Origin of the sequence: Phyllobacterium sp. 21LDTY02-6, assembly GCF_023554255.2 — a bacterium.
GTDB lineage: Bacteria > Pseudomonadota > Alphaproteobacteria > Rhizobiales > Rhizobiaceae > Phyllobacterium.
Map to the genome: position 1 here is coordinate 1,134,054 of NZ_JAMJWD020000001.1, position 56,578 is coordinate 1,190,631.

55 protein-coding genes (1 of these 55 running past the window's edge) are annotated in these 56,578 nt (G+C 60.1%); 27 read left to right on the forward strand and 28 right to left on the reverse strand.

The features are described 5' to 3' along the window. A protein-coding gene (locus M8997_RS05490; protein ID WP_250018775.1) for a DNA polymerase Y family protein crosses the window boundary here: on the forward strand, positions 1-1,356 show its 3' portion. It extends 102 nt beyond the left edge of the window; the window shows 1,356 of its 1,458 coding nt (coding positions 103-1,458); its start codon lies off the left edge, out of view; it ends in the stop codon at positions 1,354-1,356. After that, positions 1,353-4,601, forward strand: coding sequence for an error-prone DNA polymerase (locus M8997_RS05495; protein ID WP_250018774.1), 3,249 nt, complete (start codon positions 1,353-1,355; stop codon positions 4,599-4,601). Before M8997_RS05490 ends, M8997_RS05495 begins: the two co-directional genes overlap by 4 nt. Here the strand turns inward: M8997_RS05495 and M8997_RS05500 are convergent, their stop codons facing one another. From M8997_RS05500 to M8997_RS05515, 4 genes are all read right to left on the reverse strand, one after another. After that, positions 4,602-5,696 carry an alcohol dehydrogenase family protein gene (locus M8997_RS05500; protein ID WP_250018722.1) on the reverse strand — a complete coding sequence of 365 codons (1,095 nt, stop codon included), beginning with the start codon at positions 5,694-5,696 and terminating at the stop codon, positions 4,602-4,604. It abuts the gene before it with no gap. A gap of 9 nt (positions 5,697-5,705) precedes the next feature. Continuing rightward, positions 5,706-7,085 carry an aspartate aminotransferase family protein gene (locus M8997_RS05505; protein ID WP_250018721.1) on the reverse strand — a complete coding sequence of 460 codons (1,380 nt, stop codon included), beginning with the start codon at positions 7,083-7,085 and terminating at the stop codon, positions 5,706-5,708. A 21-nt stretch (positions 7,086-7,106) separates the two neighbouring features. Beyond that, complete coding sequence (locus M8997_RS05510; protein WP_250018720.1) at positions 7,107-8,600, reverse strand: NAD-dependent succinate-semialdehyde dehydrogenase; 1,494 nt, start codon at positions 8,598-8,600, stop codon at positions 7,107-7,109. A 118-nt stretch (positions 8,601-8,718) separates the two neighbouring features. Beyond that, the gene (locus M8997_RS05515) at positions 8,719-9,207 is read right to left on the reverse strand and encodes an Lrp/AsnC family transcriptional regulator (protein WP_250018719.1); all 489 of its coding nucleotides are present in this window, start codon (positions 9,205-9,207) and stop codon (positions 8,719-8,721) included. Positions 9,208-9,290: 83 nt separating this feature from the next. Here M8997_RS05515 and M8997_RS05520 point away from each other — a divergent pair, with 83 nt between their 5' ends. From M8997_RS05520 to M8997_RS05570, 11 genes are all read left to right on the forward strand, one after another. Beyond that, a complete protein-coding gene (locus tag M8997_RS05520) occupies positions 9,291-10,676 on the forward strand; it encodes a PLP-dependent aminotransferase family protein (RefSeq protein ID WP_250018718.1) in 1,386 nt (461 codons plus the stop codon). A gap of 124 nt (positions 10,677-10,800) precedes the next feature. Further along, complete coding sequence (gene ehuA, locus M8997_RS05525; protein ID WP_250018717.1) at positions 10,801-11,598, forward strand: ectoine/hydroxyectoine ABC transporter ATP-binding protein EhuA; 798 nt, start codon at positions 10,801-10,803, stop codon at positions 11,596-11,598. A 47-nt stretch (positions 11,599-11,645) separates the two neighbouring features. Then, complete coding sequence (ehuB, locus tag M8997_RS05530; protein ID WP_250018716.1) at positions 11,646-12,494, forward strand: ectoine/hydroxyectoine ABC transporter substrate-binding protein EhuB; 849 nt, start codon at positions 11,646-11,648, stop codon at positions 12,492-12,494. A gap of 75 nt (positions 12,495-12,569) precedes the next feature. Further along, positions 12,570-13,229: an ectoine/hydroxyectoine ABC transporter permease subunit EhuC gene (gene ehuC / locus M8997_RS05535; protein ID WP_250018715.1), complete on the forward strand. Its 660-nt coding sequence runs from the start codon at positions 12,570-12,572 to the stop codon at positions 13,227-13,229. A gap of 9 nt (positions 13,230-13,238) precedes the next feature. After that, complete coding sequence (gene ehuD / locus M8997_RS05540; RefSeq protein WP_250018714.1) at positions 13,239-13,895, forward strand: ectoine/hydroxyectoine ABC transporter permease subunit EhuD; 657 nt, start codon at positions 13,239-13,241, stop codon at positions 13,893-13,895. A 9-nt stretch (positions 13,896-13,904) separates the two neighbouring features. Beyond that, complete coding sequence (gene eutA / locus M8997_RS05545) at positions 13,905-14,684, forward strand: ectoine utilization protein EutA (RefSeq protein WP_250018713.1); 780 nt, start codon at positions 13,905-13,907, stop codon at positions 14,682-14,684. Positions 14,685-14,686: 2 nt separating this feature from the next. Then, positions 14,687-15,679 carry a hydroxyectoine utilization dehydratase EutB gene (eutB, locus tag M8997_RS05550; protein WP_250018712.1) on the forward strand — a complete coding sequence of 331 codons (993 nt, stop codon included), beginning with the start codon at positions 14,687-14,689 and terminating at the stop codon, positions 15,677-15,679. Continuing rightward, complete coding sequence (gene eutC, locus M8997_RS05555) at positions 15,667-16,659, forward strand: ectoine utilization protein EutC (RefSeq protein ID WP_250018711.1); 993 nt, start codon at positions 15,667-15,669, stop codon at positions 16,657-16,659. Before eutB ends, eutC begins: the two co-directional genes overlap by 13 nt. Positions 16,660-16,692: 33 nt before the next feature. Next, positions 16,693-17,874 carry an ectoine hydrolase DoeA gene (gene doeA / locus M8997_RS05560; protein ID WP_256473152.1) on the forward strand — a complete coding sequence of 394 codons (1,182 nt, stop codon included), beginning with the start codon at positions 16,693-16,695 and terminating at the stop codon, positions 17,872-17,874. Between the two features lie 7 nt (positions 17,875-17,881). Then, entirely contained in the window at positions 17,882-18,886 is a 1,005-nt protein-coding gene (gene doeB / locus M8997_RS05565) for a N(2)-acetyl-L-2,4-diaminobutanoate deacetylase DoeB (RefSeq protein ID WP_250018710.1), read from the forward strand. Between the two features lie 148 nt (positions 18,887-19,034). Further along, entirely contained in the window at positions 19,035-19,289 is a 255-nt protein-coding gene (locus M8997_RS05570) for a GlsB/YeaQ/YmgE family stress response membrane protein (RefSeq protein ID WP_250018709.1), read from the forward strand. A gap of 76 nt (positions 19,290-19,365) precedes the next feature. On the opposite strand, the gene M8997_RS05575 is transcribed toward M8997_RS05570, so the two are convergent. Beyond that, a complete protein-coding gene (locus M8997_RS05575; protein ID WP_250018708.1) occupies positions 19,366-22,458 on the reverse strand; it encodes an efflux RND transporter permease subunit in 3,093 nt (1,030 codons plus the stop codon). Further along, complete coding sequence (locus M8997_RS05580) at positions 22,455-23,696, reverse strand: efflux RND transporter periplasmic adaptor subunit (RefSeq protein ID WP_250018707.1); 1,242 nt, start codon at positions 23,694-23,696, stop codon at positions 22,455-22,457. Before M8997_RS05580 ends, M8997_RS05575 begins: the two co-directional genes overlap by 4 nt. Before the next feature lie 84 nt (positions 23,697-23,780). Here M8997_RS05580 and M8997_RS05585 point away from each other — a divergent pair, with 84 nt between their 5' ends. Then, complete coding sequence (locus M8997_RS05585; protein ID WP_250018772.1) at positions 23,781-24,434, forward strand: TetR family transcriptional regulator; 654 nt, start codon at positions 23,781-23,783, stop codon at positions 24,432-24,434. 18 nt (positions 24,435-24,452) lie between these two features. Here the strand turns inward: M8997_RS05585 and tgt are convergent, their stop codons facing one another. Genes tgt through coaD form a run of 5 tightly spaced genes read right to left on the reverse strand, consistent with a single transcriptional unit; the run spans position 24,453 to position 28,311 of the window. Beyond that, on the reverse strand, positions 24,453-25,586 hold the full coding sequence (tgt, locus tag M8997_RS05590; RefSeq protein WP_250018706.1) for a tRNA guanosine(34) transglycosylase Tgt: 1,134 nt from the start codon (positions 25,584-25,586) through the stop codon (positions 24,453-24,455). Continuing rightward, positions 25,583-26,662, reverse strand: coding sequence for a tRNA preQ1(34) S-adenosylmethionine ribosyltransferase-isomerase QueA (gene queA, locus M8997_RS05595; RefSeq protein ID WP_250018705.1), 1,080 nt, complete (start codon positions 26,660-26,662; stop codon positions 25,583-25,585). Before queA ends, tgt begins: the two co-directional genes overlap by 4 nt. A 17-nt stretch (positions 26,663-26,679) precedes the next feature. Continuing rightward, entirely contained in the window at positions 26,680-27,192 is a 513-nt protein-coding gene (locus M8997_RS05600) for a peptidylprolyl isomerase (RefSeq protein ID WP_250018704.1), read from the reverse strand. A gap of 24 nt (positions 27,193-27,216) precedes the next feature. After that, positions 27,217-27,801 carry a peptidylprolyl isomerase gene (locus tag M8997_RS05605; RefSeq protein WP_250018703.1) on the reverse strand — a complete coding sequence of 195 codons (585 nt, stop codon included), beginning with the start codon at positions 27,799-27,801 and terminating at the stop codon, positions 27,217-27,219. Between the two features lie 15 nt (positions 27,802-27,816). Beyond that, positions 27,817-28,311 carry a pantetheine-phosphate adenylyltransferase gene (gene coaD / locus M8997_RS05610; RefSeq protein ID WP_250018702.1) on the reverse strand — a complete coding sequence of 165 codons (495 nt, stop codon included), beginning with the start codon at positions 28,309-28,311 and terminating at the stop codon, positions 27,817-27,819. A 199-nt stretch (positions 28,312-28,510) separates the two neighbouring features. Between coaD and M8997_RS05615 the strand changes: the two genes are divergently transcribed. Next, entirely contained in the window at positions 28,511-28,648 is a 138-nt protein-coding gene (locus M8997_RS05615) for a hypothetical protein (RefSeq protein WP_250018701.1), read from the forward strand. 14 nt (positions 28,649-28,662) lie between these two features. Here the strand turns inward: M8997_RS05615 and gyrA are convergent, their stop codons facing one another. Next, the gene (gene gyrA / locus M8997_RS05620) at positions 28,663-31,446 is read right to left on the reverse strand and encodes a DNA gyrase subunit A (RefSeq protein ID WP_267228569.1); all 2,784 of its coding nucleotides are present in this window, start codon (positions 31,444-31,446) and stop codon (positions 28,663-28,665) included. A 252-nt stretch (positions 31,447-31,698) separates the two neighbouring features. On the opposite strand from gyrA, the gene M8997_RS05625 reads away from it, so the two are divergent. Beyond that, positions 31,699-32,328: a MarC family protein gene (locus M8997_RS05625; protein ID WP_250018700.1), complete on the forward strand. Its 630-nt coding sequence runs from the start codon at positions 31,699-31,701 to the stop codon at positions 32,326-32,328. 17 nt (positions 32,329-32,345) lie between these two features. On the opposite strand, the gene M8997_RS05630 is transcribed toward M8997_RS05625, so the two are convergent. The 3 genes from M8997_RS05630 to M8997_RS05640 form a co-directional block, all read right to left on the reverse strand. After that, the gene (locus M8997_RS05630) at positions 32,346-33,629 is read right to left on the reverse strand and encodes an NAD(P)/FAD-dependent oxidoreductase (RefSeq protein WP_250018699.1); all 1,284 of its coding nucleotides are present in this window, start codon (positions 33,627-33,629) and stop codon (positions 32,346-32,348) included. Positions 33,630-33,847: 218 nt separating this feature from the next. After that, a complete protein-coding gene (locus M8997_RS05635) occupies positions 33,848-34,351 on the reverse strand; it encodes a single-stranded DNA-binding protein (protein WP_250018698.1) in 504 nt (167 codons plus the stop codon). 77 nt (positions 34,352-34,428) lie between these two features. Continuing rightward, positions 34,429-34,782: a hypothetical protein gene (locus M8997_RS05640; RefSeq protein WP_250018697.1), complete on the reverse strand. Its 354-nt coding sequence runs from the start codon at positions 34,780-34,782 to the stop codon at positions 34,429-34,431. Between M8997_RS05640 and uvrA the strand changes: the two genes are divergently transcribed. From uvrA to glnA, 4 genes are all read left to right on the forward strand, one after another. Beyond that, positions 34,757-37,678, forward strand: a complete 2,922-nt coding sequence (uvrA, locus tag M8997_RS05645) for an excinuclease ABC subunit UvrA (protein WP_250018696.1) — start codon at positions 34,757-34,759, stop codon at positions 37,676-37,678. The genes M8997_RS05640 and uvrA overlap by 26 nt on opposite strands. A 22-nt stretch (positions 37,679-37,700) precedes the next feature. Further along, positions 37,701-38,504, forward strand: coding sequence for a DUF72 domain-containing protein (locus tag M8997_RS05650; RefSeq protein ID WP_256473154.1), 804 nt, complete (start codon positions 37,701-37,703; stop codon positions 38,502-38,504). Between the two features lie 218 nt (positions 38,505-38,722). After that, positions 38,723-39,061, forward strand: a complete 339-nt coding sequence (locus M8997_RS05655; RefSeq protein ID WP_008123000.1) for a P-II family nitrogen regulator — start codon at positions 38,723-38,725, stop codon at positions 39,059-39,061. A gap of 62 nt (positions 39,062-39,123) precedes the next feature. Next, positions 39,124-40,533: a type I glutamate--ammonia ligase gene (gene glnA / locus M8997_RS05660; protein WP_250018695.1), complete on the forward strand. Its 1,410-nt coding sequence runs from the start codon at positions 39,124-39,126 to the stop codon at positions 40,531-40,533. An 86-nt stretch (positions 40,534-40,619) separates the two neighbouring features. On the opposite strand, the gene M8997_RS05665 is transcribed toward glnA, so the two are convergent. The 3 genes from M8997_RS05665 to crcB form a co-directional block, all read right to left on the reverse strand. Further along, positions 40,620-41,414, reverse strand: coding sequence for an ATP12 family chaperone protein (locus M8997_RS05665; RefSeq protein WP_250018694.1), 795 nt, complete (start codon positions 41,412-41,414; stop codon positions 40,620-40,622). A gap of 28 nt (positions 41,415-41,442) precedes the next feature. After that, positions 41,443-42,426, reverse strand: a complete 984-nt coding sequence (locus M8997_RS05670; protein ID WP_250018693.1) for an RluA family pseudouridine synthase — start codon at positions 42,424-42,426, stop codon at positions 41,443-41,445. A 96-nt stretch (positions 42,427-42,522) separates the two neighbouring features. Next, positions 42,523-42,900, reverse strand: coding sequence for a fluoride efflux transporter CrcB (gene crcB / locus M8997_RS05675; RefSeq protein WP_250018692.1), 378 nt, complete (start codon positions 42,898-42,900; stop codon positions 42,523-42,525). Between the two features lie 196 nt (positions 42,901-43,096). On the opposite strand from crcB, the gene M8997_RS05680 reads away from it, so the two are divergent. Beyond that, positions 43,097-44,872 carry a glucan ABC transporter ATP-binding protein/ permease gene (locus M8997_RS05680; protein WP_250018691.1) on the forward strand — a complete coding sequence of 592 codons (1,776 nt, stop codon included), beginning with the start codon at positions 43,097-43,099 and terminating at the stop codon, positions 44,870-44,872. Between the two features lie 66 nt (positions 44,873-44,938). Here M8997_RS05680 and yidD read toward each other — a convergent pair whose 3' ends face one another. Next, positions 44,939-45,283 (reverse strand): membrane protein insertion efficiency factor YidD, encoded by a 345-nt coding sequence (gene yidD, locus M8997_RS05685; RefSeq protein ID WP_250018690.1) that lies wholly within the window; start codon positions 45,281-45,283, stop codon positions 44,939-44,941. Between the two features lie 4 nt (positions 45,284-45,287). Next, positions 45,288-45,731 (reverse strand): iron-sulfur cluster assembly scaffold protein, encoded by a 444-nt coding sequence (locus M8997_RS05690; protein ID WP_250018689.1) that lies wholly within the window; start codon positions 45,729-45,731, stop codon positions 45,288-45,290. Positions 45,732-45,993: 262 nt separating this feature from the next. Between M8997_RS05690 and folE the strand changes: the two genes are divergently transcribed. The 3 genes from folE to M8997_RS05705 all read left to right on the forward strand — a co-directional run bounded on the left by folE (position 45,994) and on the right by M8997_RS05705 (position 48,131). Beyond that, complete coding sequence (gene folE, locus M8997_RS05695) at positions 45,994-46,620, forward strand: GTP cyclohydrolase I FolE (RefSeq protein ID WP_250018688.1); 627 nt, start codon at positions 45,994-45,996, stop codon at positions 46,618-46,620. Positions 46,621-46,629: 9 nt separating this feature from the next. Then, positions 46,630-47,049 (forward strand): phosphoribosyl-AMP cyclohydrolase, encoded by a 420-nt coding sequence (gene hisI / locus M8997_RS05700; RefSeq protein WP_250018687.1) that lies wholly within the window; start codon positions 46,630-46,632, stop codon positions 47,047-47,049. A 110-nt stretch (positions 47,050-47,159) separates the two neighbouring features. Further along, positions 47,160-48,131: a patatin family protein gene (locus M8997_RS05705; protein WP_250018686.1), complete on the forward strand. Its 972-nt coding sequence runs from the start codon at positions 47,160-47,162 to the stop codon at positions 48,129-48,131. Between the two features lie 38 nt (positions 48,132-48,169). Here M8997_RS05705 and M8997_RS05710 read toward each other — a convergent pair whose 3' ends face one another. Beyond that, on the reverse strand, positions 48,170-48,601 hold the full coding sequence (locus M8997_RS05710) for a CBS domain-containing protein (RefSeq protein ID WP_250018685.1): 432 nt from the start codon (positions 48,599-48,601) through the stop codon (positions 48,170-48,172). A 112-nt stretch (positions 48,602-48,713) separates the two neighbouring features. After that, complete coding sequence (locus tag M8997_RS05715) at positions 48,714-49,424, reverse strand: rhomboid family intramembrane serine protease (protein ID WP_250018684.1); 711 nt, start codon at positions 49,422-49,424, stop codon at positions 48,714-48,716. Positions 49,425-49,736: 312 nt separating this feature from the next. Here M8997_RS05715 and M8997_RS05720 point away from each other — a divergent pair, with 312 nt between their 5' ends. After that, entirely contained in the window at positions 49,737-50,348 is a 612-nt protein-coding gene (locus M8997_RS05720; protein WP_371929494.1) for a transglutaminase-like cysteine peptidase, read from the forward strand. A 1-nt stretch (position 50,349) separates the two neighbouring features. On the opposite strand, the gene M8997_RS05725 is transcribed toward M8997_RS05720, so the two are convergent. The 6 genes from M8997_RS05725 to M8997_RS05750 form a co-directional block, all read right to left on the reverse strand. Then, positions 50,350-50,880: a gamma carbonic anhydrase family protein gene (locus M8997_RS05725; RefSeq protein ID WP_250018683.1), complete on the reverse strand. Its 531-nt coding sequence runs from the start codon at positions 50,878-50,880 to the stop codon at positions 50,350-50,352. 33 nt (positions 50,881-50,913) lie between these two features. After that, positions 50,914-51,120 carry a DUF3126 family protein gene (locus M8997_RS05730; protein WP_105733161.1) on the reverse strand — a complete coding sequence of 69 codons (207 nt, stop codon included), beginning with the start codon at positions 51,118-51,120 and terminating at the stop codon, positions 50,914-50,916. Between the two features lie 90 nt (positions 51,121-51,210). After that, complete coding sequence (cysE, locus tag M8997_RS05735; RefSeq protein ID WP_250018682.1) at positions 51,211-52,035, reverse strand: serine O-acetyltransferase; 825 nt, start codon at positions 52,033-52,035, stop codon at positions 51,211-51,213. 158 nt (positions 52,036-52,193) lie between these two features. Then, complete coding sequence (locus M8997_RS05740) at positions 52,194-52,949, reverse strand: alpha/beta fold hydrolase (protein ID WP_371929495.1); 756 nt, start codon at positions 52,947-52,949, stop codon at positions 52,194-52,196. 11 nt (positions 52,950-52,960) lie between these two features. Beyond that, entirely contained in the window at positions 52,961-53,443 is a 483-nt protein-coding gene (locus M8997_RS05745; protein WP_250018681.1) for a DUF192 domain-containing protein, read from the reverse strand. An 8-nt stretch (positions 53,444-53,451) separates the two neighbouring features. Beyond that, complete coding sequence (locus M8997_RS05750) at positions 53,452-54,033, reverse strand: cold-shock protein (protein WP_250018680.1); 582 nt, start codon at positions 54,031-54,033, stop codon at positions 53,452-53,454. 259 nt (positions 54,034-54,292) lie between these two features. On the opposite strand from M8997_RS05750, the gene M8997_RS05755 reads away from it, so the two are divergent. Together M8997_RS05755 and M8997_RS05760 are read left to right on the forward strand one after the other, a co-directional pair. Beyond that, positions 54,293-54,733 carry a VOC family protein gene (locus M8997_RS05755; RefSeq protein WP_250018679.1) on the forward strand — a complete coding sequence of 147 codons (441 nt, stop codon included), beginning with the start codon at positions 54,293-54,295 and terminating at the stop codon, positions 54,731-54,733. A gap of 104 nt (positions 54,734-54,837) precedes the next feature. Then, positions 54,838-56,370, forward strand: a complete 1,533-nt coding sequence (locus M8997_RS05760; RefSeq protein ID WP_250018678.1) for an acyl-CoA carboxylase subunit beta — start codon at positions 54,838-54,840, stop codon at positions 56,368-56,370. Positions 56,371-56,578 lie beyond the last annotated feature (208 nt).

Genomic DNA, 56,578 nt, shown 5'->3' on the forward strand with positions numbered 1-56,578 from the left:
CAATTCGAAAAGCTCGATACGGCCTTTGCGGCCCCGCGCCAGGACAATGCCCTCCTGGAGAAGCTGGCGGATTGGTGTGATCGCTATACGCCTTTGGTGGCGGTGGACGAGCCGCATGGGCTGATACTCGATGTGACAGGCTGCCTGCATCTGCATGGCGGCGAGGAGAAGCTGCTGCGCGATATTCATGCCAGCCTGAAGCGCCATGGCATTTGCGTCCGTTCGGCAATCGCCGTCAATCCTGCAGCCGCCCGCGCCCTCGCCCGCTACGGCAATGGCGGGATTGCGGGAGGCGGGATTGCGGGAGCGGATCTGAAACAGCTTCTCTATAGATTGCCTCTCACCAGTCTCGAAGTCGAGCATGCGCATCTTTCGGGGCTGAAGCGGGCAGGATTGTTGACGGTCGGCGATGTGGATGTCCTGCCGCGTGCAGCCTTGACCGCAAGGTTCGGCGCCCGGACGGTCAATCGCCTGGATGCGCTCTTCAGCCGGCACAGCGAGCCGATTTCCCCGCGCCGCATCGTGCCCATCTGCATGGCAGAGAGACGCATGGCGGAACCGCTGACCTTCATGGAGGCAATAGAAGGGGTTCTTCGCGAGCTTGCCGGGGAACTTGCACAGGAACTGAAGGCACGCGTGGAGGGCGCGCGCGAGGTGGAGGCTGTCTTTTTCCGGGCCGATGGAAATATCCGCCGCCTGCGCATCGAGACCGGGCGCCCCGTCACCGACGCGGAAATCCTGATGCGGCTGCTGAAGGAACGTCTCGCCTCGCTCTCGGACCCGCTCGATGCGGGATATGGCTTCGATATTATCCGCCTCGCCGCGCTTCGTGTCGAGAAGACCATGGCCAGGCAAACCAGCCTGGACAATCATGCCGAGGAAACCGACAAGATCGGAACCCTTGTCGACCGCTTATCCATCCGGCTCGGCAGCAAGCGCGTATTGCGGCCGGTATTCGTCGATACGCATATTCCGGAACGCGCTGCCATCCTGGAGCCTGCCACTCTCACCAAGGTAGCGGCCGCTGCCAGATGGAATGCAGGCGATGTTGCAGGCGACCCGCCGCAACGTCCGATCCGCATGTTCCACCCGCCGGAACCGATAGAGGCGACTTTCGAGATTCCCGATGCCGCGCCGGCGCAATTCGTCTGGCGCAAGGCGCGTCACATCATCGTGCTGGCAGAAGGGCCGGAGCGGATCGCCCCGGAATGGTGGCGGGAGAATTCGCGCGCTTTGACACGGGATTATTATCGGCTGGAGGACGATGCGGGGCGGCGTTTCTGGGTGTTTCGCGAAGGGCTTTATGAGCGCAATGACCCTGACCCCAAATGGTTCGTGCATGGAATCTTTGCCTGATGGCCTATCACGAGCTTTCCACCACCACGAATTTTTCCTTTCTTGAGGGCGCATCCCACCCGCAGGAATTGATCCAACAGGCGCATCATCTCGGCCTCGGCGGTATCGGGATTGCAGACCGCAACAGCCTGGCGGGCGTGGTGCGGGCCTATTCCGCGCATAGTGAACTGGTCGAAAGAACCGGCTCGCCCTTGAAGCTGTTCATAGGCTGCAGGCTCGTCTTTACGGATGAAACGCCGGACCTGATCGTCTATCCCCGCCACCGTTCCGCCTATGGCCAGCTTTGCCGCCTGCTCAGCGAAGGCCGGGAGCGGGCCAAAATCAAGGGCGAATGTCATCTTCTTTTCGAGGATTTCAAATTCCGGGCGCGCAATTTCCAGATCATCGTGCTTCCTTCCGCCCATACGGAAGGAAGACTGCTGCATTTTCTGAGGCAATTGCGCAGGATCGCCCCTTCCTGCATCTGGCTTGGCCTTGCCATGCCGCATCACGGCGCGGATAAACGCCGGGCGGAAGCGCTGGCCCGGATTGCAGCGGCGAGCAACGTCCCTCTCCTCGCGCATAATGACGTGCTCTACCATTCCCCTGCTCGCCGCCCTTTGCAGGACGTTCTCACCTGTATCCGCGAACAAGTCACGATTGAAACTATCGGGCGCAGACTGGAGAAGAATGCCGAAAGACATCTGAGGGCGCCGGACGAAATGCAGCGTCTGTTCAGGCATTTTCCTGCGGCGCTGGACGAGACCCAGCGCTTTATCGAGCCGATCAGCTTTTCGATGGCGGAGCTCAAATATAATTATCCGGACGAGCCGGTGCCGAAGGGCAAGACAGCGCAGCAGCACCTGCGCGACGAGACGTGGAGGGGCGCGGCCCGGCGCTATCCGCAAGGCATCCCGGACAAGGTCCGGAAGCTTCTGGAAAAGGAGCTGCGATTGATCGAGCAACTCAAATACGAGCCCTACTTCCTCACGGTCTACGACATTGTCCAATATGCCCGTTCGCAAGGCATATTGTGCCAGGGGCGCGGTTCTTCGGCCAATTCGGCCGTCTGCTATTGCCTTGGCATCACCGCTGTCGATCCCTCGAAGTCAGAGGTGCTGTTCGAGCGCTTTCTTTCGATCGAGCGCAAGGAACCGCCGGATATCGACGTCGATTTCGAGCATGAGCGGCGCGAAGAGGTCATGCAATGGATCTTTGGGCGGTATACGAGAAAGCGGGCCGCGATCATTGCAACGGTGATCTGCTATCGCCCGCGCAGCGCCATTCGCGATGTCGGCAAGGCGCTTGGACTGACCGAGGATGTCACCGGCGCCCTCGCCAACATGGTTTGGGGCAGCTGGGGCAAGACCATCGAGCACGAAGAGATCCGGCAGGCGGGCCTTGATCCCGACAATGGCATGATCCGCCGCGCGATCAAACTGACCAGGGCGCTGATCGGCTTTCCGCGTCATCTTTCCCAGCATGTGGGCGGTTATGTCCTGACCCGGGACAGGCTTGATGAAATGGTGCCGATAGGTCCCGCCGCCATGAAGGACCGCACCTTTATCGAATGGGACAAGGACGATATCGACGAACTCAACATAATGAAGGTCGATGTCCTGGCGCTCGGCATGTTGACCTGTATCCGAAAGGCGTTCGAATTCATTCGCCAGACCAAAGGCGAACATTGGGAATTGGCCACGATCCCTCCGGATGATCAAAAAGTTTACGCCATGCTTTGCAGGGCCGATTCCATCGGCGTCTTCCAAGTGGAAAGCCGGGCGCAGATGAACATGCTGCCGAGGCTTCGGCCGCAAGAATTTTACGATCTGGTCATCGAGGTGGCGATCGTCAGGCCGGGTCCTATCCAGGGCGACATGGTGCACCCCTATTTACGGCGCAGGAAAGGCATTGAAAAAGTCCATTATCCATCGCCCTCGCCGAGATATGGCCCTGCTGACGAACTGGAAAATGTTCTTGGCAGGACATTGGGCGTTCCGCTCTTCCAGGAACAGGCCATGCGGATTGCCATTGTCGCAGCCGGCTTTTCAGCCGATGATGCCAATAAACTGCGCCGTTCGATGGCGACTTTCCGCCATATGGGCACGATCCATGAAATGGAAGAGCGCATGGTGGAGGGCATGGTCGGCCGTGGCTATGACCGAACCTTCGCGCAGAATTGCTTCAACCAGATCAAGGGCTTTGGCGAGTATGGCTTTCCTGAAAGCCATGCGGCAAGTTTTGCAATTCTGGTCTATGTTTCCGCCTGGATCAAATGCCATCATCCGGAGATCTTCGCGGCGGCGCTGCTCAATTCACAGCCGATGGGCTTCTATGCTCCCGCTCAGATTATCCGTGATGCACGCGAGCACGGTGTCGAGGTAAGGCCTGTCGATATCAATTTCAGCGAATGGGACAATACGATCGAGCGGATCGACGCGGATAAGCTCGCTCTGCGCCTCGGTTTCCGCCAGGTGGAAGGCTTTTCCAAGAATTGGGCGAAGACGATCAGCGAGATCAGGCAGAAGCCGTTTTCCGATATGGAGCAGGTGCGGCGTCTGACCCGGCTGGAGCGAAGGGCGTTTGTGCTGCTGGCGGATGCGGACGCGTTTCGCTCCATAGCCATGGACAGGCGCGCGGCTCTTTGGGCGGTTCGGCGGTTTCCCGACAATGAGACGCTCCCGCTCTTTCTCGCGGCGGACACGAATGAATTGGCGGCCGAGGCCGAGACCAGACTGCCCGACATGCGGTTTTCGGAGCATGTCGTTGCCGATTATGAATCGACCCGGTTTTCACTGAAGGGTCACCCCATGCAGTTCCTGCGTGAAATATTCGCGAAAGCAGGCGTTTTGAGCTGCAGGGATGCGACGGCTCTGCCGAACAACAGGCGTGTGAAGCTGGCGGGCATCATCACCGTGCGGCAAAGGCCGGGCAGCGCCAAGGGGGTGGTTTTCATGACCATCGAGGATGAAACCGGCATCGCCAATATCGTGATATGGGAAAAACTTCTCCAAAGGCAGCGCAGGGAAGTCATGGGCTCGCGGCTGATCATGATCGAAGGCGTGGTGCAGAGCGCCGATAATGTCGTGCACATCGTCGCCAACAGGCTGCATGACAAGACGGCGGAACTGCACAGATTGTCGGAGCAGCGTGCCCATCTGCCGGTTTCGCGCAGCGATGAACCGACACATTCATCGCAGATGGAATCGCGGGGGCGTCACCCCCGCAATGAAAGGATGCTGCCGAAATCCCGCGATTTTCACTGATCAGCGATCGGCGCGCAATTTGGCGTCTGGAACGACCACAAGCTTGCCGACAAAGCTCTTGGCCATGAAATCGCTTTGAGCCCGGTGGAATTCCGACAAGGGGTAGACGCCGCCGACCAGCGGCTTGATCCGGCCTTCCTCGATGTAGCGCACGATCCGGCGGAAATCGCCGCGTGTCCCTTGCGACGAGCCGTGCAAGGCGAGCTGTTTCAGATACATGGTGCGCAGGTCGAGTTGAACGACAGGACCAGCTATGGCGCCGGCGGTCGTATAACGACCCTCAGCTCTCAGGATGCGAAGGAGATCATTGAAGATCGCGCCGCCGACAAGATCCGCAACGACATCGATCGGCTTGCCGCCAGCTGCCTTGGCGACCGCATCGACGAGATTGCCTTCGCCGCGGGTGATCACGGCCTCGGCGCCGATGTCGAGCAGCGCCTTCTCCTTGCCCGGTCCGACCAGAGCGTAGGGAATGGCACCTCGAGCCCTCGCCAGTTGGACGATGCCCGAACCGACGCCTCCGGAAGCCCCGGTGACGAGGACCCGCTCCCCGGCCTTCAGCGCAGCACGTTCCAGCATCTGTTCGCCGGTGAGGTAGGCGCAGCAGAACGTCGCAAGCTCGATATCGGTGAGGTCCGTATTGACGAAATGGGCGTTTTCGGCCGGAACCGCCACATATTCCGCATAGCCGCCGTCGCGGCCATGTCCGATATAGTCGATGTCCGCAAGGCTGTCGTCGTCGCGATTATAGATGGAAAAGTCGACCATGACCCGCTCGCCGAGACGTTCGCGCGATACGCCTTGGCCGACCTCGACGATATTGCCGACGATATCCGTTCCCTGGATACGCGGAAATGTCAGCGTCGGCTCCTGCCGGCGCCAGGTGGATACGGCGCCCGCGTCCTCCTCCGTGCCATAGGCGCCCTCGCGAACCCAGACATCGGTGTTGTTCATGCCGCAAGCGGTGATCTCGATCAGGACTTCACCCGGCGCCACGGCTGGCAACGGGGTATTGGTGTTGTAGACCAGCTTGTCCAATCCGCCATGGCCGACCAGTTGGACGGCGGCCATGGTCTGCGTGCTTCTATCCTGCATGGGTCCCTCTCAAAGTGCCCGGGCGACCGATTCCACCGCGTCCGCGGTGGCCTTGACGACGATGTCGACCTCCTCGCGCGTCAGGCACAGCGGCGGCGCAAAGCCGAGAATGTCGCCCTGCGGCATCGCGCGGCCGATGACGCCGCGTTCGGCCAGAGCCGTGGCGATCCGCGGCCCGACCTTGTCGGCAGCGTCGAAGAAGACCCGGTCGTCCTTGTCCGCCACGAATTCCACGGCGGCCATGAGCCCATCGCCGCGCACTTCGCCGACGATCGGATGATCGGCCAGCGCCTGCGCCAGCTGCTCGCGGAAATAGCGACCGGTCTCGCCGGCATTGCGCACGAGGTCCAGCTTGTCGATGAGTTCGAGATTGGCGACGCCGGCAGCGGTGCAGATCGGGTGCGCGGAATAGGTCCAGCCATGGCCGATCGCGCCGAGCGCATCGGAACCGCTGACCAGAACGTCCCAGACCTTGTCGGCAACGATGACGCCGGACAATGGCGCATAGGCCGAGGTCAGTCCCTTGGCGATCGTGATGAGGTCGGGCTTGATGCCGTAATGATCCGATCCGAACATGGTGCCGAGGCGGCCAAAGCCGGTGACGACCTCGTCCGCCACGAGCAGGACGTCATATTTCTTCAGCACTTCCTGGATCTTCTGCCAGTATTGTGCCGGCGGCGGTACGATGCCGCCAGTGCCGAGAATGGGCTCGCCGATAAAGGCCGCCACGGTTTCCGGTCCCTCGGCCAGGATCATTTCTTCCAGCTTGTCGGCGCAATGTTGCGAGAATTGCTCCTCGCTCATCGAGCGGTCGGCGCGGCGGAAATAATATGGCGCTTCCGTATGGAGTATCGGCGCGCGCGGCAGGTCGAAGGCATTGTGGAAGAGTTCGAGCCCGGTAAGGCTGCCGGTCATGACGCCGGAACCATGATATCCACGCCAGCGCGAAATGATCTTCTTCTTTTCCGGCCGGCCGAGGACATTGTTGTAGTACCAGATCAGCTTGATGTTGGTTTCATTGGCATCGGAGCCGGAGAGGCCGAAATAGACGCGGCTCATGCCTTCCGGCGCGCGGTCGATGATCATCTTCGACAGCGTGATCGATGCCTCGGTGCCATGGCCGACATAGGCGTGATAATAGGCCAGTTGCTTCGCCTGCTCGGCGATCGCTTCGGCGATTTCCTGCCTGCCATAGCCGACATTGACGCAGTAAAGCCCGGCGAAGGCATCGATGCTGGTCTTGCCCGTGCTGTCGGTGATACGCACGCCCTCGCCGCCGCTGATGACGCGCGTCGGCGTTTCGCCGCGCGCATGGGCGCCCATATGTGTCGACGGGTGGAAGAAATGATCGCGGTCCCACGCATTGAGTTCGTTCGATCTGTTGAGCATGTCCATGTCCTTTCGTGATTCTCAGTGCGTATCGATGCAGAGATATTTGAGTTCGGTGAAAGCCTCGATGCCATGGCGGGAACCCTCCCGGCCAAGGCCCGACTGCTTGACGCCGCCGAACGGGATCGGCGCGCCGGTGATCTTGACCCGGTTGACGGCGACCATGCCGTAGTCGAGGCTTCGCCCGAGGCGCAGCATGCGCGCGCCGTCCTTGGTAACGACATAGGCAACGAGCCCGTATTCCGTCGCATTCGCCCGCGCCACCACCTCGTCTTCACTGTCGAACGCCGTGATGGCAGCGACCGGGCCGAATGTTTCTTCGTGCATGATCAACGCATCGTCCGGCACGTCGGCGAGCACGGTCGGCTTGTAGAAGAGTTCTCCGGCCTGATGGCGTTTGCCGCCGACAAGGCATTTCGCGCCCTTTGCAAGCGCATCCTCGACGTGCTCCTCCACCTTCGTCACCGCGCGCTCATGCATCAGCGGGCCGATCTCGGCGCCTTCCGTCAGGCCGGCAGCGACCTTGAGCGCAGCCGTCTTCCTGGCGAAGGCCTGGCCGAACGCCTGGACTATCGGCCGCTGCACATAGATCCGGTTGGCGGCGAGGCAATCCTGGCCGGAGGTGGCGAATTTCGCGTTGACCGCTATTTCCGCGGCACGTTCGATATCGGCGTCCTCGAATATGATCAGGGGCGCGTGGCCGCCGAGCTCCATGACGAGGTTCTTCATCGTGGCAGCGCATTGGCGCGCGATGAGGCGGCCAACCTCCGTCGAACCGGTAAAGCTCAAGGCCCTGACCCGCGCATCGTCGCAGAACTTGCCGACGACCTTCGATGCTTCGCCAGTAACGATGTTGAACACGCCGGCCGGAATGCCTGCCCGGTCGGCGAGTTCGGCGAGCGCGAGCGCCGAGAACGGCGTTTCCGATGATGGATGCGCAACGATCGTGCAGCCCGCTGCCAGCGCTGCGGCCGCCTTGCGGGTAAGCATGGCCGAGGGGAAATTCCACGGCGTGACGACGCCGACGACGCCCAGTGCCTCGCGGCGCACCATCATTTCGGCGCCGGCGAGATGGCTGGTGACACTCTCGGCGTTCAGGCGCTTGGCTTCCTCGGCATACCATTCCACGAAGGATGCGGCATATTCGATCTCGCCAAGTGATTCCGCCAGCGGCTTTCCCTGTTCGAGGGTCATGATCAGCGCCAGATCGTCCTTGGCTTCGAGCATCAACTCGTACCAGCGGCGCAGCTTTGCCGAGCGCTGTTGCGGAAGCAGGTCGCGCCAGAGCGGAAACGCGCGGGCAGCGGCATCGATGGCCAGCGACGCCTGTTCGGCATTCAGCTTCGACACCCAGCCGATCGCCGTGCCCGAGGCCGGATCGTTGACTTCGAATGTCTGACCCGCATCGCCGGCGGTCCAATGGCCGTCGATATAGGCAAGCTCGCGCAGCATGCGACGGTCCTTGAGACCGTCGAGCGCGGCGTGCCGGTCTGGTCGTGCAAAATGGGCTGACATAAGGCTCTCCCGAATATGTTCGGGCCCAGTTTGGCGCTTTCATGCGGAGAAAGAGGCTGTTTATGGCCGGGAGAACGGAGAGATTGTCTGTATTGCCGCGGATAGGAGGATATTCTGGCTACGCATCGGGAATGAGATCGGCAACCGGCAGGACCGCATCGTCCTTGACGATCTTCGTCACGATATAGGTGAAGTAACGGTCGATGCCGATCTCCTGCTGCAGCAGATCGTCAACCAGCCGTTGATAGGAATCGATATCTCGCGCCATGACCTTCACGACGTAGTCGACGCCGCCGCCCACGGACCAGCATGCGACGATCTCCGGTATCGTCTTGACCGTCCGTTCGAAACGGTCGAAATCGGCCTGCCGGTGCGCACCGAGCGTGACCTCCATCAGGACGGTCGTTACGGGCGTGACCAGACGCAGCGCAAGCCGCGCGTGATAGCCGGTGATGATGCCGGCCTTCTCCAACCGCCGCAGCCGGGTCCAGCACGGCGTCGGCGAGATGCCGACACGCTCGGCGAGCGCCAGCTTGGTGATGCGCCCTTCCCGCTGTATCGCGTCGAGAATCCGGATATCGATCGTATCGAGCTTGATTGAGGTCATGTTTCGCCTGTTTCGCTATCGCCTAATCATGACGTTGTCATTTTTTGATTGTCAATTGCACTGACTTCGATCACTTATAAATCATGACATTCTGGCAACCAGATCCTGCGGCACTGCGCCGCCCGGCCTATCTCTCGCTCGCCGAACAGATTGCGCGCGCGATTGCCGATGGCAAGCTGGAGCAAGGCGCGCGCCTGCCGACCCATCGAAAGATGGCGGACGATCTGCAGCTTTCGGTGCAGACCGTGAGCCGGGCCTATGAGGAATTGATCCGCCGCAACCTGATTACCGGCGAAACGGGGCGTGGCACATTCGTTTCATCCACCCGCAGCGAGCCCGATCCGCCCTACCTGCCGGAACGCCTCGGCGAAGTCATCGACCTTTCGATCCTGAAGCCGATTTGCGAGACGTCGCATCTCGACCGCATGAAAAAAGCGCTGGCCTGGCTTTCGGAGAGCCTGCCGCCAAGCTCGGCCCTGTCGTTCCGGCCCAACGTCGTATTCCCCCGCCACCGCGCCACGGCGGTGGAATGGCTGCGCCTGTGCGGGCTCGACGTGCATCCGACGAATGTAAGCGTCACCAATGGCGCCACCGCGGCCATGACTGTCGCCCTGATGAGCGTCGCGCCGCCCGGTTCGCGCATCGCGACCGAGGGCATAGGCCATCACACGCTGACGCCCCTTGCCTCCTATCTCGGCCTGACGCTGGACGGGCTGGCCATCGACGACCAGGGCATCGTTCCGGAGGCTCTGGACGAGTGTTGCCGCGAAACCGGAATTCAGGCCGTGTTCGTGCAGCCTTCGGTGATCAATCCCACTGCCGCCCTCATGGGTCTTGAGCGGCGTTTGGCGCTTGTCGAAGTGGCCCGCAAGCACGACATAGCGATTATCGAGAGCGATGTCCTCGGCCCGCTGGTCGAGGATCGCCCTCCTCCGATCGCCGCGCTCGCGCCAGAGCGGACGCTCTATTTCACCAGTTTCACCAAGATCGTGATTCCGGGACTGCGCATCGGCTATCTTGTGGCGCCGGATCGCTATGTCGCCGCGGTGGCAAACCGGCATCTCGTATCCAACTGGATGGCGACGCCGATCATGGCCGAGATCGCCAGCCGCTGGGTCGTCGACGGCACCGCCAGGGAACTCGTGGATTGGCAGCGGGAGGCATTGAGGGCGCGTCACGAGACCGCCGCCGAAATGCTTTCGGACATTCCATTTCTATCGCATCCGCAAAGCCTGCATATCTGGCTGCCATTGACCGGCGAGCGCACCGAGGACGCCTTTGTTGCCCATGCGCGCCTGCAAGGCGTCGCGATAGCGCCCGGCGCATCCTTTCGCATATCGAACTATCCCTGGCATTCGGCGGTGCGCATTTCGCTCGGGTCCACCACCGAAAACGAATTGCGCTCCGGCCTTGCCGTGGTGGCAAATCTCATGCGCGGCGATCTCGAGCATCTGCTGCTCGCCATATGATCGAACTGCCCGATTCTTCAGCACGCTCGCCTAAATTGTCATGATTTAATTTTTACAATTGACATGATTTGATAACTCTCCCATCGTTGGCCATGAGGTTGTCTCAACCAGAAGGGAGACACGCATGCCCCCATCCAACGCCGCCCCGATCATAGAGATTGACGGCATCAGCAAGAGCTTTGGCGCCTTCAAGGTGCTGAACGACCTGTCGTTCAGCGTCAAGCCGCGCGAAAAGCTGGCGCTGATCGGCCCATCGGGCTCAGGCAAGACTACGATCCTGCGCATATTGATGACGCTGGAAGGCATCGATTCCGGCACGATCCGGGTCGATGGCGATAATCTCTACCAGATGGAGCGCAATGGAAAACTGCAACCCGCCGACGAGTCTCATCTGCACAGGATGCGCGAGAAGATCGGCATGGTGTTCCAGCTCTTCAACCTGTTCCCGCATAAATGCGTTCTCGACAATGTCACCCTCGCGCCGATGCTGACAAAAGGCGTTTCCCGCCGGGATGCGGAGAAGCACGCGATGGAACTGCTGGACATGGTCGGACTGGCGGACAAGGCAAAATCCATGCCCTCGCAGCTCTCGGGCGGACAGAAGCAGCGCGTCGCGATCGCCCGCGCTCTCGCCTTGAAGCCGAAGATCATGCTGTTCGACGAGGTGACCTCGGCACTCGATCCCGAGCTTGTCGAGGAAGTGCTCAACGTCCTGTGGCGCCTTTGCCGCGAGACCGACATGACGATGCTGCTCGTCACGCACGAGATGGGCTTTGCCCATGATTTTGCCGACCGCGTCCTTTTCTTCGACCGCGGGCGCATCGTCGAAGACGGCAAGCCGGATGAAATTTTCAGGCACCCGAAACAGGAGCGCACCCAGGCCTTCCTGAAGAAGATCATCGCAGCAGGGCATCGCGTCTGAGGCGCTGAACAAGAAATACCAAAAAAACAACCAGAGGAGTTGGGAACATGAAATTGAAGAGTTTGAGTGCATTTCTTGCAGCTGCCACCTGCGCCAGCATTGCCATGTCCGCGCCGGCGGCCCGTGCAGACGAGGCATTGGACAAGCTGAAGGAACAGGGTTTTGCCCGCATCGCCATCGCCAACGAACCGCCCTTTACCGCCGTGAAGGCGGACGGCACCGTTTCCGGCGCCGGTCCGGATGTCGCCCGCGAAGTGTTCAAGAAGCTCGGAGTCGGCGACGTGGTTGCGTCGATCTCGGAATATGGCGCCATGATCCCCGGCCTGCAGGCTGGTCGTCATGATGTCGTGACCGCAGGCCTGTTCATGAAGCCGGAGCGCTGCAACGCGGTCGCCTATTCGGAGCCGATCCTGTGCGACGCCGAAGCTTTCCTCGTCAAGAAGGGCAATCCGAAGGGCTTCAAGAGCTATGCGGATATCGCCAAGGACGAAAAGGCGACGATCGGTGCGCCGGGCGGTGGCACGGAAGAACGCCTTGCGCTCGAAGCCGGTGTTCCGCGTGAGCGCGTCATCGTCGTCCCGGATGGGCAGAGCGGTCTGAAAATGCTGCAGGACGGGCGCATCGACACCTATTCGCTGCCGGTACTTTCGATCAACGATCTCGTCAAGAAGGCCAATGACCCCAATCTCGAGGTGATCGCGCCGGTACAGGGTGCCCCGGTCTATTGCGATGGCGCCGCCTTCCGCAAAGGCGATACGGCACTGCGCGACGAGTTCGACAAGGTGCTCGCCGAGATGAAGAAGTCCGGCGAATTCGCCAAGATCGTCGAGCCTTATGGGTTCTCCGCACAGGCGGCGATGTCGACCACCCGCGACAAGCTCTGCGCCGCAAAGTAACTCCTCCGTGAAAGTAGAGCCGCCTGCCCGCGGGCGTGGCGGCTCCTCCCACAGCAACGACGAAGGGTGGCTGCAATGGGCCAGTGGGCCGGCTATCTACAACTTATCCTCGATGGCGCCGTCGTCACGATCAAGCTGACGTTGATGGGTTCCGCCTTGGCGCTTGTGATGGCGTTTCTTGCCGGCCTCGGCCGCTTGTCCAGGTTTGCGGTGTTTCGCTGGCTTGCGACGGCCTATATCGAGTTTTTCCGCGGCACGTCGATATTCGTACAGCTGTTCTGGGCCTATTTCGTCCTGCCATTGTTCGGATTTTCGCTGACGCCATTGCAGGCCGGCGTGCTGGCGCTGGGGCTGAATGTCGGCGCCTATGCGGCCGAGGTCGTGCGCGGCGCCATCAAATCCATCGGCAAGGAACAATATGAGGCCTGCATCGCGCTCAACTTCAATCGCTGGCAAGGTCTCCGGCATGTCATCCTGCCGCAGGCATTCGTGCTGATGCTGCCGACCTTCGGCAACAACGCGATCGAGTTGTTGAAAGCTTCGGCCGTCGTGTCCCTTATATCACTGACCGATATGACCTTTCAGGCCCAGGTGGTCCGGGCGCAGACCGGAAACACGCTGTTTCCGTTCCTGACGATCCTCATTCTCTATTTCATCATGGCAAGCGTCATATCCCTCGCAATCCGTGGTCTTGAGCGTTATCTGACGCGCGGCCTCGACGGCATTCGGTCATAGGAGGCAGCGATGGAATGGGATTGGAGTTTCGTCGTACAGATACTTCCCACCCTCATCGAGGGCGTGAAGATCACCATCATCGCCACGCTTCTCGGATCGGTGTTCGCAGCGATCATCGGGCTCGCCATTGCGATCGTCCGTCGTTCGAAGAACCGGCTCATCTCGATGCCGGTCGGCTTCCTGGCCGAATTCATCCGCGGCACACCGCTTCTCGTGCAGCTCTATTTCATATTCTACGTCCTGCCGGATCTCGGCATCACGCTTTCGCCGCTCGTCGCCGGCGTCATCGGGCTTGGCCTCCATTATGGCACCTATGCCGCCGAGGTCTACCGGGCGGGCATCGACAATGTGGCGCGCGGCCAATGGGAGGCGGCCCGGGCATGCAACCTGACGACGCGCCAGACATGGACGCAGGTCATCCTGCCCCAGGCCCTGCCGCCTATGATCCCTGCCCTCGCCAATTATTTCATTGCGATGTTCAAGGAGACACCGCTGCTGTCGGCGATCACCGTTCTGGAACTGATGAACCAGGCCCGCAGCATCGCCAACTACAATTATCGCTATATTGAGCCGATCACCCTGGTCGGTGCGTTCTTTCTGGTCATTTCGCTGGTTTCGGTCGTCGGATTGCGCTGGCTCGAACGCCGCTACGGCAAGATCGACTAGGTGAACCCGATGGACAGCACCACGAATATTCAGCAGAGCAGATATGAACCGGCCTATGACGACAGGCCCGTAGCAAAGCGCGTCGGCCTGGTGATCCTTGCCACCGACCATACGACCGAACCGGATTTCCAGCGGATGGTGGCAAGCCCGGCCATCGGTCTCTACACCGCCCGCGTCCCCTACGCCAATCCGACTACTCCCGAGAACCTGCGCCGGATGCAGCCGACATTGACGGAGGGTGCACGCCTTATCCTGCCCGACGAACCGCTGGATGCCATCTGCTATTCGTGCACGTCGGCTTCGGTCGTCATCGGCGATGACGAGATCGCGGCGGCCATCAATCTTGCCAAGCCGGATGTACCGGTCGTCACGCCGCCGCTTGCCGCCGTGAAGGGATTGCAAGCCCTTGGCGCGCGTCGCATCAGCGTGCTTACGCCCTATACGATCGAGACGAGTACGCCCATGGCGGCTTATTTCGAGGAAAAGGGCTTCGATATTGCGCGCTTTACCTGCCTGGGGCTCGATGATGATCGAAAAATGGCGCGGATTTCACCGAATTCGCTCGTCGAATTGGCCAGGCAGGCGCTCGCGGCGGATAGCGATGCGCTCTTCATCTCCTGCACCGCGTTGCGGTCGGCCGGGGTAGCGGCAAGGATCGAGCAAATGACCGGCAAGACTGTCGTCACCAGCAATCAGGCGACGGCCTGGGCGACGCTGAGGATCTGCGGCGATGCGGCGGCCAAGCCCGAATATGGGCAGCTCCTGACCAAATCCCTGGCGCGTTGGTGATCATGGTCACGGAACCTGTCACCCTGGCGGACATCGAGACGGCGCGCGAGGCCATCCGCGGCCGCGTCTTGCGCACGCCCATGGTCCGCTCCAACGCCCTTTCGGAGCTTGCCGGCGTTCCGGTCCTTCTGAAGCTCGAACATCACCAGACGACGGGCAGCTTCAAGCTGCGCGGCGCGAGCAATGCCGTTGCCCGGCTCGATCAAGCACAGAAGCGCCGCGGCGTGGTTGCTGCCTCGACAGGCAATCACGGCCGGGCGCTGGCCTATGCCGCCAGCCTCGAAGGCATGCGCGCCACGATATGCCTGTCGCGGCTCGTCCCCTCCAACAAGGTCGAGGAAATCAGGCGGCTCGGCGCCGAGATTCGCATTGTCGGCAAATCGCAGGATGATGCACAGGAGGAAGTCGAACGGCTCGTGGAACAGGAGGGGCTGATCATGATCCCGCCCTTCGACCATGCGGCGATCATTGCCGGCCAGGGCACACTCGGTCTCGAGATCGTCGAGGATGTGCCGGACGTGACCTCCGTTCTGGTGCCGCTATCCGGCGGCGGGTTGATTGCCGGGGTGGCTGCTGCCGTCAAGGGCCGCGCGCCGAACGCCAGGATCGTCGGCATTTCGATGGATCGCGGCGCGGCCATGTATGCAAGCCTGGCCGCCGGCAGGCCGGTTCTCGTCGAGGAGAGCGAGAGCCTGGCGGATTCGCTCGGCGGCGGCATCGGGCTCGACAACCGCTTCACATTCGCCATGGCCCGCGCGCTCGTCGACGAGGTCATCCTGCTCGACGAAGAGCAGATCGCCGCCGGTATCGTCCATGCCTATCGTGAGGAGCGGGAAATCGTCGAGGGAGCGGCGGCGGTGGGCATAGCGGCAATCCTGGCCGGAAAAGCAAGGCTCGACGGGCCGACCGTCATCGTCCTTTCCGGGCGTAATATCGATATGAACCAACATCTTAAACTCATCTGCTCGGAAAGCGCTTCATCATGGCCAGAATGACGATCCTGACCGAGGCGGATCTCAGGAAGATCGTGCCTCTCGATATTGATGCAGTAGCCTGCGTCGAGGATGCGTTCCGCGCACTGGCGACGAAGGCGGTGGCAATGCCGCCCATTCTGCGGCTCGACATTCCGGAATATCGCGGCGAAGTCGATGTGAAGACCGCCTATGTCCCCGGAATCGACGGTTTTGCGATCAAGATCAGCCCCGGCTTCTTCGACAACCCCAAGCTCGGCCTTCCGAGCGTCAATGGAATGATGGTGCTGCTCAGCAGTCGCACCGGGCTGGTGGAAGCCTTGCTGCTCGACAATGGCTATTTGACCGATGTGCGCACCGCGGCCGCCGGGGCCGTGGCGGCAAAGCATCTCTCCCGCGCCGACGCCAGTGTCGCGACCATCTTCGGTGCGGGCGTGCAGGCTGGCCTGCAATTGCAGGCATTGACGCTCGTCCGGCCGATCGCTTCGGCCCGCATCTGGGCACGCGACATGGCCAAGGCCGAACAGGCGGCGCGCGCGTTGACGGAGCAGCTCGGCTTTCCCGTCGCGGCCATCGCCGATCCGCAACAGGCCGTTCACTCGGCCGACATCATCGTGACGACGACGCCCTCGGATACTCCCATCCTGCAGAAGACATGGCTCCAGCCCGGCCAGCACATCACGGCGATGGGTTCCGATGCCGAACACAAGAACGAGCTGGCGCCCGACATCATCACCTGGGCCGATGTCTATGTCGCCGACAGCCTCAAACAGACGAGACGGCTTGGCGAACTGCACCATGCCATCGCCGCCGGCCTCGTCAAGTCGGACGATGAATTTGCCGAGCTCGGCGCCGTCGTCGCGGCGACATCGACAGGCCGCCTGTCGCAGACCGACATAACGATAGCCGACCTCACGGGAACCGGCGTCCAGGATACCGCCATAGCCACCCTCGCCCGCGACCGCGCACGAAAGGCGAAGGCCGGCACAGATTTCGAAAGTTGATGGGCTCATCGGCCCGAGCATGAGGTAATGAACATGATCGAACCAAATCTGAAATTCACCAGGCAGGAATTTGCCGACAGGCTGGCCAAGACGCGCGCGGCAATGGCAAAGCGCGGCGTCGATCTGCTGATCTGCAGCGATCCCTCCAACATGGCCTGGCTGACGGGCTATGATGGCTGGTCGTTCTACGTGCACCAGGCTGTCATCGTGCCGCCGGAAGGCGAGCCGGTCTGGTATGGCCGCGGCCAGGACGCCAATGGCGCCAAGCGGACCGCCTATCTGAACCATGACAATATTGTCGGTTATGCCGACCATTACGTTCAGTCGACGGAACGCCATCCGATGGATTTCCTGTCGCAGATCATCACAGAGCGCGGCTGGGACAAGCTGACCATCGGCGTCGAGATGGACAATTACTGGTTCTCGGCGGCGGCCTACGCCGCGTTGCAGAAACATCTGCCCAATGCGCGCTTCCTCGACGCCACGGCGCTCGTCAACTGGCAAAGGGCGGTGAAAAGCCCGACGGAAATCGACTATATGCGCAAGGCGGCGCGCATCGTCGAGCTCATGCATCAGCGCATCGTCGACAAGATCGAGCCGGGAATGCGCAAATGCGACCTCGTGGCGGAGATATATGATGCCGGTATCCGCGGCACCGACGAATTCGGCGGCGATTATCCCGCGATCGTGCCGCTTCTTCCCTCGGGCATCGACGCTTCGGCGCCGCACCTGACTTGGGACGACAAGCCGATGAAATCCGGCGAAGGCACGTTCTTCGAGATCGCCGGCTGCTACAATCGCTACCATCTGCCGCTTTCCCGCACCGTGTTTCTCGGCAAGCCGACGGACGAGTTTCTGGATGCGGAAAAGGCGACACTCGAAGGCATGGAGGCCGGGCTCGCAGCAGCCAAGCCGGGCAATACCTGCGAAGACATCGCCAATGCCTTCTTCGGCGTGTTGAAGAAATACGGCATCGTAAAGGACAACCGCACGGGCTATCCCATCGGCATATCCTATCCGCCGGATTGGGGCGAGCGCACCATGAGCCTGCGTCCCGGTGACAAGACCGTGCTGCAACCCGGCATGACCTTCCATTTCATGACCGGCCTGTGGCTGGAAACGATGGGCCTCGAGATAACCGAAAGCATTCTCATCACGGACACGGGTGTGGAATGTCTCGCCAACGTGCCGCGCAAGCTGTTCGTGAAGAATTGAGGCAGCCATGCTGAACGGAACGCCACGCCCCTCGCCCATAACGCCGACGATCAACCTCGACAAGCCGGGCGTGCAGCACGGTTTCCTGCGACTGCCCTATAGCCGTGACGATTCCGCCTGGGGTTCGGTGATGATCCCCATTGCCGTCCTGCGCAACGGCAATGGACCGACGGCGCTCCTCACCGGCGGCAATCATGGCGATGAGTATGAAGGGCCGATTGCCCTGTTCGACCTCGCCCGCACGCTGGACATCGACCGCATCAGCGGCACGGTGATCATCGTTCCGGCGATGAATTATCCGGCCTTCTGCGCCGGCACCAGAACGTCGCCGATCGACAAGGGCAATATGAACCGCAGTTATCCCGGCCGGCCGGATGGCACGGTGACGCAGAAAATCGCCGACTTCTTCACGCGCGAGCTGTTGCCGCGGGCCGATATCGTCCTGGACTTTCATTCCGGCGGCAAGACGCTCGACTTCGTGCCCTTCGCGGCCGCGCATATCCTGCCGGACAAGGAACAGGAAGCCCGTGGCTTCGCGGCGGTGGAAGCATTTTCGGCGCCATGGTCGATGCGCATGCTCGAAATCGATGCCGTTGGAATGTACGACACGACCGTCGAGGAAATGGGCAAGGTCTTCGTGACCACCGAACTTGGCGGCGGCGGCACCGCGCGCGCCGAAACCATCGCCATAGCCAAGCGCGGCGCCGCCAATCTGTTGCGCCATGCCGGGATTCTCGCCGGTGCCGTGGAGCGACAGGTCACGCGCTGGCTGGACATGCCCTCCGGTGATTGCTTCTCCTTCGCGGAGGATGGCGGGCTGATCGAAACCATGGTCGATCTCGGCGATCCCGTCAGCGTCGGCCAGGTCATCGCGCGTATCTATCCCATCGGCCGCACCGGCACGGAGCCGACGGAACTTCGTTCGAAGCTGGATGGTATCCTTGCTGCCCGGCATTTCCCCGGGCTCGTCAAGGCCGGCGACTGCGTCGCCGTCATCGGAACAGTCGACTAGTACGCCGGGGCCCGGAGCACGCGGCAGGTTTTGTTATCCAAACGCTTTTCTTCGTCCTAACATCTGCGTGATGATTCTCTTGCCGATACGGATCAAGGAATCCCGGCCTGCGGACCATCATGCTGAAACCTGATTGGAGGAGATTGGTATGGACGGACAAGGCCTTCTTGTATTCCTGTTGGTCGGTTTGGTCGCCGGATGGCTGGCGAGCATTCTCGTGCGCGGTGGCGGCTTCGGCCTGATCGGTGATCTTATCGTCGGCGTGATTGGTGCATTCATCGCCGGTTACCTCTTCCCGGCGCTCGGGCTCTCGCTGGGTGGCGGCATACTTGGCGCCATCATTGCAGCCACGATCGGTGCGGTCATATTGCTGATCATCGTAAGAGCAGTTAAACGAGCCTGATACTGACGGCAAAATGCCCCCGGGACGCCTGGCGCTCCGGGGGCATTTTTATGTCTGCGCCTCTATTTTGGCCCGATTAGCCGTGCGACGGCGCCGGTGTCGGTTCGCCAGCTGGCGGTGAGCTCTCGTGGGTGGCCTCTGTCTTGCTGTCCTTGCGCGAGATGAACGTATAGAACATCGGCACCACGAACAGCGTGAAGATCGTTCCGACGAGGATGCCGGAGAAGATCACCAGGCCGATCGAATAGCGGGCGGCGGCGCCGGCACCGGTTGCGGTGATCAGCGGTATGACGCCGAGAGCCATGGCTGCGGTGGTCATCAGGATCGGCCGCAGACGGGTCTTGGCCGCGAGCACGATCGCGTCATGGCGATTGATGCCATGCAGCTCACGCTGCTGGTTGGCGAACTCCACCATCAGGATGCCGTGCTTCGTGATCAGTCCGACGAGGGTGATCAGCCCGACCTGGGTATAGATGTTGAGCGTACCCAGGCCGAGATTGAGCGGAACGATGGCGCCGAAGATCGAGAGCGGCACCGACATCATGATGATGAACGGATCGCGGAAGCTTTCGAACTGCGCCGCCAGCACCAGGTAGATGACGATGACGGCGAGCGCGAAGGCGATCAGGATCGTGTTGCCCTGCTCGATCTCAAGCCGCGACTGGCCGGAATAATCCATGAAGAACCCATCCGGCATCAGCGGCTGAGCCGTGTCGATCACGGTCTGCAGACCCTGGCCGGTGGTGACGCCAGGTAGCGGCAATGCCGAGATCGTCGCCGAATTCAGCTGGTTGAACTGCTCGATTGCGGCCGGAGAGGCATTCTCGGTCACTTTGATGACCGCCGACAACGGCACCATGTCGCCCGATGCGCTCTTGACGAAATACTGGCCAAGCTTTTCGGGGTTCGAGCGGAAGTCCTGTGGAACCTGCGGATAGATGTCGTAGCTGTTCGAATCGCGGTCGAATTTCGCCACTTTCGGCTCGCCGACGAGCAGGCCCAATGTCTGGCCGATATCGCTGACCGGAACGCCGAGGGCCGAAGCCCTGTCGCGATCGATCGTCACCGTTACCTGCGGCGCATTGAACGACAGCGAGTTCTGCACGACGATGAACTGGCCGGAAGCCTGGGCCTTCTTCTTGATCTCCTCGGCGACTTCGAACACCTTGTCGGCCGGACCCGTGGACTGGATGACCACGGAGATCGGCAAGCCGCCACCGGTACCCGGAAGCGTCGGCGGCGCGAAGATGAAGGCTTCCACGCCGGCCACCGGGGAGATCATGCCCTGGAGTTCCTGCTGAAGCTCCTTCTGCGACTTGTCACGCTGCGACCAGTCCTTGAACACCCAGATGGCAAAGGCGGAGTTTGTCGTGCCGAGGCCGAGAATGTTGAAGCGCGCCTTCAGTTCCGGCAGATCCTTGGTGAGATTATCGATCTGGTCGGCATAGAGCTTCATATAGGCCGAGGTGGCGTATTGCGGTCCGTTGACCAGCGAGAACAATGCTCCGGAATCTTCTTCCGGGGCGAGTTCAGACGAGGTCTTGGTGAAGAGGAACCCGGTCAATGCGACGAGTGTCACGACCGCGAACAGCGTGACGAAGCGGAAGTTGAGCGAGCCGGCGACGCGCCGTTCATAGGCACCTTCCAGCCAGCCGAAGCTGCTATCGACGATCCTCTGGAAGCGGCTGTGATTGCCGGCGCGCAACAGCAAGGCGCACATCATCGGCGAAACCGTCAATGCGGCAACGCCGGAGATGATGACCGAGCCCGCAAGCGTGAAGGCGAATTCCCGGAAAAGCGCGCCGGTCAGGCCGCCGGTGAAGCCGAGCGGCGCGAACACTGCCGCCAGCGTCACGGTCATGGCGATGATCGGACCGGTGATTTCCTTCATGCCGCGCAAGGCAGCATCGATCGGCTTCAGCCCTTCCTCGATATGGCGATGGATGTTCTCCAGAACCACGATGGCGTCATCCACCACGAGGCCGATAGCGAGAACCATGGCCAGAAGCGATAGAAGATTGATCGAATAGCCAAGCATATAGAGGAAGAAGCACACGCCCACGAGCGAAATCGGGATCGTCACCACGGGGATGATCACCGACCGGAACGAGCCGAGGAAGAGCAGAATGACCAGAACCACGATGAGAACCGCTTCGCCGATGGTCTTGAACACTTCCTCGATGGAGGAACTGATCTGCTCGGTAGCGTCATAGAGCATCGTGATGGTCATGCCTTCCGGCAATGTCGCCTGGATCGAGGGCAGTTCGGCGCGAACGGCAGCCGTCATGTCGATCGGATTGGCGGCAGGCGTCGGGAAGATGCCGAGGAACGTACCGCTCGAACCGTTGAACGTAACGATCGTATCCTCGCTCACCGCGCCAAGTTCGACGCGCGCGACATCGCGCAGGCGAACGATATTGTCGCCATCGGACTTGATCGGCATTGCCCCGAACGCCTCGGGCGTCTGCAATGTCGTCTTCATGGTGATCGGCGAAGCGACGTAAAGGTTTTTCACCTTGCCCGGCGCGGAAAGGAAGTTGGAGCGATTGATCGCCGCGAGAACTTCGGTCGCCGTCGTGCCGCGCGCCGCCAGTTTCACCGGATCGATCCAGACGCGCATCGAGAATACCTGGCCGCCGAGAATCTGGGCGTCGGCGACACCCTGGATCGTCGACATGCGCGGCTGGATGACGCGTTCGAGATATTCGGTGATCTGCTCGCTGCTCATGTTCGGGTTCTGAACGGCAAGGTACATCGTCGCGAAGTCCTGGCCGGTACCCTTGGTGATCACCGGATCGTCGGACTCTTCCGGCAGGTCGCCGCGCACCTGGTTCACCTTGGAGATGACCTCGGTCAGCGCCGCGTCAGGATCGGCGCCAAGCTTCATCTGCACCGTGACTGTGCTGGAGGACGGTGCCGACGAGGATGTCACGTAATCGATGTTTTCCGTCGTCGTGACGGCCTTGGCGATCGGCGACGAGATGAAGCCCTGTATGAGGTCCGCACTCGCGCCGGCATAGGCGGTCTTGATGGTGATGACCGTCTCTTCGACCTTTGGATATTCACGAACCGAGAGATTGACGAGCCCCTGCGCACCCAGGAGGATGATCATGAGCGCCACGACGGTCGAAAGAACGGGGCGGCGAATGAAAATGTCTGAGAAGTTCATTTTGTGGGGAGCCCCGACTCGGTTGTATTGGCTGGATTGACTTCGTTGGCGATCTTCACTGCCGAACCGGGATTGAGGCGGTTCTGGCCTGCGGTCACAACGATATCTCCCGGCTTCAGACCCTTGGTGATTTCAACAAGCAGACCGGACCGGCGGCCGGGCGTCACGAAGACCTGCGCCAGGACGAGCTTCTCTTCCGCCTTCTCGCCATTGGCGGCGGGTTCCGCCGGCTTTGCCTCTTCCGCCGGCTTGGCGGCATCGGCTGGCTTCTCGCCCTCGCCGGCAGCGGCCGCGTCGGCCGGCTTTGCATTCTCCGCAGGTGCCGGACGGACGACGAAGACGTAGTCGCCATAAAGGCTCGAAACGAGCGAGGTCTGCGGCACGGTAAGCACGTTTTCCTCGGTCGGCAATTGTACGCGGACCTGGGCGAACTGGCCCGGGCGCAGCTTGCCGCTGTCGTTGTCGACCTGGGCACGAACCGAAACCAGGCGCGTCGAAGGATCGATACGCGGCTCGATTGCGGTGATCTGGCCGTCGAACTGCTCATCATTGTCGGTCAAATTGAGCTTGATCGGCTGATCGACATGGATCGAGGCCAGCATCTGCTCGGGCACGGTGAAATCCACGCGCATCGTTGCTAGATCCTGCAGCGAAACGACCACGGTTCCGGGCGAAACATACTGGCCGACCTCGATCCGCGGAATACCGACAGTGCCCTTGAAGGGCGCCTTGATCAGCTTCTGGTCGAGAACGGCCTGCAGTTTGGCGATCTCGGCCTTCTTGGCGAGCGAGGCGGACTGCGCTTCATCGACATTGGAAATCGCGCCGACGCCGCGCGTGCTGAGCGTACGGGCACGGGCCAGGGTCTGGTCCGCAAGAACGTCCTGCGCCTTCGCCGCGACGATATCCGCCTTTTCGATCGCATCGTCGAGCTGCAGCAGCGCGGCGCCCTGCTCGACGATCTGGTTCGCCTTGAACGGGATTTCCTTGACGATGCCGGCAACCTCGACGGCAAGCTCGACGCCCTGAATGGCGCTGACCGTGCCGATGGCCTCGATATTCGGCGTCCAGACCTCCGGCTTGACCGTATAGGTCGAGACAGGAGCGGCCGGCTGCTGCATGCTGGCGAAGAAATCCGAGATCGCCTTGTCGCGGAACAGGTTGAAGCCGACAAGCCCCACACCGAGCAATACAACCAGGATTACGATTATAACTGGCAGAATGTAGCGCTTTATCATGGGAAATGCCGCTCCGGAACAAAACAAGGGCCAGCAAATGCTCTGCCAGCCTCAGAATGGATTAGATCACGCGGCTTGATTGCCGTGCGCAATGTACTGTACCGTCTGGACGGTATTGTCAATATGGGTTTATATGGACCCGGCACAGAAAGAACAGGAATGAAGGCGGACACCCTGACGACCAAGGACAAGATTTTACAGGCCGCGGCCGAGATCGCGATGGAGGTCGGCCCGGTCAACCTCTCGCTTGATGCCGTTGCCCGGCGAGCGGGTCTCTCCAAGGGTGGTCTCCTTTACTCCTTCCCGACGAAAGCCAAGCTGCTCGAGGCTCTCGTCGAAGATCACATGGCCCAATTCGACAAACAACTTAAACACCACGAAGCATTGCGGAACCATGGCAGAAACAGCGTGGTTCTCGCCTGTATCGCAGTTTATCGGGCTGAATTTGTCTGTAACGAGGCCGAACCGTCCGGCATATTGGCCGCAATTGCCAATGACCGCACGTTTCTCGACCCGATCCGCCGCTATACGACGCAGCTTCTGCAGCGAATCCGCGAAAATTCGGACGATCCGACATTGGCGCTGATGGCCTATCTGACGATTGAAGGCATGCGCTGCCAGAAGCTGTTCGAAATGGATGGCCTCAGCCGCGACGAGCAGATCGCCGCCATCGATCGCCTCAGCCTCCTGTTCGAGCCGGCCGAGGAGCCCCGGAGCAATCTGCCTGGCGCTGCCTGATAAGCAATAGCCAGGCGATCAGACTGGCGACAGGTCGCCTTCCAGCCAGGACTGCTGCGTCTCGGCGGCAAACGCTGCAAAGCGGCGTGCTTCGATAGAGCTGCGAATGCCCTGCATCAATTGCTGATAATATGAAAGATTGTTCCAGGTGAGCAGCATTCCACCCAGCGCCTCGCCTGATTTCACCAGATGATGCAGATAGGCGCGGCTATAGTCGCGGGCGGCCGGGCAGGTCGATTCCTCGTCCAGCGGACGCGGATCCTCGGCGTGGCGGGCATTGCGGAGATTGACCTTGCCGCGGCGGGTAAATGCCAGGCCATGACGGCCGGCACGCGTGGGCATCACGCAGTCGAACATATCGATGCCGCGCGCCACGGATTTCAGAATATCGTCCGGCGTTCCTACGCCCATCAGATAGCGCGGCCGGTCGGCCGGCAATTCGGGACAGGTCGCGTCCAGCATTTCCAGCATCACATCCTGCGGCTCGCCCACGGCCAGGCCGCCGACGGCATAACCCTTCAGGTTCATTTCGCGCAGCGCCTGGGCGGAGCGGACACGCAGATCGGCGACATCGCCGCCCTGGACGATACCGAACATGGCCTTGCCCGGCTGGTCGCCGAAGGCGGTCTTGCACCGCTCGGCCCAACGCAGCGAAAGCTCCATCGCCCGCTGGATATCGTTTGGCGTCGACGGCAGCGCGACACATTCGTCGAGCTGCATCTGGATATCGGAACCGAGGAGCCCCTGAATTTCGATGGAGCGCTCGGGGCTCATCTCGTAAGGTCGCCCGTCAATATGGGAGCGGAATGTCACGCCCTGTTCGGAGAGCTTCCTGAGCTGCGCCAGCGACATGACCTGGAATCCGCCGGAATCCGTCAGGATCGGGCCGCTCCAGCGCGAGAATTGGTGCAGGCCGCCGAGCTTTGCCACGCGCTCCGCGCCGGGCCTCAGCATGAGATGGTAGGTATTACCCAGGATGATATCGGAACCGAGGTCGCGCACCTGGTCCATATACATGGCCTTTACGGTGGCGGCTGTGCCGACGGGCATGAAGGCGGGGGTACGGATCGCCCCGCGCGGCATGGTTATTTCCCCGCGCCGCGCCTTGTCATCTGTCGTGGTGATCTTGAATTCGAATGTTTCGCTGCTCATGATGGTGATCGCCATAACAGGCTTGCATCGCCATAGGAATAGAAGCGAAAGCCGTTTTTGATTGCGTGACGATAGGCCGCCTGCATGCGTTCGCGGCCGCTGAAGGCCGAAACCAGCATGAACAGCGTCGACCGCGGCAAGTGGAAATTCGTCAGCAGCATGTCCACTGCCCGGAAGCAATATCCGGGCGTGATGAAAATGTCGGTCGCCCCGGTCCAGGGCTGAATGACGCCGCCGGGATCGGTCGCGCTTTCCAGCAGCCGCAACGACGTCGTTCCGACAGCGACGATACGGCCTCCCCGCGCCTTCACATCGTTGAGCGCTTGCGCCGTCGCCGCATCGACGCTGCCCCACTCCGAGTGCATCTTGTGGTCGGCCGTGTCATCCGCCTTTACCGGCAGGAAGGTGCCGGCGCCGACATGCAGGGTGACGAAATGCTCTTCGATCCCGCGCGCGGCCAGACCGGCCAGCAGTTCCGGCGTGAAGTGAAGCCCGGCCGTTGGCGCCGCGACGGCGCCTTCCTCGCTGGCATAGACTGTCTGATAATCTTGCCTGTCGCGCTCGTCATCCGATCGCTTGGAGGCGATATAGGGCGGCAGCGGGATGTGTCCGACAGCCGCAATGGCCTCGTCCAGCGCAGCGCCGCTGACATCGAAGACGAGCAACGCCTCGCCCGCGTCGCCTTTTTCTTCGACTGTCGCCTGCAGCGATCCCAGCAGGCACATATTGTTGCCATGGCCGAAATCGATCCGCTCTCCGGCCCTGATGCGTTTGGCGGGCCGCAGAAATGCCTTCCATCGGTCGGGGCCGGTACGCATATGCAGAGTGGCACTTATCTGCGCCCGTGAACCGTCGCGCTCACGCAACCCTTCAAGCTGAGCTGGTATGACCTTGGTATTATTGAAGACAATCGCGTCTCCGGGCCGCAGGTGCTCGGCAAGGTTTCTTACAATATCTTCTTCGAACGCAGCTTCGCCGTCCCTGACAAGCAGAAGCCGCGCTGTGTCGCGCGGCTCTGCGGGTCGAAGGGCGATGTTCTCTTCCGGCAGTTTGAAATCGAAAAGATCAACGCGCATTGCTGGGTTGGCGAGCCCTATTCGGCGGCGTCGGCAGCGACGCGCATCGAAACGATGGAATCAGGATCCTGCACCGGCTCGCCGCGCTTGATCTTGTCGACATTGTCCATGCCTTCGATCACCTGGCCCCAGACCGTGTACTGGCGGTTCAGAAAGCCGGCATCGTCGAAGCAGATGAAGAACTGCGAATTGGCCGAGTTCGGGTTCTGCGACCGCGCCATGGAGCAGGCGCCGCGTCCGTGGTTGGCGTTGGAGAATTCGGCCTTCAGGTCGGGAAGGTCCGATCCGCCCATGCCTGCCCGTGCCGGGTTGAACGAGGCTCCACCCTGCTTGCCGAACTTCACGTCGCCGGTCTGCGCCATGAAGCCATCGATGACCCTGTGGAATACGACGCCATCATAGGCGCCATCCCGTGCGAGCTCCTTGATCCGCGCAACGTGACCGGGTGCGAGATCCGGGTAGAGCTCGATGACGACGCTTCCCTTTGTCGTTTCGAGAAGGATCGTGTTTTCGGGGTCCTTGTAAGCCATATCGTGCAATCTCCTGTTAGATTATTACTTGGTCGATCCGACGGTGACCTTGATCATCTTGTCGGGGTTTTCGACAGCTCCATTGTTGGCCTCGGAGCCTTTCTTGATCTTGTCGACATATTCCATGCCGCTCGTCACCTTGCCGACGACCGTATACTGGCCGTTCAGCGAAGGATATTCGGTGAACATGATGAAGAACTGGGAATTGGCCGAATTCGGATTCTGCGACCGCGCCATGCCGACGACGCCGCGCACGAAAGGCTCATCCGAAAACTCGGCAGGAATGTCCGGCCGGGTCGAGCCACCGGTGCCGGCCGCGCTCGCATTGAAGCCCTTTTCGGTGTTGCCATATTGAACATCGCCGGTCTGGGCCATGAAGCCGGGAATGACGCGGTGGAAGACCACATTGTCATAGGCCCCTTCCTTTGCCAGCGCCTTGATCTGTTCCACATGCTTTGGAGCGAGCTTCGGCAGGAGTTCGACCTTCACATCGCCATCCTTGAGCTTGATGGTCATGGTGTTGGCGTCGTCCGCCCTGCTCCATCCGGCGGATGCGAGGGAAATGGACGATACGGCAGCAACCAGAAGCGCTGTGCGAATAAAGGACATCAATGTCTCTCCAAATCAGTGATTGAACTTTGCCTTGAGGGCCTCGGCAACGAGCGGCGGCACAAAATGACTGATATCGCCGCCCATCGCCGCAATCTGTCGAACCAATGTGGCGGTAATCGTGCGAACCGCGGGATCGGCCGGAAGAAACACCGTCTGCAGCTCCGGCGCCATCTTGCCGTTCATTCCGGCCATCTGCATCTCGTAGTCCAGATCCGTGCCATCGCGGAGACCGCGAACGAGAAGCACGGCGCCATGGGCGCGCGCCGCATCGATCACGAGCCCATCGAATGCTATGACCTTGATCCGCTTGCCGTCCTCGCCGAAAGAATCGTTCGCCACCCGCTGGATCAGATCGACCCGCTCGTCGAACGAAAACAGTGGCGTCTTGCCGGGATGGACGCCGATAGCGACCAGCACCTTGCGCGCAAGCCGCAACGAGCCGTGCAGAACATCCATATGTCCATTGGTTATCGGATCGAATGATCCTGCGTAGATCGCTGTCGTCATTCGGGCTTAGTAGCCGCTTTGGCCCAAGCTTTCAATGGCCATGGAGGGCCATCGAGGGGCATGGAGCGGGGAGCGCCAGATGAACCGGAGATGAACGGCGTCGTCAGCTGAAGTTCAAGCGCCAGAAGCTAAATATGAACCAATCGGCGATTTCCGCGTTGCTTATTGGACTGCCGAAAGCAATTCGAAGGACGGATCAATGGTTATTTTATTGAGCATCGGTATGATGGTTGCGATGATGGTTTCGGCCATCATCATGCTCGTGGAAGAAAACCGGAAGCGGAAAGCCCAGAATCAGACCTCCCGCTTCGGTATCTACAGACAGATGCCAAACTGAGTTCGGCGCCTGACCTATTCGGTCACGATGGGCGCTTCCGCTCCGTCGCCGTTCTCCTCTCCGTCTTCTTCGCTCTCGGATTCCGAGATGCGTTCGACGGATACCACTCTTTCATCCTGTGCAGTATTGAAGATCGTCACGCCCTTGGTTGACCTGCCGGCGATGCGGATGCCGTTGACGGGCACCCGGATCAGCTGGCCCTGATCGGACACGAGCATGATCTGATCCGACGCTCGGATCGGGAACAGTGCGATCAGCTTGCCGATCTCGTCGGTTTTCGACGTATCCGTCGCCCTGATGCCCTTGCCGCCACGTCCCGAAACGCGGAATTCATAGGACGAAGAGCGCTTGCCATAGCCGAACTCGCTGACCGTCAGCACGGTCTCTTCGCGATCGCGCAGCTCCGCATAGCGGGTGGGCGAAAGTTCGGCGACATCGGTCGCCTCCTCGCCAACCAGTGCGATCTCCTCGACATCGTCGGCGCCCTGCGCCCGGCGCTCGGCTGCCGCCAGCCTGAGATAGGCGGAACGTTCAGCGGGGCTCGCTTCGACGTGAGCCAGGATAGCCATGGAGATGATCTTGTCGCCCGGTGCGAGCGAGATGCCGCGCACGCCGATCGAATTGCGGCCCGCAAACACGCGGACATCCGTGACCGGGAAGCGGATGCACTGGCCGCCGGCGGCCGTCAGCAGCACATCGTCGAACTCGTCGCATGTATCGACGCTGAGGATCTCGTCGCCCTCCTCCTCGAGCTTCATCGCGATCTTGCCATTGCGGTTGACCTGCACGAAGTCGGAAAGCTTGTTGCGCCGGACGGTGCCGCGGGTCGTGGCGAACATCACGTCGAGATTGGCCCAGCTTGCCTCGTCCTCGGGCAGCGGCATGATCGTCGTGATACGCTCGCCCTGTTCGAGCGGGAGCATGTTGATGAGTGCCTTGCCGCGCGATTGCGGCGTGCCGATCGGCAGGCGCCACACCTTCTCCTTGTAGACGATACCGCGGGACGAGAAGAACAGGATCGGCGTGTGCGTATTGGCTACGAAAAGCCGCGTGACGAAATCCTCGTCCTTCATGGAAACCGCCGAGCGGCCCTTGCCGCCGCGGCGCTGGGCGCGATAGGTCGCCAGCGGCACGCGCTTGATGTAGCCGGCATGGCTGACGGTCACCACCATGTCTTCGCGGGCGATGAGATCCTCATCGTCCATATCGGCGCCGCCTTCGGCAAGCTCGGTCCGGCGCGGCGTGCCGAACTCGTCGCGAATGGCGATAAGCTCATCCTTGACGATGCTCATGATGCGGCTGCGCGAGGCCAGAATGTCGAGGTAGTCGGCGATTTCGACGCCGATCTTGTTCAATTCGTCGGCAATTTCGTCGCGGCCGAGAGCCGTCAGGCGCTGCAACCGCAGATCGAGGATCGCCCGGGCCTGCTCTTCCGAAAGGTTGTAGGTATTGTCCTCGTTCAGCGTGTGGCGCGGATCGGCAATGAGCGTGATCAGCGGCGCAATGTCGTTGGCCGGCCAGCGCCGCTCCATCAACTGGTCCCTCGCCGTGGAAGGATCCGGCGCGCGGCGGATGAGCGCGATGACCTCGTCGATATTGGCGACAGCTATCGCAAGTCCAACGAGGACATGGGCGCGGTCGCGCGCCTTGCGCAGCAGGAACTTGGTGCGCCTGCTGACCACTTCCTCGCGGAAACTGACGAAGGCCCGCAATATGTCGAGAAGATTGAGGAGGCCCGGCTTGCCGCCATTCAGCGCCACCATATTGGCGCCGAAGGAGGATTGCAGCGGGGTGAAGCGATAGAGCTGGTTGACGATGACATCGGCAACGGCGTCGCGCTTTAGTTCGACGACGACGCGGTAGCCATCGCGGTCCGACTCGTCCCTGATGTCGGAAATGCCTTCGATCCGCTTTTCACGGACAAGATCGGCCATTTTCTCGATCATCGTCGCCTTGTTGACCTGGTAAGGCACTTCGGTGATGACGATGGCTTCGCGGTCGCCGCGCATGGTCTCTATCGAAACCTTGCCGCGCATGAGGATCGAACCGCGACCGGTACTATAGGCGGAATGAATGCCCGAGCGCCCAAGAACAATGCCACCCGTCGGAAAATCCGGGCCGGGTATATATTCCATGATCTCCGAAAGATCGATCGACGGCTTGTCGATCAGCGCCACGCAGCCATTGATGACTTCCGCCAGATTGTGCGGCGGCACATTCGTCGCCATGCCGACGGCGATGCCGCCCGAACCATTGACGAGCAGATTGGGAAACCTGGCCGGAAGAACCGTCGGCTCCTGCTCGCGGCCGTCATAATTGTCCTGGAAATCGACCGTTTCCTTGTCGATGTCGGCAAGCAGCGATTCCGTTACCTTCTGCAGGCGGCACTCGGTATACCGCATGGCCGCAGGAGAATCGCCATCGATGGAGCCGAAATTGCCCTGGCCATCGACCAGGGGATCACGCAGGGACCAGTCCTGCGCCATGCGCACGAGCGCATCATAGATGGAGGCGTCGCCATGCGGATGGTATTTACCCATCACTTCACCGACGACACCCGCGGACTTGCGATAGGATCTGTTCCAGGCGAGGCCCATTTCATTCATCGCATGGAGAATGCGGCGATGCACGGGCTTCAAACCATCGCGGACATCCGGCAGCGCGCGGCTCACGATAACGCTCATGGCATAGTCGAGATAGGACCGCTGCATTTCCTCGATGATGGAAATCGCTTCAATTCCGGAGCCGGGTCCGCCCTTGTCGTCGTCGGAACCGCTAGGTGGAGTTAAATCTGACACGAGGCACTCATCTTCCAAATAGAATCAATCTAGAACTTATAGCGGCTTTCCGCCCCAATTGCCAACTTGGCGGCCGTTAATGCACAGTTGAAAATCCTTTTGAATCAAAGGCATATAGCATTGTTTCTCATATGTCGAAAAACTTACCGTGCAGAAATCCGCTTTTGTCGACGCGCGGGGGCAAATCGGCTAGGTTCAGGCGGGGCAAACGCCCGCCTGGCGGAGCGCTTAAGAGAAAAGAAAAGCTAAATCGTGGCATTCTACGACACAATCCTGAATGCGCTGGTAACCCTGATGGTGACGATCGATCCGCCGGGGCTGGCACCGCTTTTCCTGGCGCTTACCGGCGGCATGAACCGGAAGGAGCGCAGCCAGGTGGCGCTCAGGGCGAGCCTGACGGCGTTCGTCGTGCTCACGGTCTTCGCTCTTGCCGGAGCCCAGATTCTCGCGCTGTTCGGCATCACCCTCGGGGCGTTCCGCATCGCCGGCGGGCTGCTGCTCTTCTGGATTGCGTTCGAGATGATTTTCGAGAAGCGCCAGGACCGCAAGGAAAAGAGCGCAGAAGTGGCGATTACCAAGGATCATATCCGCAATATTGCGGCATTCCCGCTTGCCATACCGCTGATCGCCGGTCCCGGCGCCATTTCGGCGACGATATTGCTGGCCGGAACCATGTCGGGGCCGGCATCGCGCCTTGCCCTGATCGCCATCATACTAGTCTGCATCGCGTCCGCCTATCTGGTGTTCTTCCTGGCCGAGCGCGTGGACAGGTTTCTCGGCGAGACGGGCCGCTCCATTCTCACGCGCCTCCTCGGCGTCATCCTTGCCGCGCTCGCGGTGCAATTCGTCGCCGATGGCATCAGGACGCTCGTGCAGGGATAGCGCTCCAAGGCTCCGGTTCAGGCGTCCTCGTGCGCATCCTTCTGCGTGATCAGCCGCGCGCTGCGCACGCCGGTCAGCGATATCCACAGCCAGCTCAGCGCCACCGCCAACCGGTTGCGCAAGCCGATGAGAAAATAGATGTGCGCGAGCCCCCATATCCACCAGGCGACATATCCCTTGATCTTCAGCTTGCCGAGCTGGATCACCGCCGCCCGCTTGCCGATCGTGGCCAGATCGCCGGCATGCCTGTACTGGAATGGCCGCGGCGTCTCGTCGCCCGCAAGACGCGCCTTTATGGTATTCGCGACATGGGCGCCCTGCTGCTTGGCGGCGGGCGCTATGCCCGGCACCGGCTTGTCGCCGCTCTTCACCGATGCGGTGTCGCCGATGATGAAGATATCCGGATGGCCCGGCGCGGTCAGGTCGCCATTGACGATGGCGCGCCCTGCCCTGTCCGCCTCGACACCCAGCCATTTGGCCGCGGGCGAAGCCTGAACGCCCGCCGCCCACAGGATGGTGCGGGCGTGCAGGACCTGGCCACCGAATGAAACCCCGTCCTGGCGGCAGTCCGTGACAGGCTGTCCGAAATGGACGGTCACGCCCAGCCGCTCCAATGCGCGCCTGGCATAGTCGGACAGTTCCTCGCTGAAGGCACCGAGCAGCCGCGGCCCGCCCTCGATCAGGATCACGCGGGCCTTGGTGGGATCGATATTGCGGAAATCGCCCTTGAGCGTGTCGCGTGCCAGATCGGCGATCGTGCCGGCGATTTCCACTCCGGTCGGTCCGCCGCCAATGATGACGAAGTTCAGATATTGTTCGCGGATCGCCGGATCAGGCTCCAGTTCCGCCTTTTCGAAGGCCGTCAGGATACGCCTGCGGATCAAGGTTGCGTCTTCGAGCGTCTTCAATCCCGGCGCAAACGGCTCCCAATCGTCGTGACCGAAATAGGCATGGCGGGCGCCCGTAGCCAGCACGAGCGTATCATAGGGCACCGGCTCGCCATCGAGAATGCCGAGCGTATGGGCGGCCGGATCGACGCCGGTCACGGTCCCGAGCAGGGTCTTTACATTGGCGAAGCGGCGCAGCAGATGGCGGATGGGCCAGGCAATCTCGGAAGTCGCCAATGTGGACGTGGCGACCTGATAGAGCAGCGGCTGAAACAGATGATGATTGCGCTGGTCGATGACCGTGATGTCGAGATCCACGCCGCGAAGCCTGTAGACGGTTTCGAGCCCGCCAAAACCACCTCCGACGATGACAAGCCGATGCTTGTGGCCTGCAGATGTCTCCAGTCTCGTCATGCCAAACCTCCGTACCGAACCATGCCCTGCGACGCATCAGACCACATCGCGGCCGATGATGCACGCAACGCCGAGGTGTGGCAGATAGAAACCGTGGAATTCGGCCGCGTCGAATTGGCGTTCAGGCCGCAGAGATCGGCGGACAAACGGCGCTCAAAAACATCAACGCCGCAACAAGTGCGGCGTCGAGCTTAGACGGTTCGGAGCCATGGCGCCGATCAGAAAGGGATTTCATCGTCGAGGTCACGGGAGAAATTTCCCCCGCTGCTGCTCGACGAGGAATTCGAACGGCCGAAATCGGAACTGCGATCGTCGGCAACCTGACCGCCGCGGCCCTGTTCGAAGGAGCGTCCGCCACCGGCACCTTCGCCGCGCGAATCCAGCATCTGCAATTCGCCGCGGAATTTCTGCAACACGACTTCCGTCGTATAGCGGTCATTGCCGGTCTGGTCCTGCCATTTGCGCGTCTGGAGCGCGCCTTCCAGATAGACCTTCATGCCCTTCTTCAGGTATTGCTCGGCAACCTTGGCAAGATTGTCGTTGAAGATCACGACGCTGTGCCACTCGGTCTTCTCCTTGCGCTCGCCGGAGTTCTTGTCACGCCAGGTTTCCGAAGTCGCGATGCGGAGGTTGACGACCGGATCCCCCGATCCCAGGCGCCGGACTTCCGGATCAGCGCCGAGATTGCCTACCAGAATGACCTTGTTGACACTGCCTGCCATAGTGAAACTCCACGAATTCGCTTTAAAATTTTTGCCATCATACAGAACGCGGCACAGGAGCGGTCAATTTGATTGCTCTATCCACAAGTCTGATCGGGCAACTGCCGCCAACTGATGTCAGGATCAATGCTCCTGCCAGATTTGTCAGGAGTGTTGGTGCCGTAATTCTCGGCTAAACTCCTCCAATGCACCGATAAAACGAAAATTGCCGCCAAATTGACCGATTGATATTTGTTCTTTATTTGTTCTATCACTTGCTCTAAGAATGTCAACATGACTAAGGTACGAGCCGCCGGACCCGCAGCGCCGGCCTCGTAAAACAGCGAAAACTCACTAAATAGAGGCAATGCGTCGGCGGCCGGCGTCGTTTCCCCTAATCGAAAGCGTGCCCTCCAGAGGCGAACCATGAGCGACCAGAAATTCATATCCATCCGCGGTGCCCGCGAGCACAATCTGAAGAACATTGATCTCGACCTGCCGCGCGACAAGCTGATCGTCATGACCGGCCTGTCCGGATCGGGCAAGTCATCGCTCGCGTTCGACACGATCTACGCCGAAGGGCAGCGGCGCTACGTCGAGAGTCTCTCGGCCTATGCGCGCCAGTTCCTCGAGATGATGCAGAAGCCGGATGTCGACCAGATCGACGGGCTTTCGCCCGCCATATCGATCGAGCAGAAGACGACCAGCCGCAACCCGCGCTCCACGGTCGGCACGGTCACCGAGATATATGATTATCTCCGCCTGCTGTTCGCGCGCGTCGGCATTCCCTATTCCCCGGCCACGGGCAAGCCTATCGAAAGCCAGACGGTCAGCCAGATGGTCGACCGGGTGCTCGAGCAGGAAGAAGGCACGCGCCTTTTCATTCTCGCGCCGATCGTGCGCGGCAGAAAAGGCGAATATCGCAAGGAACTTGCCGATCTGCAGAAGCGCGGCTTCCAGCGCGTCAAGGTTGATGGCACGTTCTACGAGATGGCCGATGTTCCGGCGCTTGACAAGAAGTACAAGCACGACATCGACGTGGTCGTCGACCGGATCGTGGTGCGCCCGGACATTTCCGCCCGTCTTGCCGACAGTCTCGAGACATGTCTGAAGCTTGCCGACGGGATCGCGGTCGCGGAATTTGCCGACAAGCCGCTGCCGGCCGAAGAAACATCGAGCGATTCCGCCAACAAATCCAAGAACGAGACGCATGAGCGCCTGATGTTCTCGGAGAAATTCGCCTGCCCGGTCTCCGGCTTTACCATTTCCGAGATCGAGCCGCGGCTGTTTTCGTTCAACAATCCCTTTGGCGCCTGCCCCACCTGCGATGGCCTTGGCACGCAGAAGGCAATCGATCCGACAATGATCGTGCCGGATGAGAGCCTGACGCTGAAGAATGGCGCGATTGCACCTTGGGCGCGCTCTACCTCGCCCTATTACAGCCAGACATTGCAGGCTTTGGGTGATGTCTATGATTTCAAGCTCAGCGATCGCTGGAACGATCTCGGCGAAGAAGCGCGCAATGTCATCCTCTACGGTACCGGAAGCCGCGAAATCCAGTTCGCCTATGATGATGGTTTGCGTTCCTACCGCACGACGAAATCCTTCGAGGGCGTCATTCCCAATCTGGAAAGGCGCTGGAAGGAAACGGATTCGGCATGGTCGAGGGAAGAGATCGAGCGGTTCATGTCCGGAACGCCCTGCCCGGCCTGCAAGGGTTACAGGCTGAAGCCGGAGGCGCTGGCGGTGAAGATCGGCGGCCTGCATATCGGCGAGATCACCGAGAAATCCATTCGCCATGCCGATGCGTGGTTCCGCGACATCGACCAGAGCTTCAACGACAAGCAAAGGGAGATCGCGGCGCGCATCCTGAAGGAAATCCGGGAGCGGCTGCGCTTCCTGAACGATGTCGGCCTCGACTATCTGGCGCTGTCGCGCAATTCCGGCACGTTGTCGGGCGGCGAGAGCCAGCGCATCCGGCTTGCATCGCAGATCGGCTCGGGCCTTACCGGCGTACTCTATGTGCTTGATGAACCATCGATCGGCCTGCACCAGCGTGACAATGAGCAATTGTTGAAGACGCTGCGCCACCTGCGTGACCTTGGCAACACGGTCATTGTGGTGGAGCATGACGAGGATGCGATCCTCACCGCGGATTATGTGGTCGATATCGGTCCCGCCGCCGGCATTCATGGCGGCGAGATCATTGCCCAGGGCACGCCTGGGGACGTGATGGCCCATCCGAAGTCGTTGACGGGTAAGTACCTTTCCGGCGAAATCGAGGTGGCGGTGCCGGCGCAGCGGCGAAAGATCGACAAGAAGCGCATCAAGGTCGTCGGCGCGCGCGGCAATAATCTGAAGAACGTCTCGGCGGAAATCCCGCTTGGCACATTCACGGCGGTAACGGGTGTCTCGGGCGGCGGCAAATCGACCTTTCTCATCGAGACCCTGTTCAAGTCCGCCTCCCGCCGCATCATGGGCTCGCGCGAGCACCCGGCCGAACATGACCGGATCGACGGGCTCGAATTCCTCGACAAGGTCATCGATATCGATCAATCGCCGATCGGACGGACTCCGCGCTCCAACCCCGCCACCTATACGGGGGCATTCACGCCGATCCGCGACTGGTTCGCGGGCCTGCCCGAAGCCAAGGCGCGTGGCTATCAGCCGGGACGGTTCTCGTTCAACGTCAAGGGCGGGCGCTGCGAGGCTTGCCAGGGCGATGGCGTGATCAAGATCGAAATGCACTTCCTGCCCGACGTCTATGTGACCTGCGACGTCTGCCACGGCAAACGCTACAATCGCGAAACGCTGGAAGTCTTGTTCAAAGGCAAGTCGATAGCCGATGTTCTTGATATGACGGTTGAGGAAGGCGCGGAGTTTTTCTCTGCCGTGCCTGCCGTGCGCGACAAGCTGCAGACGTTGGCAAAGGTCGGTCTCGGCTATATCCATATCGGCCAGCAGGCAAATACGCTTTCCGGCGGCGAAGCGCAGCGTATCAAGCTTGCCAAGGAATTGTCGCGCAAGGCGACCGGGCGGACGCTCTATATTCTCGACGAACCGACGACCGGGCTCCATTTTCACGATGTCGCCAAATTGCTGGAGGTCCTGCACGAGCTCGTGGACCAGGGCAATACGGTCGTGGTGATCGAGCACAATCTCGAAGTGATAAAGACCGCTGACTGGGTCATCGATCTTGGCCCGGAGGGTGGTGACGGCGGCGGTGAGATCGTCGCGGTCGGGCGTCCCGAAGATATTGTCGAGGTCGAGCGGTCCTATACCGGTCAGTTCCTGAAGGAATTGCTGCGGCGCCGGCCGGGCCATCGCTCGCAGGCCGCTGCCGAATAGACTTTTTTCCGGGGAGGAGATCATGGCGAGGGGAAGCATAAGGACCGGCATTGGCGGCTGGACGTTCGAGCCGTGGCGGGGCACCTTCTATCCGGAAGGACTGTCCAAGGCGAAAGAGCTGGCCTATGCCGGCCAGCACCTGCAGACCATCGAGATCAACAGCACCTATTATGGGACGCAAAAGCCCGCCACCTTCGCAAAATGGGCGAGCGATGTGCCGAATGGCTTCGTTTTCTCCGTCAAAGGCAATCGTTTCGTCACCAATCGCCGCGTTTTGGCGGAAGCCGGCGAGTCGCTCGATCGCTTCATAAAATCCGGGATATCGGAGTTGGGTGACCGGCTTGGACCGCTTGTCTGGCAATTCGCGCCGACGAAGAAATTCGATGCCGAAGATTTCGGCGCGTTCCTGGACCTGCTGCCAGATAAGGAGGCTGGAATTCCCCTGCGCCATGCGGTGGAAGTCCGTCATCCGTCATTCATCGATCCGGCTTTTGTTGCGCTCGCCCGCAGCAGGAATATCGCCATCGTCTATGCCGAACATTTCGATTATCCCGAAATAGCCGATATCACGTCGGATTTCGTCTATGCGCGTCTGCAGAAGGGCGTTGACGACATACCGACGGCCTATTCCAGCGATGCACTCGACCAATGGGCGCGCCGTGCGAAAGAATGGGCCGAGGGCGATGCGCCCGAAGACCTGCCACTGGCGGCGCCGGACGATGCGGCGAAAAAGGTCGCGCGGGACGTATTCGTTTACTTCATCCACGAGGGCAAGGTTCGGGCACCGCAGGCGGCACAGGCACTGGCGGAACGCGTCCGCGATTAATTCCGCCTATTTATTGGGCGTGTCGCCTATAAAATAATCATCATTTGATCGACCGTGTGGCCGTTCGCCGCGTGAACGGCCGCAACACAGGCATTTTTCTAGGCAATTGGTCGAATTTAGAAAAAAGATGCCGCGAGGGGTCGATTGGCATGCTTCATGCTTTTACCATGGCAAGCGGGCGCAAGGTCCGGGCAGATATTTAGGGAGACCAATCTCTGATGAAGAAGATCGAAGCCATCATCAAGCCGTTCAAGCTGGACGAGGTGAAAGAAGCACTCCAGGAAGTTGGGCTTCAGGGAATAACCGTGACTGAAGCCAAGGGCTTCGGCCGTCAGAAGGGGCACACGGAGCTTTATCGCGGCGCCGAATATGTCGTCGACTTCCTCCCCAAGGTGAAGGTCGAGATCGTACTTGGCGACGAATCCGTCGAGGCGGCTATCGAAGCGATCCGCAAGGCGGCACAGACAGGACGCATCGGCGATGGAAAAATCTTCGTATCGAACATCGAGGAAGTGGTGCGTATCCGTACCGGCGAGTCGGGCATCGACGCCATCTGATCGATGGCTGCACCAGGCGTGGGCAATAATTCGGCACTAAATAGGGAATAGGAAAAAAAGACATGACGACTGCAAATGACATTCTCAAGCAGATCAAGGACAATGACGTAAAATTCCTCGACCTGCGGTTCACAGACCCCAAGGGCAAGTTGCAGCATGTGACAATGGATGTCGCTGAAGTCGATGAGGACATGTTTGCCGACGGCGTCATGTTCGATGGCTCGTCAATCGCAGGCTGGAAGGCCATCAACGAGTCCGACATGGTGCTGATGCCCGACATGGATACGGTCCACATGGACCCGTTCTTCGCGCAGTCCACCATGGTCATCCTTTGCGATATTCTCGATCCGATTTCGGGCGAATCCTACAATCGCGATCCGCGCGGCACCGCCAAGAAGGCCGAGGCCTACATGAAGGCCGAAGGCATCGGCGATACGATCTTCGTTGGCCCGGAAGCCGAATTCTTCGTATTCGACGACGTGAAGTACAAGGCCGATCCGTACAATACCGGCTTCAAACTCGATTCGACCGAACTGCCGTCCAATGACGATACGGATTACGAGACGGGCAATCTTGGCCATCGCCCGCGGGTGAAGGGGGGCTATTTCCCGGTTCCGCCGGTCGATTCCTGCCAGGACATGCGCTCGGAAATGCTGACGGTCCTGTCGGAAATGGGTGTTCGGGTCGAGAAGCACCATCACGAAGTGGCTGCGGCACAGCACGAACTCGGCATCAAGTTCGACGCCCTGACGCGCAATGCCGACAAGATGCTCATCTACAAATATGTCGTGCATCAGGTGGCGAATGCCTATGGCAAGACGGCAACCTTCATGCCGAAGCCGATTTTCGGCGACAATGGCTCGGGCATGCATGTGCACATGTCGATCTGGAAGGAAGGCAAGCCGACCTTCGCCGGCAATGAATATGCCGGTCTTTCCGAGAACTGCCTGTTCTTCATCGGCGGCATCATCAAGCATGCCAAGGCGATCAATGCCTTCACCAATCCTTCGACCAATTCGTACAAGCGGCTGGTCCCGGGCTATGAAGCTCCGGTTCTGCTCGCCTATTCGGCGCGCAACCGTTCGGCTTCGTGCCGCATTCCGTTCGGTTCTTCGCCGAAGTCGAAGCGCGTCGAAATCCGCTTCCCAGATCCGACGGCCAACCCCTATCTCGGCTTTGCCGCGATGCTGATGGCCGGACTGGACGGTATCAAGAACAAGATCCATCCCGGCCAGCCGATGGACAAGGATCTCTACGACCTGCCGGCGAAGGAGCTCAAGAAGATCCCGACCGTTTGCGGCTCGCTGCGCGAGGCGCTCCAGAGCCTCGACAAGGACCGCGGCTTCCTCAAGGCCGGCGGTGTGTTCGACGACGACCAGATCGACGCCTTCATCGAATTGAAGATGGCGGAAGTGATGCGTTTCGAAATGACGCCGCACCCGGTCGAATACGACATGTACTATTCGGTCTAACAAAAAGAACCCCGGCGTCTGAACAGAGGCCGGGGTTTTCTTTTGTCGCGATATCGAGCCGCTGCCGAACCGGCGGCGGCTTTTCTCTATTCGTGCGATACGGCCTGAAGCATCTTCACCGCCGCAGTCATTTCGAGCTGGCGGTTTGCGCGGCGAGCCATCGCTTCGGCATCCTCGCCCCATTGTTCCGCGGTCCAGTCCTCGTCGAGATGGGCGAGTTTCCATGCTTCTTCGCTCGTCACCTCACCCCTGGCCACAGCCAGCGCCAATATCGCCGATCCTGTGAGCGTGGTCATGGTGTGCAAGGCGGCTATGGCAAACGGGTCCGAGAAAGATGAAAGATGCGCATTGATGGCGCCCAGCGTTTCGCGCGGCTGTTCCACATGCATCACACCTTCCGCCAGGACGAAGCGCGCGCCCAATGTGCGTGCGGCCCAGTCGATAAGCGGGTCCCAAAGCTCGGTCTGGCGCTGGACCAGACGTTCCGGAGCATCGGCGCGGTAGCAAAGCATGTCGGACGAGGCGAAACGCAGAATGTCCTCGAGAACCGCCTGCGGATCGTGGGCAATGCCGTCGATGGCCGTATTGGCGAGGCGCGTCGCCGGCATGCGGGCAGGATCGATTTCCTTTTCCTGGGCCGAGAACTCATCCGCGATCAGCGCGGCTGCCGCATGGGTCGGAAGCGCCAATATCTGGCGCGCCGGAGTCTTCACGCCGCGCCCGTCGAGCTCGACCACATAGGTCCCGTCCCGCTCGGCGACAGCCGCCGTGGTGTAGAAACGCTTCGGCAAGGGCAGTTTCGACGCGATCTGGGCGCGCCGCACCGGATCCTCGTGCGACAACTCCGCCCCGGCATCAATTTTGAACAATTCATCACGCATGTCTTAACCCGCAATCGCAGCTTGTCGTTTATTCGGTATTGCCGTCTTCCTCGTTCAGGCCGAGGAGGTTCCAGGATTGCTCCATATGCGGCGGCAACGGCGCCGTGACATCGATCATACCACCTGAGGGATTCGGTATGCGAATTCTCCGCGCATGCAGATGCAGCCGGTTCTGTATGCCGCCCGGAAACGACCAGTTGGTATCCGCCTCGAAATATTTCGGATCGCCGATGATCGGGCAGCCGATATAGGCGGCATGTACGCGCAATTGGTGCGTGCGGCCGGTATAGGGCTCCATTTCCAGCCAGGTGAGAACCTGGCCGGCGGATTCGATCACACGATAATAGGAAACGGCGTGATCGGCGTCGGGCTCGCCATGTTTGGCCACGCGAACGCGGTCGCCGTCCGGCGTCGGCTCCTTGACCAGCCATGTGGTGATCTTGTCTTCGCGCTGGCGTGGAATGCCCTTCACCAGTGCCCAATAGGTCTTCTTGGTCTCGCGCTCGCGGAAGGCACCGGTCAGCGCCTGAGCTGCGCCCCGCGTTCTTGCGACGACCAGAACACCGGACGTGTCTCGATCCAGACGATGCACCAGACGCGGCTTCTCGCCCTTCTTGTTGCGCCAGGCCTCCAGCATGTCGTCGACATTCCGGGTCACGCCGGACCCGCCCTGCACGGCGAGACCGGCAGGCTTGTTGAAAACCAGCACCTTGGGATCTTCATAGAGCAACATCTGCTGCAGGACGTCGCCATCCTCCCTGCCGCGAATGCTCTTGCCCGTCAGGTGGCCTTCAACCTTCGAATCTACCGGCAGAGGCGGCACGCGCACCACCTGCCCTGCCCGCAACCGTGTATCGGACTTGGCGCGCGAGCCATCGATGCGGATCTGGCCGGACCGCAGCAGCTTCTGGAGATGGCCGAAGCCCAGCCCTGGATAATGGACCTTGAACCAGCGATCCAGGCGCATTTCGGCTTCGCCCGTGTCGACAGTTTTTTGTTCTACAGCCGCCATTGCCATGCCCTTAAATTGCAGATCCGCAGGTCCTGGCGTGACTCGATCGTCAGCTGCCCGGGACACTGCTCTTCATGTGATCGGATGCGCTTAGCACTATGCGACGGTCCTTGCGAGCCATAATCCGAAAAACAACGCGCCAATGCTGAGCAGCACGCTTGCAAATACATAAATCATGACGCTCGACGTTTCGCCCCGCTCCCATAGAACGGCGACGTCCAGAGAGAACGACGAAAAGGTGGTGAAGCCGCCAAGAATGCCCACCGCAAAGAACAGGCGCAATTCGGGCAAGCCGTTGAATTTCCTTGCAAGCAGCTCGATGAACAGCCCCATGAGAAAGCCGCCGGCGACATTCACCGTGAGGGTGCCGAACGGAAAAGAAACGCCGAAAAGCCGGGTCATCAACAGGCCGACACCGTACCGCAATACCGAGCCGATGGCGCCGCCCGTTGCAACCAGTAATAATGCGTTCATTTTACATTCAGCTCGGCTGGTTTAGTTTGCGATCTCAGTAAGTTGACTCATCACGGGACGTTACGCACGGTTGGAAAATGTTCCTACCTCCAGGATGGAACGGCAAGGACTTTAGAGCATTGAATATTGCGGTGCACAAGGGTCTGATGCAGTGTCATTCTAAGCGTATGCGTCTCAAAGCAATCGGAGTGGCAAAGTGTCATTATTAAACATCTATTGGAAATCTCTCCAATATCTCGGCGCTGAGAAGCGTGCGACCGTGTTTATATGCCTCGCCAACATAGCCCTTGCTGCGAGCATGATCATTGAACCGTGGCTTGCCGGCCGGGTTATCCAGGCTATTGCAACCAAAACGGCGATCATCCCCCCGCTTAGCCAGCTGGCTGCCGTCGGCCTGTTCCATATCGGCGCCAATGTGCTCGTTTCGCGTGAGGCCGACAGGCTCGCCCATCGGCGCAAGCTTGCGGTCCTGACGGAATCCTACAATCGCGTCATCAGCATGCCGCTTGCGTGGCATCATCAGCGCGGCACGTCCAATGCGCTGCATACGCTGCTGCGCGCCGTCGAAACGCTTTTCGGCCTCTGGCTCGAATTCATGCGTACGCATCTGGCGACCGCTGTCGGCCTCGTATTGCTGTTCCCGCTGGCCCTCAGCCAGGACTGGCGCCTGACCTCGGTGCTGGTCGTGCTCGGCGTCGTCTACATGATGGTGGTCCGGGTCGTGACGGCGAAGACCAAGGACGGCCAGGCTCAGGTCGAGCGTCACCACATCACGGCGTTCAGCCATGTGAGCGACTCGATGAGCAACATCTCCGTGCTGCAGAGCTACAACCGCGTCGAGGAAGAGACCCGCGCCCTGCAGACCTATGCCAAGCAGCTGCTGGATTCCCAGTATCCGGTCCTGAACTGGTGGGCGCTCGCCAGCGGTATCAACCGCATGGCTTCGACCATCTCGATGATCGTGGTGCTTCTGCTCGGTTCGTATTTCGTCATGCGCGATGAAATGAATGTCGGCCAGGTCGTTGCCTTTACCGGTTTCGCCGGGCTGCTCATCGGCCGTCTCGACCAGTTGAGCGCATTCGTTAACCAGATCTTCGCGGCACGCGCCAAGCTTGAGGACTTCTATGCGATGGAAGACTCCGCTGCCTATGCGGTCGAGCCGAAGTCTGCGCACGACATCGACAATGTCAGTGGCGATGTCGAATTCGAGAATGTGTCGTTCGAGTTCCCGAACTCCACGCAGGGCCTGAAGAATGTTTCGTTCAAGGCCAAGGCAGGCCAGACGATTGCGATCGTTGGGCCGACGGGTGCCGGCAAGACGACGCTGATCAACCTGCTGCAGCGCGTTTACGATCCGAAGGAGGGCCGTATCCTTGTCGACGGCATCGACACGCGCACGATCAGCCGCCGTTCGCTTCGCAACGCCATCGCCACGGTGTTCCAGGATGCGGGCATGTTCAACCGTTCGATCGAGGACAATATCCGCGTCGGACGTCCGAAGGCGAGCGACGAAGACGTGCTTGCCGCGGCCAAGGCCGCCGATGCCAGCGAGTTCATCCTGTCCAAGGATTCCGGCTTCGACACGATCGTCGGCGAGCGTGGTTCGCAGCTTTCCGGTGGCGAGCGCCAGCGCGTTGCCCTTGCCCGTGCGATCCTGAAGGATGCGCCGATCCTGGTGCTCGACGAAGCCACCAGTGCACTCGACGTCGAAACGGAAGCGCGCGTCAAGGCGGCTGTGGACAAGCTGTGCCAGAACCGCACGACCTTCATCATCGCTCACCGTCTGTCGACGGTCCGGGATGCGGATATCGTCCTGTTCATGGATCAGGGTTCGGTGATCGAGTCCGGCAGCTTCGACGAACTGGCACGCAGCAATGGCCGCTTCACGGCACTGCTGAAGGCCGGTGGCCTCAAGCTCGACGATGACACCGCCAATGTCACGCCCTTCCCGCGCAAGACGGAAGCGGCATGAAAGCCAAGATCATGACCTGAAAAAATGGCCGCCCTCGAGGCGGCCATTTTCATTTGCTGCGCTGGTTCAGGGGTGCCAATAGCGCCAGGGCAGATACCAGGCTGTTCGCTCGCCTAGCGTATCCGGCACCGGATCGAGGCCGCTGGTGCCGCCCGGCCCGCACCGCAGGAAACGAAACAGGCCCATCCACCCTCCGCTCCAGAGACCGTGCCGGGCGATGGCCTCATAGGCATATTCGGAACAGGTCGGGATATGGCGGCAGCTATTGCCGACGAAGCCGGATAGGGTCAACTGGTATAGTCGCACCAGCGCGGTACCCGTGACCCGGCCGGGTGTCCGGGACCACGTTCCGGTCCAGTTCCGCGTGTAGCGCCGCGGACCGTTGCTCGAATGATCGGTATCGTCGCACATTGCTTCAGGCGGCTTCGGCCTTCTTCCTGTCGATCTGGTCCAGGCAATCCACAACGGCATCGAAAGTCAGCATCGTGGAATTGTGCCGCGCCTTATAATCGCGTACCGGTTCCAGAAATTTAAGGTCAGCGAAGCGGCCTGACGGCGCTTCGCCATTCTCCTTGAGCATTGCCAGCATCTGGTTGCGCACGGCGCGCAGCTCCTCCGGCGTTGCGCCGATGATATTGCGCGCCATGATCGAAGACGAAGCCTGGCCGAGCGCGCAGGCTTTGACGTCATGGGCGAAATCACTGACGACGCCATCTTCGAGCTTGAGATCGACGGTAACGGTCGAGCCGCAGAGCTTGGAATGGGCGGTCGCGGTGGCATGCGGATCGTCCAGACGTCCAAGCCGCGGGATATTTCCGGCGAAGTCCAGAATGCGCATATTGTAGACGTCGTTGATCATGATCCTGCCAATCCTGACATTGCGTTCATCGCAAACGCGCCATTGTGCGACGTAGCGGCCCTTTGAATTCCATGCTAGCCACCTATATAGTATGGGAAGTGATACGCACAAAGTCTCATGGAACAATTCTGTGAGACAGTGTAGTCACTGGAGCGGGCAGTTTGCCCGTGCCTGTTTCAATACACCGTCCGTTCTCCGGAACGTTTATCGTGTATTGCCGTTTAACTCGTCGCCTCCTCGAAGGCGACTACGGGAGATCGCGATGGATGCGGTAGTCAAGAATTTGCAGTCCGCCTCTGCAAAGCAGAACAACAACCGGCGCCCCACACAGGAAGAAGCAGAACAGGCCGTCAAGACCCTCATTCTCTGGGCCGGAGACAATCCCGACCGCGAGGGGCTGCTCGACACGCCCGAGCGCGTGGCCAAGTCGTTCAAGGAGCTTTTTGCCGGATACAGCCAAAGTGCCGCCGATGTTCTCGGACGTACTTTCGAAGAGATCTCCGGATATGAGGATATGGTCCTGATCCAGGACATTCCCTTCTTTTCCCATTGCGAACATCACATGGTGCCCATCATCGGCAAGGCGCATGTGGCCTATCTCCCCGATGGCGAGAAAGTCGTCGGCCTGTCGAAGATTGCCCGTGTCGTCGATATATTCGCGCACCGCCTTCAGACGCAGGAGAGCATGACGGCACAGATTGCCGGCGCAATCCAGGGGGCGTTGGAGCCACTCGGCGTCGCCGTCATGATCGAGGCCGAACATATGTGCATGGCCATGCGCGGCATACGCAAGCCCGGTTCGCTGACGACGACCACGACATTTACCGGCTCGTTCAAATCCAACATCAACGACCAGGTTCGTTTCATGTCGATGGTGAGAGGCCGGTAAGCAAGCATAATGACCTTTTCCGACGCGACCATCGCCCATAGCCACGACCTCGAAGAAGGAACGGCGTTCACGCCGCGCTTCGACGCGTCGGGACTTATCACTGCGGTGGTGACGGACGCGGTCGATGGCCACCTCCTCATGGTGGCGCATATGAACCAAGAGGCGCTGAATCTCACCCTCTCCACCGGGATTGCACATTATTGGTCGCGGTCGCGGCAGACATTGTGGAAAAAGGGCGAAACATCGGGAAATCTTCAGACAGTCGTCGAACTGCGCACGGATTGCGACCAGGACGCTTTGTGGCTGCGGGTGCGGGTTGCCGGTGACGGTCCTACCTGCCACACCGGCCGGCGGTCGTGTTTCTACCGTACGGTGACGGCAGCCGATGGCTCGCCGCGCCTGATCATGGAGCCCGGAGCCCAGGGATAGGCACGCGATCTTCGGTCGTTTGGCGGGCTAAGTAAATTTATTCACGTGATATTCATCCTTCAGTTACCAATATCACGAGACAGAAAACAGATGACTCGGGAGTATATGCCATGCTCGAATGGGCATCGCGCCGAATGCGATCAGCAGAATCGATCGGGGTCAATAATGGCTCCGATGTGGGGACAGGCACTCCCGAAATACCGCGTGAACGCACCAAGACACCGATCGCCCTGGCCCTCGGCGGCGGCGCGGCGCGAGGCTGGGCCCATATCGGCGTTCTTCGCGCTCTGGACGAGGCTGGCATCGAGATATCGATGATCGCCGGCACTTCGATCGGCGCACTCGTCGGAGGCTGCTATCTCGGCGGCAAGCTCGATCAGCTGGAAGAATTCGCGCGCAGCCTGACAAAGCGGGGCATTTTCAGCCTTCTGGACCTGCGCTTCGGCGGAAATGGCCTTTTTGGCGGCATGAAACTGGATCGACGCCTGCGCGACCACCTTGAAGAACTGGCTATCGAGGACCTGCCCAAGCGTTTCGTTGCGGTTTGCACGGAAATCAATACCGGTCACGAGATCTGGCTGACGCGCGGAAGCCTGATCACGGCGATGCGTGCATCCTATGCCCTGCCCGGCGTGTTCGAGCCCGTCGAGTGCAATGGCCGCACCCTGGTCGATGGCGCACTGGTCAACCCCGTTCCCGTCGCGGTCTGCCGGTCCTATGAACAACCCCTGGTCGTTGCCGTGAACCTTCACTACGATCAGTTCGGACGGGCTGCCGTGATCAAGCACGCTGCGGATGCGCCCGATCCGCGATCCGGCGAGGCCGATGCCGCCTCGCATCGCTCGGCACATGCCAAGCGCCTTGGCATTACCGGCGTCATGATGGAATCCTTCAACATCATCCAGGACCGTATCTCGCGTGCCCGGATGGCCGGCGATCCGCCGGACATCGCATTGCTGCCCAAGGTCGGAGATATTGGACTGGCCGAGTTCCATCGCGCCGACGAGGCGATCCGCAGCGGCTATGACGAGACAATGGCTCGCCTCGGCGAGTTGGAGCGGATGCAGAAACTGGTCTTCTGACGCCGCTCGATCGTACCTTGCAGCTACCGGTTTTCCGCCTAGGCGGTGGCAATATAAGTCCGGATCTCCTCCGACTCGCGCTCGACCTCCTCGATCCGCAGCTTGACGACGTCGCCGATCGAGACGATACCGTGCAAACGCCCGTCCTTCTCCACCGGCATGTGGCGGAAACGGCCGCGCGTCATCGTTTCCATGACCTGGTTGATCGTATGGCTTTCATCGCACACGCTGACCTTCACCGTCATGATCTCCGAGATCGGCTTCCATAGCGCATCAGCACCGTTGGCCGCGATGGCACGCACGACATCGCGCTCGGACAATATCCCCCTGACCGCGTGGCCTTCATCGCAAACCACGACGGCACCGATCTTGTGCCTTGCCAGAAGCGTGACAGCGTCGGCCAGAGAGGTCTCGGGAGATGTGCTGAAGACATCATATCCCTTTCGTTCCAGAATCAGCTTAACGGTCATACGCAATCCCTCCCTTGCAACAAACGTCCTCCCGTCCACCTGCTCGCAGATGAACAGACTTCAGTCATGGTGCGCGTATGTCGCTATTATTGCAACAGGCTTCGCAGTTCTCTCACCGGTGTTTGCCCGGCCTGTCGAACAGGGAAACGCCAAAGAATCCGACGACAAAGCCACCGATATGCGCTTCCCAGGCAATGGAGGATGACGCGTCCGGCCCGTTCCAGAACAGACCCGTAATGATATTGGTGACGAACCAGACGCCGAGGAACGTCAGGACGGTCCTCATCCGGAGCGCAACGCCGATCGGCAGTATTCTCCCTTCAAAGGCCGAGGAATTGCTCGCCCCGGTACGGCGGAAACCGAAGCGTGCCGCCGCGCCCATCATGCCCGAGACAACGCCGGAAGCGCCGACCAGCGGTGCGATGCTGGTCGGATAAACCGCATAATGCGTCAGTGCGGCCGCGATGGAGGTGGCGATCCAGAACAATATGGTCCGCGCTGGCCCTATCCGTGCCGACAGCGGCGAGCCGAAGGCCATAAGCCAGATGAGATTGAGCGCAATATGGGCGAAACTGCCATGGAGCAGCGAATAGGTGATTGGCGTCACCCACGCCAGCGGCGAAGACAGGCCATCATATTCCGTGAAGCGGGCGGGTATGAAGGCGAGATACCAGAGGAAATTGGCGAATTGATCCGCGGTCAGCACATAGGTTTGCGCGAGATATAACAGGACGCATAGGGCGATGATCGCAACGATGGTCCGGGGCACGTTGAAAACCGGTTCTCGGTGGCGGGGGCCGGCAGATCTCAATGGTTCGGACATTTTGCTCCTCAGCGTCGTGTTTTCAAAAGGCTAGCCATTTCTTTGGCCCAAGCCTAGGCAGACCGCCAGCAAAACCTTGGATTTATCAGGGCGGCGTCAAGTCTCGAGGCGCGGGATGCGAAACAACAGGAACAACGAGCTTCCTGCAGGCAATGTCTCGCCACTCCCTTTAACTACCGGATAATGTTGCTTAATGGCGCCTTACTGTTTCGTTTATTTTTTGCTACGCGATTAGATCGGATTTTTCTGCCGTTGTTTCCGGGCGGTCAAACTCTCTCTGTCATAGTCGTCTCAACCGGGGAGACGACGGGAATGAACAAAAAGACTATTTTGCTTGGGGCAGCAACGCTGCTTTGCACGATTACAGCGGCCTTGGCGGAGCCGGGCATGACCACTGGCGATGCGATGAAGACCGGGGCGCGGACGTCGCAGCCGATCGGCCATTATGAGTTCTGCCAGACCAACAAGGCCGAATGCAACGTTCGGTCCCGCGATGACAGGCCTGTCGCGCTGACGCCTCGCCTCTGGCAGACGCTGGTTCAGGTAAATCGCCGCGTGAACGCCGACATAACGCCGGAAACGGATCTCGATATCTGGGGCAAGGCCGAAGTCTGGTCATACCCGACCACGGCCGGCGACTGCGAGGATTATGTTCTCCTGAAGCGCCAATTATTGAACGCGGCGGGAATTCCGCTCGCCAACCTGCTGATCACCGTTGTTCGGCAGATGAATGGTGAGGGCCACGCGGTGCTTACCGTGCGGACCGACCACGGCGACTACATTCTGGACAATCTCGAAACGCGCATCAAGCTGTGGAGCCAGACCAATTACGACTATCTGAAACGTCAATCGACGCACAATTCCGGCGCCTGGGTTGCCGTCAATGACGATCGCCAGGTGCTCGTCGGCAGCATCGGGCAGTAACTCAGTCGGCCACCTTCAGCCCGGCGAGAAATCGCCTGCCGTTCTCGACATAATGGGCAGCAGAGGCACGAAGCTGTTCGATAGCCTTATCATCGAGCTGGCGCACGACCCGCGCGGGCGAGCCGACGATAAGGCTGTTATCGGGAAACTCCTTGCGCTCCGTGACCAGCGCGCCTGCCCCCACCAGCGAGTTTCGGCCGATCCTGGCGCCGTTCAGGACGATGGCGCCTATGCCGATCAGCGAGTTCTCGCCGATCCGGCAACCGTGCAGCATGGCGCGATGTCCAATAGTACAGCCGGCGCCGACCGTCAGCGGGTAGCCCATGTCGGTGTGCATCACCACATGTTCCTGGACATTCGTGTCCTGGCCTATGCTGATCAGCTCATTGTCGCCGCGCAGGATGGCCCCGAACCAGATACCGACATTGCGCCCGAGGGCGACTTTTCCGATCAGGCTCGCATCGGGCGCAATCCAGTTGGAAGCGCGGTCGTCGAAGCGGGGCACATCGTCACCAAGTCCATAGACGGTCATCTCGATCCACCCTGCCTGTCAGAAAATGCTGGTTCAAAGATCCATGTCGAGGATGGCCATCGAGAAATTATAGGACAATTCGCCCTCGTCCTCATCCTTGTAGATCAACCCCAAAAACTCGTCGCCCAGGTAGAGCTCGGCTGAATCGTCCTTGCGGGGACGAGCCTTGACGGTCAGTTCCGTGTTTCTGAACGTGCGCTTGAAATAGCTGTCGAGTTTTTTGAGTTCTTCGGGTTTCACCTAATTCTCCTGTGTTGGGCGGCGGTGGTCCGGCTTGTGACATGCCGCCGCCTGCCATGTAAAGAGCAACAACAACAGTTGCTTCGGCGCTTAATCCAGATCGACGATAAGCTGATCCATCGCCCGCGACGGCTCCGCGCAGCCCGTTTCACCCACGATCCGCGCAGGTACGCCCGCCACTGTCACATTGTGCGGAACGGGTTTCAGTACCACCGAGCCCGACGCAACTTTCGAGCAATGACCGATCTCGATGTTGCCGAGAATGCTGGCGCCGGCGCCGATCAGCACGCCATTGCGAATCTTGGGATGACGATCACCCGTCTCCTTGCCGGTCCCGCCCAGGGTTACGCCCTGCAGGATCGAGACATTGTCCTCGATGACGGCGGTCATGCCGACAACGATACCCGTGGCATGGTCGAAGAAGACGCCCTGGCCCATCGGAACCGCGGGGTGGATATCGGTCTGGAATACCGAAGACGACCGGCTCTGCAGATAAAGCGCCAGATCCCGGCGTCGTTCATGCCACAGCCAATGCGCAAGCCGATGCGTCTGGATCGCCTGGAACCCCTTGAAATACAGCACCGGCTCGATGAACCGGTCGCAGGCAGGATCGCGATCATAGACAGCCTGTATATCGACGCGGAGCACCTGCGACCATTGCGGGTTGGCATCGAGCATGGCGGTGAAGCTCTGGCGCAGCAGTTCGGACTCCACATCGGGATGGTCGAGGCGCTGGGCAATCCGGTGTATGACGGCGTGTTCGAGCGACTGATGGTTGAGAATCGTCGCGTAGAGGAATGTCGACAGCAAAGGCTCGTGACTGATCGCCTCTTCCGCTTCCGCGCGGATTGCGTGCCAGATCGGATCAATCTTCTTCAAGGGTCCGGTATTCTTGGCTGTGACGCTTGCTGACATATTCACGCTCCAGGCAGGTGCAGATTGTTCTGTCACGAATTATAGGACAAAGACCGCGCTTTTACATCTCCCTTTCATGCGGATGCAAGAGCGGAGTAATGACGCACCGGACTGTTCCATTGATCAACGCCGCGCGGACGGTGCGGTTCCGCGCCCAATCACAGCGGATGTTGCTTCAGGAAATCCACCGCCGCCTGCTTGAACACCTTGTCACCGACCGCGAGCATATGATCGCGGTTCGGTATGTCCAGGGCCTGGCCATTGGGCATCAGCGCGGCCAGTCGTTGAGGACTTCCGCCGATATCATCCCTGGTCCCGACGGCGACCAGGGCAGGCTGAGTGATCCGGCCCATATTCTCTGCGCTGATTTCCTCTTTCGACGTGATGACGCAGGCAGCAAGGGCGATGCGGTCGCTCTTGGTCTTGTCGGCAAAGTTGCGGAACATCTTGCCCCGCGGATGGGTGACGCTCTCGGCATCCTCCGCCATCAGTGCCTCGGCGATGGGCGTCCAGTCGCCCGCTCCCTCGACCATGCCGATTCCGAGCCCGCCAAAGATGACATCATGAACCATCTCCGGGTGGTTGAGCGCCAGAAATGCCGTGATGCGCGCCCCCATGGAGTAGCCCATGACATGCGCCTTGCCGATGTCGAGATGTCGGAGCAGCGCAGCGGCATCGCCCGCCATCAGGGTTGGCGTATAAAGCGCCTTGTCGTGCGGCTTATCGGAGGCGCCATGACCGCGATTATCGATCGCAATTGCGCGATAACCCGCTGCGGTCAGTGTCGGTATCCATCCCGGCTGCACCCAATTATAGAAGGACGAGGAGGCGAAGCCGTGGATCAGCAATATCGGCTCGCCCGACCCTTCGTCGACATAGGCAAGTTTCAGCCCGTCATTCTCGAAATGTTTCATGTTCCTGTCCGTCAGCCACCATCGGATTTGATCGATGGATGGCGCACCTTGTCTCCTACCGCAATTCCAAGACGTCGCACCGTGCCGGCTTTCACTTCCACGGTATAACTGGCCGGTCCGTCCGAGGCTATGATATCGCGCGAAAATGGCACCGCGTTCTGGCGGATGGTCGTGATGCGCCCCTTCTCATCCAGGAACAGCATGTCGAGCGCCGAGGGAGTGTTCTCCATCCACATCGTCACCTGTCTCGCCTGATCGAACACGAACAGCATGGCGCTATTGTCTTTAAGATCGGTACGGAACATCAGGCCGCGCTGCCGCTCCGTATCGTCATCGGCAATCTCGACAGCGAAGGGCACGTCGCCCTTGCTGGTATTTATGATCAATGGCCGGGAATCCACCGGCAGGTGCATCGGCGTCTGATCGAGCGCAAAGGCAGCCGGAATAGAAAGGATAACGGCAAGGACGACGCAGAGCGCCTTGATAAGGCTCATCGCTGGCATCAATGCGACGACGGCAGCTGCGTGCCTATGTCGGGATGAATTTCGGAGGCCATGAGGCCCTTCTCGCCATGGCCGAAACGGATCAGCACCACCTGGCCGGGGCGAAGCTCGGTCAAGCCGAAATGGCGCAGCGTCTCCATATGGATGAAGATGTCTTCCGTGCCCTCGCCGCGTGTGAGAAATCCGAATCCCTTGGTTCTGTTGAACCATTTGACCAGGACGCGCTCCAGACCACTTGAAGGCGTAACGGTGACATGGGTGCGAACCGGCGCCATTTCGGTCGGATGAACGGCCGTCGAATTGTCCATGGATTTCACATGGAAGCACTGCATGCCACGGTCGCCCTGACGCGCCTCGCAGACCACCCGCGCACCTTCGAGCGCGGTCTGATAGCCATCCCTGCGCAGGCAGGTGACGTGAAGCAGGATGTCCGGCAGCTCGGAATTGTCCGGAATAATGAAGCCGTAGCCCTTCGCGACGTCGAACCATTTGATGGCGCCGGAAACCTCGATGAGCTCGAGATTCTCACCGGGATTTTCATCGTGGGGGGATTGCTGGGCTGATACTGGCCGGTCCGACATTAAACTGAGCCCCTCCTCTCCTGCGCGCGAACAACTGATTCTCTGCCTAAAGAATAACACCCGTCCACGCCCGTTGAGCAAGTATCATATGAGTTTTTTCTGAAAGTCGAGGGCGAATCGGCTGTTTATCCTCAACCAAGTACAACCTAGCTTAATCCCATATTTGTGAGGCTAGTCATTAAGTGCTAGCAATTGCGTCGTGCGCAGATCGGATACTGATACTGTGCCTTATCAATCTCGATAAACCCAAAGGCAAAAGATGCGTTATCTTCATACAATGGTCCGTGTCCGCGATGTCGATGAATCGCTGGACTTTTACTGCAACAAGCTTGGGCTGAAGGAAGTTCGCCGCACGGAAAACGAAAAGGGCCGCTTCACGCTGATCTTCCTTGCTGCATCCGAAGATGAAGGGCGCTCGGCCGCCGAGCGCGCTCCCGAACTCGAACTCACCTATAATTGGGATCCTGAAGAATATTCCGGCGGACGCAATTTCGGCCATCTCGCCTATGTCGTCGATAACATATACGAGACCTGCCAGAAACTGTCCGACCAGGGCGTGGTGATCAACCGCCCGCCGCGCGACGGCAATATGGCGTTCGTGCGCTCGCCCGACGGCATTTCGATCGAACTGTTGCAGAAGGGCCCGGCGCTGCCACCACAGGAGCCATGGCTTTCCATGCCCAATACCGGCAACTGGTAATTGCCAAAAGAAGCGTGGGCAAACCATCCGTTCGCGCTTCGCACTTCCGGCTTCCAAGCAGGCATCTCTCCTGTTATCAGGAATGACCAATCGGGAGGGATGCCATGAAAGACGTGCTGATCGAGCTTGAACGCCGCCGCAACATTGCCCGCGAGGGTGGTGGTGCCGCGCGGATAGAAGCACAGCACAAGCGCGGCAAGCTGACGGCGCGCGAACGCATCGACATTTTCCTCGACCATGGCTCGTTCGAGGAATTCGACATGTTCGTCGAACATCGCTCCACCGATTTCGGCATGGAAGCGACGAAATATGCCGGCGACGGCGTGGTCACCGGCTGGGGAACGATCAATGGCCGCACGGTCTTCGTCTTCGCCAAGGATTTTACCGTGTTCGGCGGCTCGCTCTCCGAGGCCCATGCGGAAAAGGTGCAGAAAATCCAGGATATGGCGCTCAGAAACCGCGCGCCTGTCATTGGCCTCTACGATGCTGGCGGCGCGCGCATCCAGGAAGGCGTCGCTGCGCTTGGCGGATATGCCGAGATATTCCAGCGTAACGTTCTCGCCTCGGGCGTCATACCGCAAATATCGGTGATCATGGGGCCATGCGCCGGCGGCGATGTCTACTCGCCCGCCATGACGGATTTCATCTTCATGGTGCGCGACACGTCCTACATGTTCGTCACCGGGCCCGATGTCGTCAAAACGGTTACAAATGAAACCGTCACCTCGGAGCAGCTCGGCGGCGCGTCGATCCACACCACGAAATCGTCCATCGCCGATGGCGCCTACGACAATGATGTCGCGGCGCTGCTGCAGATGCGGCGGCTGATCGACTTTCTTCCTTCCTCCAACACCGCCGACGGTCCGGAGCTTGAATGCTATCAGCCCGTCGATGAGCTGGACTATTCACTGGACAGGCTCGTCCCCGACAATGCCAACAAGCCCTATGACATCAAGGAACTCATTCGTAAAACGGTGGATGAGGCTGATTTCTTTGAAATCCAGGAGAACTTCGCCCGGAATATCGTTATCGGCTTCGGCAGGGTCGAGGGACGGACCGTCGGCGTCGTCGGCAACCAGCCGATGGTTCTCGCCGGCGTCCTCGACAGCGATGCCTCGCGCAAGGCGGCGCGGTTCGTTCGCTTCTGCGATTGTTTCAACATTCCGATCATTACATTCGTCGATGTTCCGGGCTTCCTGCCCGGCACGGCGCAGGAATATGGCGGCCTGATCAAGCATGGCGCGAAGCTGCTATTCGCCTATGCCGAGGCGACCGTGCCGAAAATCACGATCATCACCCGCAAGGCCTATGGCGGCGCCTATGACGTCATGGCGTCAAAGCATCTGCGCGGCGATATCAACTATGCCTGGCCTTCTGCCCAGATCGCGGTCATGGGGGCCAAGGGCGCGGTCGAAATCATCTATCGCAAGGACATAGGCGATGCGGAGAAGATCGCAGCCCATACCAAGCGCTATGAGGACCGTTTCCTGTCGCCATTCGTTGCCGCCGAGCGTGGCTATATCGATGAGGTGATCATGCCGCATTCCACGCGCAAACGGGTATCAAGGGCGCTGCGGATGCTGCGAAACAAGGATCTCGAAAATCCCTGGAAGAAACACGACAATATCCCGCTCTGAGTAACGGGATATTGTTTCAAAACTGTTTTGAAGATTATCGGCGGAAGCTGAAGCCGCCGTTCGAATCCCGCAGGATTTGAGAAATGGTTCGCGTGTCGCAAGGCTGATTGGTGCTGGACGCTGCCTTTACAATTGACGGGACAACCTTCGCAGCTGAAACCAGCGCAAGAACATTGGCGCCTTTTACTGGCGATACGTCATTTTTTAC

Excerpts from the sequence above, each read along its gene's own strand:
- M8997_RS05500 (WP_250018722.1), bottom strand. The coding sequence starts at position 5,696 with ATGCAGGATAGAAGCACGCAGACCATGGCCGCCGTCCAACTGGTCGGC.
- M8997_RS05505 (WP_250018721.1), bottom strand. The coding sequence starts at position 7,085 with ATGCTCAACAGATCGAACGAACTCAATGCGTGGGACCGCGATCATTTC.
- M8997_RS05510 (WP_250018720.1), bottom strand. The coding sequence starts at position 8,600 with ATGTCAGCCCATTTTGCACGACCAGACCGGCACGCCGCGCTCGACGGT.
- M8997_RS05515 (WP_250018719.1), bottom strand. The coding sequence starts at position 9,207 with ATGACCTCAATCAAGCTCGATACGATCGATATCCGGATTCTCGACGCG.
- M8997_RS05520 (WP_250018718.1), top strand. The coding sequence starts at position 9,291 with ATGACATTCTGGCAACCAGATCCTGCGGCACTGCGCCGCCCGGCCTAT.
- ehuA (WP_250018717.1), top strand. The coding sequence starts at position 10,801 with ATGCCCCCATCCAACGCCGCCCCGATCATAGAGATTGACGGCATCAGC.
- ehuB (WP_250018716.1), top strand. The coding sequence starts at position 11,646 with ATGAAATTGAAGAGTTTGAGTGCATTTCTTGCAGCTGCCACCTGCGCC.
- ehuC (WP_250018715.1), top strand. The coding sequence starts at position 12,570 with ATGGGCCAGTGGGCCGGCTATCTACAACTTATCCTCGATGGCGCCGTC.
- ehuD (WP_250018714.1), top strand. The coding sequence starts at position 13,239 with ATGGAATGGGATTGGAGTTTCGTCGTACAGATACTTCCCACCCTCATC.
- eutA (WP_250018713.1), top strand. The coding sequence starts at position 13,905 with ATGGACAGCACCACGAATATTCAGCAGAGCAGATATGAACCGGCCTAT.
- eutB (WP_250018712.1), top strand. The coding sequence starts at position 14,687 with ATGGTCACGGAACCTGTCACCCTGGCGGACATCGAGACGGCGCGCGAG.
- eutC (WP_250018711.1), top strand. The coding sequence starts at position 15,667 with ATGGCCAGAATGACGATCCTGACCGAGGCGGATCTCAGGAAGATCGTG.
- doeA (WP_256473152.1), top strand. The coding sequence starts at position 16,693 with ATGATCGAACCAAATCTGAAATTCACCAGGCAGGAATTTGCCGACAGG.
- doeB (WP_250018710.1), top strand. The coding sequence starts at position 17,882 with ATGCTGAACGGAACGCCACGCCCCTCGCCCATAACGCCGACGATCAAC.
- M8997_RS05570 (WP_250018709.1), top strand. The coding sequence starts at position 19,035 with ATGGACGGACAAGGCCTTCTTGTATTCCTGTTGGTCGGTTTGGTCGCC.
- M8997_RS05575 (WP_250018708.1), bottom strand. The coding sequence starts at position 22,458 with ATGAACTTCTCAGACATTTTCATTCGCCGCCCCGTTCTTTCGACCGTC.
- M8997_RS05580 (WP_250018707.1), bottom strand. The coding sequence starts at position 23,696 with ATGATAAAGCGCTACATTCTGCCAGTTATAATCGTAATCCTGGTTGTA.
- tgt (WP_250018706.1), bottom strand. The coding sequence starts at position 25,586 with ATGAGCAGCGAAACATTCGAATTCAAGATCACCACGACAGATGACAAG.
- queA (WP_250018705.1), bottom strand. The coding sequence starts at position 26,662 with ATGCGCGTTGATCTTTTCGATTTCAAACTGCCGGAAGAGAACATCGCC.
- M8997_RS05600 (WP_250018704.1), bottom strand. The coding sequence starts at position 27,192 with ATGGCTTACAAGGACCCCGAAAACACGATCCTTCTCGAAACGACAAAG.
- M8997_RS05605 (WP_250018703.1), bottom strand. The coding sequence starts at position 27,801 with ATGTCCTTTATTCGCACAGCGCTTCTGGTTGCTGCCGTATCGTCCATT.
- coaD (WP_250018702.1), bottom strand. The coding sequence starts at position 28,311 with ATGACGACAGCGATCTACGCAGGATCATTCGATCCGATAACCAATGGA.
- M8997_RS05615 (WP_250018701.1), top strand. The coding sequence starts at position 28,511 with ATGGTTATTTTATTGAGCATCGGTATGATGGTTGCGATGATGGTTTCG.
- M8997_RS05630 (WP_250018699.1), bottom strand. The coding sequence starts at position 33,629 with ATGACGAGACTGGAGACATCTGCAGGCCACAAGCATCGGCTTGTCATC.
- M8997_RS05635 (WP_250018698.1), bottom strand. The coding sequence starts at position 34,351 with ATGGCAGGCAGTGTCAACAAGGTCATTCTGGTAGGCAATCTCGGCGCT.
- uvrA (WP_250018696.1), top strand. The coding sequence starts at position 34,757 with ATGAGCGACCAGAAATTCATATCCATCCGCGGTGCCCGCGAGCACAAT.
- M8997_RS05640 (WP_250018697.1), bottom strand. The coding sequence starts at position 34,782 with ATGGATATGAATTTCTGGTCGCTCATGGTTCGCCTCTGGAGGGCACGC.
- M8997_RS05650 (WP_256473154.1), top strand. The coding sequence starts at position 37,701 with ATGGCGAGGGGAAGCATAAGGACCGGCATTGGCGGCTGGACGTTCGAG.
- M8997_RS05655 (WP_008123000.1), top strand. The coding sequence starts at position 38,723 with ATGAAGAAGATCGAAGCCATCATCAAGCCGTTCAAGCTGGACGAGGTG.
- glnA (WP_250018695.1), top strand. The coding sequence starts at position 39,124 with ATGACGACTGCAAATGACATTCTCAAGCAGATCAAGGACAATGACGTA.
- M8997_RS05665 (WP_250018694.1), bottom strand. The coding sequence starts at position 41,414 with ATGCGTGATGAATTGTTCAAAATTGATGCCGGGGCGGAGTTGTCGCAC.
- M8997_RS05670 (WP_250018693.1), bottom strand. The coding sequence starts at position 42,426 with ATGGCGGCTGTAGAACAAAAAACTGTCGACACGGGCGAAGCCGAAATG.
- crcB (WP_250018692.1), bottom strand. The coding sequence starts at position 42,900 with ATGAACGCATTATTACTGGTTGCAACGGGCGGCGCCATCGGCTCGGTA.
- yidD (WP_250018690.1), bottom strand. The coding sequence starts at position 45,283 with ATGTGCGACGATACCGATCATTCGAGCAACGGTCCGCGGCGCTACACG.
- M8997_RS05690 (WP_250018689.1), bottom strand. The coding sequence starts at position 45,731 with ATGATCAACGACGTCTACAATATGCGCATTCTGGACTTCGCCGGAAAT.
- folE (WP_250018688.1), top strand. The coding sequence starts at position 45,994 with ATGGATGCGGTAGTCAAGAATTTGCAGTCCGCCTCTGCAAAGCAGAAC.
- hisI (WP_250018687.1), top strand. The coding sequence starts at position 46,630 with ATGACCTTTTCCGACGCGACCATCGCCCATAGCCACGACCTCGAAGAA.
- M8997_RS05705 (WP_250018686.1), top strand. The coding sequence starts at position 47,160 with ATGCTCGAATGGGCATCGCGCCGAATGCGATCAGCAGAATCGATCGGG.
- M8997_RS05710 (WP_250018685.1), bottom strand. The coding sequence starts at position 48,601 with ATGACCGTTAAGCTGATTCTGGAACGAAAGGGATATGATGTCTTCAGC.
- M8997_RS05715 (WP_250018684.1), bottom strand. The coding sequence starts at position 49,424 with ATGTCCGAACCATTGAGATCTGCCGGCCCCCGCCACCGAGAACCGGTT.
- M8997_RS05720 (WP_371929494.1), top strand. The coding sequence starts at position 49,737 with ATGAACAAAAAGACTATTTTGCTTGGGGCAGCAACGCTGCTTTGCACG.
- M8997_RS05725 (WP_250018683.1), bottom strand. The coding sequence starts at position 50,880 with ATGACCGTCTATGGACTTGGTGACGATGTGCCCCGCTTCGACGACCGC.
- cysE (WP_250018682.1), bottom strand. The coding sequence starts at position 52,035 with ATGTCAGCAAGCGTCACAGCCAAGAATACCGGACCCTTGAAGAAGATT.
- M8997_RS05740 (WP_371929495.1), bottom strand. The coding sequence starts at position 52,949 with ATGAAACATTTCGAGAATGACGGGCTGAAACTTGCCTATGTCGACGAA.
- M8997_RS05745 (WP_250018681.1), bottom strand. The coding sequence starts at position 53,443 with ATGAGCCTTATCAAGGCGCTCTGCGTCGTCCTTGCCGTTATCCTTTCT.
- M8997_RS05750 (WP_250018680.1), bottom strand. The coding sequence starts at position 54,033 with ATGTCGGACCGGCCAGTATCAGCCCAGCAATCCCCCCACGATGAAAAT.
- M8997_RS05755 (WP_250018679.1), top strand. The coding sequence starts at position 54,293 with ATGCGTTATCTTCATACAATGGTCCGTGTCCGCGATGTCGATGAATCG.
- M8997_RS05760 (WP_250018678.1), top strand. The coding sequence starts at position 54,838 with ATGAAAGACGTGCTGATCGAGCTTGAACGCCGCCGCAACATTGCCCGC.